Below are 56,822 nucleotides of genomic sequence, written 5' to 3' on the forward strand. Positions count from 1 at the left end.
CCAGACGCTCGCCCACAGCACGTGGCTGGCCGGCAGCATGGTGGTCGACAGGACGTGGGCGAAGTCGTCACCCAGCACCCGACTGTGCGCCACGCGCGCGTCGACGGTCGCCCCGACGCTTCCGGTTCCCCGCAGCCCGAGCGCGTGCCACGGGCGGGTCACGGTCAGGTCCGTCCGCTCGCCCGCGCCGGTCGGGACCCGGTCGAGTAGCAGCAGCACCTGGTCGCTGGCGACCGCGGCGGCCGAGCGCCGCGCGGTGACGAGCAGCGTGTCGGCCGCCTCCGCGTACGAGATGGTGCCGATCTCCTTGCGCAGCCGCACGAAGCCGTCGCCGTCCGGTTCGAGTGCGGCCAGGCTGGCGCGGATGCCGTCCGCGCCGCGCTCCGACGTACCGGACGCGCACAGCGACTGGCGCTCGGCCGCGAGGCGCAGGTGCTCGCGGATCGCCGGCTGGGACAGGCCGTGGCGGACCAGGCAGGCGACCTGGATCTGGTGCATCGCGAAGATCATCGCGGTGGAGCCGCACGCGCGGCCGAGCAGGGCACACACCTCGGCGGCGTCGGGTATGTCGAGCCCCGCGCCGCCGAGTTCGGCCGGGATCAGCAGGGCGAGCAGGCGTTCGTCGCGCAGCGCGGCCACCGCCTCGGCCGGAAACCGCGCGGCGCCGTCGACCTCGTCGGCGTACGCGCGGGCGGTCGCGGCCGCGCGGGTTGCGGCCTGGCGGACGTGTACCGGCAGCGTCACGCGGACCCCGCGAGGCCGACCACGGCGCGCGCCGCCGACGGCCACGCCGCCGGGTCGGTGCCGTGGTGGGCGAAGGCGGCGAGGACCGCGCGCTCCAGGCCGAATCCCACGCAGGCGGACACCGCGCCGCCCCCGATCGCGTACGGGCGGGTGAAGTGCGTCTCGTGGTGGTTCACGGACGCGAGCGCGACGCCCGCCCCGCGCAGCACGTACTCCTGCTTGAGGTCGCGCTCGCGCTGCTCGGCGGCGAGCACCCGGCCGCCGGGGCCGAAGAACGGGTCCGTGGCGGGGCACCGGTCGACCGGCAGGCCCAACTGGTCGAACAGCGCGCGCGCCGTGTCGTGGGCCCAGGTCAGGAAGGCGCCCACGGCCGCGTCCGGGCCGACGAAGACCACCTCGTGCATCCGGAAGTACTGCATCCGGAACGGGTCGTCGCTGGGCTCGCGGCGAAAGCAGTACCCCATGGTGTCGAAGCGGACGGCCGTCGCCACGGTGCTGTGGGCGAGGTGGGGATAGACGGCGTAGCAGGCGGCCGGGCGCAGGGCCAGTTCGGACGGTTCCAGCAGGTCCGTCCAGCCGGCCGGGTCGGCTCCCCACGCGGCGGCGTCCGGCCGGGCGCAGACGCTGATCGCGGCGGCCAGGTGGGGAAACGCGCGCGCGTAGCCGACCCGGGCGAGGTCGTCGGCCCGGACCGCGGGCGGGAACCGCAGGTGACGCGCCCCGGCCTCACCGGCGAGCGAACTGAGCGTGGCGGACAGCGCGGCCAGCATCCGCTCGAAGCGGCCGTCCGTGCCGTAGATCCCGGCGACGGAGCCGGGGAACAGGTATCCGTCGCGGTGCAGGGTGTCCCGCAGGTCCCGGCCGGTGAGCATCAGTCGCTGGGCGCGAAGGGCGCCACGGCCGCCCACAGCGTCGCGGGGGTGGCGAAGTTGCGCGCCACGAGCACCTCGTCGGGGAACTCCAGGTCCCACTCGTCCTGCAGGAGCAGGACCAGCCCGGTGCGGCCGAGGCTGTCGAGGCCGAGCGCGGCCAGGTCCGTGTCGGGGGTGAGCCGGAAGTCGTCCGGGACCTCGGGCAGCATCGAGACGATGCCGTCCGCGAAGGCGGCCGGCCAGGCGTGGTCCACTTCGGTGTCGCCTCCTGCAGGGCGCATCTGCCAACTCCCCCCGTGCGGTGTTTCCCCGGATCTTAGCGAGACATCGAAATCGTCCAGCATTCGAGTTCGTTGACCTTCCGATGGCCGGTGGGTAGCCTCCGCCAGGGTGCCGAGCCGCATTCGCGACGATCGAACAACGGGGGATGTCCCATGCGCGCCGTGACGAGCCGACGGGTGACCTTCGCCGCGGGCGAGTCCGTGGTCGCCCCGCTGGCCTGGGGCCAGTACGCCATCTGGAAGCCGCTGCAGTGGTTCGGCGACGAGACCCAGTCGTTCAACCTGACCCGGTCGTTCACCCTGGCCGACGGCGTGACGGAGGACCGCTTCGCCGACGGCGTACGGCGCCTGGTCGAGGAGCACGCGTCCCTGCGCACCCGGTTCGTGGCGGGGGAGCAGCACATCGCCGGCGCCGGCGAGCTGGGGGTGGCCCTGCATCCGCTCGACGGCGCCGACCCGGCCGAGCGGGCCGCGGAGATCGCCACAAGCATGGCGGCGGACAGTTTCGACCTGACGAGCGAGTGGCCCGTCCGGATCGCCGGCATCGTGTCACCCGAGGGTCACGTGGTGGCCGTTTCGTTGGTCGCCTCGCACGTCGGCGTCGACTCGTGGGCGCTCGTCAGCCTCGGTGACGACCTGCGCGACCTCCTCGAAGCGCCCGAGCGGACGCCCGCGCCCGCGGTGCGGTGGGACGCGCTGCGCCAGCTCGAGTTCGAGGCGTCGCCGGCGGGCAAGCGGGTCGAGTCGTCGTCGCTGTCGCACTGGGCCGCCCGGCTGCGCCTGGCGCCCGCGTCCATGTTCGACTTTCCCCAGGCGCCCTCGGACGGGCTGCCGATCCACCGGTACCGGCTGGTGTCCAGGGCGGTCGCCGCCGCCGCGCCGATCGTGGCGACCCGCTCGCGCGCGTCCGTGTCGACCGTCCTGCTGACGGTCGCGGCGTCCTGGCTGGCGGCCTACTGCGGGCATGACACGGCGGCGTTCCAGCTCATCGCGGGCAACCGGTTCGACCCGCAGTCGCGCGCCCTGCGGGCGCCCACCGCCCAGGACGGCCTGTTCGTCCTGCCGGTGCCCGACGGCGACCTGTCGGCCGCCGCGCGGACCGTGCTGCCCATCGCCGCGCGGGGGTACCTCAACGCGCGCTACCACCCGGAGCGGCTGGCCGAGCTGAAGGCGGAGATCGGGGCCGCGCGCGGGGTGCGGTTCGACCTGTCGGCGTACTTCAACGACGTGCGCCGCGACGGCGACTGGGCGCCGCCGCTGCCGGACGCGACCCCGGCCGACCTCGCGGCGCTGCGCGAGCAGAGCACCTTCACGCAGTTCCCATCGCTGCCGCGCCACGACATGAAGTTCATGGTCAACTTCAACTATCTCGGCGCGGAGGGCTGCGGCATCCTCCTCCTCACGGACGCGCGCTACCTGCCGGCGCCGGCCGGCGAGCGGTTCCTGCGCGGGCTCGAGCTGATCCTCTGCACGGCCGTCCACGAGGAGCTGACGGTGGCGGAGGCGGTCCAGCTCGTCGGGGTCGAGCCGGCCGCCCGCGATGCCGACTGGGTACGCACGGCGACCGGCTGGGTCCACGTGCCGGCCGCGCGTGCGCTCCTGGCGGACGCGGTCCCCGACCGGCCCACGGCCGTGTTCTGCCGGCCGGCGGCCGACCCGGAGCTCACCGAGCTGGTCGGCTATGTCGCGGGCGACGCGCCTGAGTCCCTTGTGGACCTGCACCGGCGGGTGGTCGCGGCCCTGCCCGAGCGGCCGGGCGTGGCGACGCCGGACGAGTACGTGGTGTGCCGGGCGCCCCAGGGCGTCGCCGAGGCGGACTGGGCGGCGTCCGCGGTGCTGTCACGCGGCTCCGGCCGGACGGGCTGACCGGGCCCGGCACAGCGCCGGGCCCGACGCCGGTCACGGCTGGGCGCCCGCCCGGAACTCCAGGCCCTCGAAGGCGCCGGAGGACCGCCACTCCTTGATGTAGCGGAAGAACACCTGCGCGCCCTGCGGATGGCCGACGAAGAAGGACCGGCGCGGGCCGGTGTCCTGGCCCTCGTTGTTGTACGAGCCGGGCGTGCAGTCCGGCGCGCCGACATTCGAGGTCGAGCCGAGCAGCAGGTCCATCCAGGCGTCCTCGGCCTGCTTGGTGACCTCCACCTCGGCGTACCCGTGGTCGAGGGCGTGCTTGACGATCTGGGCGATCGTGGTGCCCGACTCCAACAGGTTGTGCGGGATGTTCGCGATCAGCCGGGCGCCGTGCGAGGGCTGCACGACGAACACGTTCGGGAAGCCGTGCACGTGGATGCCGTGCAGGGTCCGCATGCCCTCCTCCCAGTACCGCGCCAGCGTGGTCGTGCGGCCCGTGAGGTCGAAGCCGGACCGGTCGGTGAACGGCGTGCTGACCTCGAACCCGGAGGCGTAGATGACGCAGTCGACCGGGTACTCGACCTCGCCGACGACGAGGCCGCGCTCGGTGATCCGGGTGACCCCCCGGCCGTCGGTGTCGACCAGATGGGTGTTGGGCCGGTTGAACGACTGCAGGTACTCGTCGGAGAAACACGGCCGCTTGCACAGCTGCTTGTACCAGGCCTTGAGCCGGCGGGCGGTCTCCGGGTCCTCGACGACGGCGTCGACCCGGGCGCGGATCTCCTCCATCTTCTCGAAGTCGGCGTTCTCGTACGCCTCGCTGATGCCCTCGCGGGTCAGCTGCGCCCGGCTCAGCTTGCGGATGTGGTCGCGGGCCCGGCGGGCCAGGTCCGACCAGGCGTCCATGACGAGGTCCTCGCGCGCCGAACCGGACTGGTTGGCGGTGAAGTTCTCCAGCCAGCGCTGCTGCCAGCCCGGCGTGGCGATGGACGCGAACCACTCCGGGTCCGTGGGCTGGTTGTTGCGGACGTCGACCGACGACGGCGTGCGCTGGAAGACGAACAGCTCCCGGGCCGCCTCGGCGAGCCTCGGTACGCACTGCACGGCGGTCGCGCCCGTCCCGACGATGGCGACCCGCTTGTCGGCGAGCTTGTCCATCGGCGCGCCGAGCGGGTCGCCCCCGGTGTACGCGTAGTCCCACCGGCTCGTGTGGAAGCTGTGGCCGCCGAAGGTCTCGATGCCGGGGATGCCGGGCAGCTTCGGCACGTGCAGCGGCCCGGTGCCCAGGCAGACGAACTGGGCGGTGAACTCGTCGCCGCGGTCGGTCCGCACGATCCACCGGGACCGGGCCTGGTCCCACTCCAGGTCGGTCACCTTCGTGTGGAACAGGGCGTTGTCGTAGAGCCCGTAGTGCTTGCCGATGCGCTGGCAGTGTTCCAGGATCTCCGGGCCGTGCGCGTATTTCTCGGTCGGCATGTACCCGGTCTCTTCGAGCAGCGGCAGGTACACGAACGACGCGGTGTCGCACTGCGCGCCCGGGTACCGGTTCCAGTACCAGGCGCCGCCGAAGTCGCCGCCCTGCTCGATCAGCCGGACGTCGTCGACGCCGGCCTCCTTGAGGCGGGCGCCCGTGACCAGCCCGCCGAGGCCGCCGCCGATGAACGCGACCGTGACGTGGTCGCGCCGGGGCGCGCGCTCGACGCGGGGGGTGAACGGGTCGGTCTCGTCGCCGGTCCACTTGCGGTACTGCAGCGGGCCGTCGGGACGCAGCCGCTTCGCGCGCTCCTCGGCGTACTTGAGCTTGAGGGCATCCTTGTCGATCATCAGTGGCCAATCGTCGCGGGTGGTTCTACCACCGGAGGCTGTGGGCGGCGGCGCTGTCGGCGGGGGCGGGCGGCGGACCGGCCCCGGCGTTGGAGCCGGTCTGGATCCGCACGTACGCCTCCGCGTAGTCGCAGCCCACGTAGGAGCCGTTGTGGCGCATCCGGTCGCGCACCCAACCCAGCGACGCCACCGGGTCGCTGTGCTCGGTGAACTGGCTCTTGTGCTGGAGGATCGCCTCGATCTTGCGGTCGGCGTAGCGGCTGACGTCCACGAAGTGGTTCGGCTCGCGCAGGCCGGGCAGCCACGCCTCCTCCACCACATGCGGTTCGAGCCCGTCGGCGAGCAGGTCGGGGTAGGCCCGCGGGTTGCGGGCGTCCGGGTAGATGGCCGACAGCACGGCCTCGCCGGCCGCGAAGTGGTCGGGATGCGACGCCCCGATCGGGAACGTGAGGGACCGCTGCGGCCAGTGCGTGAGCACGATCCCGGGCCGCCACCGCCGGATCTGGCGCGTCACCGCGCGGCGCAGCGCGACGTCCGCGGTCAGCTCACCGTCGCGGAAACCGAGAAAGACCACATCGTGTACCCCCAGCGCGGCCGCGGCGGCCCGCTGCTCGGCGTACCGGACGGCGCTCACGTCGTCGGCCGAGGGCCTCGGGTTGGAGCCGCCCAGCGAACCGTCCGTGCACACGACGTAGACCACCTCGGTGCCCTCGTCCGTCAGCCGGGCCACCGTCGCGCCGAAGCTGAACTCCGCGTCGTCGGGGTGGGCCGCGACGACCATCACGCGTCCCGTCACGGCTGGCGTTCCTCGGCGGCGAGGTGGGCGTAGACCGCCTGGGCCAGCCGGAAGTCGTCCTCGGTGTCGATATCCACGGTCAGGTTGGTCGCGTGGAACCAGTGCGGTTCGGCGCCGATCGGGCCGAGCCGCAGCACGGTCGGGCGGCGCAGGACCGACAGGGTGAAACCCAGCTCGTACCGGGTGGGCAGGTGCTGCGACGGGACGTGCCAGGGGCCGAAGCCGAACCCCATGGGCCGGTAGTCCGTGTCGAGCATGTACTTGGTGCGCGGGTAGACGACCACCAGGGAGTCGTGCTTGTCGCGCACCTCGGCCCACCGCTCGAGGCAGTCGGCGTAGGCGTCGAACAGCGGGTCGGTCGCGTGGCACCACATGATGTCGTCGTCGCCGGGCACGTCGCGGCACACGTCGGAGACCACGGAGGCGTACGGCGTGGCGTTCTCCGCCAGGTGGGCGGGCCGGTCGAGGAACCGCACGCCGCGCGCCTCCACGGCCGCGCGCCGCGCCGGATCCTCCGAGCTGACGTAGATGTCCTCGGGCGGCAGGACCCGCAACAGCTTGTCGATGAGCAGGTCCAGCAGCGAGCGGTCGCCGTGGAACGGCCGGAAGTTCTTGTCGATGACGCGGGTCGACGACGACTTGGCCGGGATGACAGCTTTCATCTTCACTTCCTGGCGAGCGACGTGGGCGTACGGAGGTGGTGCGGGCAGCAGGGGACGTCGGCGTCGTCGTCGGGCTGCGGGGCCGGGTGGCCCTCCACGATGTCCGTGGCGAGCGCGTCCAGGTCGAGCACCCGACCGTCGAAGACGACGTGCTCGATCTCGCGCAGCGCGGTCACGTCGGCGAGCGGGTCGGCATTGAGCAGCAGCAGGTCGGCCCGCTTGCCCACGGCGACCGTGCCGCGGTCGTGGGCGAAGCCCCACGCGGTGGCCGCGTCGCTGGTCGCCATGCGCAGCGCCCGCGCGGGCGTGAGCCCCGCCCGGGCGTACAGGGCCAGTTCGCGGTGCAGCGAGTCGCCGGGGAACGTGTACCAGGTGCCCGCGTCCGAGCCGGCGACGACCAGCGCGCCGCCCTCGACCATCGCGGCGAGGTTCGCCAGCGACCTCGTGAATCCCTCCCGGTACAGCGGCAGTTGGCCGTTCTTCTCGTACAGGCTGCGCCGGGCGCGGGCGTACGCGCCGACCACCTCCGGGGGCGAGGCGGCCGGCAGCGGGATGCGCCACCGTTCGAGCGAGCGCGACTCGTACGACGCGAGCGTCGGGATGACGATGACGCCGCGCTTGACGATCTCGGCGGTCAGGCCGTCCGGGAGGTCGTCGACGACGCCGTGGCCGATGATGTCCGCGCCCACCTCGACGGCGTCCGCGGCGTGCGCGCCGGAGGCGACGTGCACGGCCGCGCGGAAGCCGCGCCGGTGCGCCTCGGCGATCAACTCGGCGAGCAGGTCCTTCGTGAGGTTGGGCAGGGTGCCGAACACGTCGTCGTAAACGATCTTGACGAAGTCCGGCCGGACGGCCGTGATGCGCTCGATCTCGCGGTCGACGTCGTCGCGGGTCACCACCGCCGAGGCGGCGTCGCCGACCGAGCAGTCGCAGAAGCCCCCGGGCGCGTTGAGGCACCCGTACGACGTCATGATCCGCGGGCCGAGGAACCGGCCGGAGTTCACGTCCTCGCGCACGGTCTCGGGCGACGAGCCCGGGAAGTCGCCGCCCACCGTGAAGAAGTCGATCACGCTGGTCACGCCGTGGAGCAGGTACTGCTTGAGGGTGCGGGTGAAGTCCGGGCGGACGTCCAGGAAGCCGTTGAAGGCCACGTGCACGTGCGAGTCGATCAGACCGGGCACCAGGTAGCGCCCGGTCCCGTCCAGCCGCTCCGGTGACGGGTCACCCGCCGCGCCCGGCTGGTGCGGCGCGATGGCGCTGATGCGGCCCGCGCCGTCCACGGTCACGTCAAGGCCGGGGTCGAGCACCCCGGCCGTCACGTCGACGACCGCGACGTTCTGGATGATCATTGGTGCGGGCATGCTCAGACAAGCTCCTCGACGTCGGCGTCGTACCACGGATGCTCGAAGGTGCCGAACCGGCGACGGATCTCGCCCGCCCGCTCGCGGACGGCGTCGGTGACGGCCGGCTCGCCACGGCCGCGCAGGACCAACTCGATGAGCTCCGCGATCTCGGTGATCTCGGCGGGGCCCATGCCCAGGGTCGTGACGGCGCAGGTGCCGAACCGCAGGCCGCTGGGGCGTCGGGGGGACTGGGCGTCGTTGGCGACCTGGTTGCCGTTGGCGAGGATGCCCGCCGACGCGAGCCAGCGCGCGGCGACGTCGCCGGTGACGTCGAGCTTGCGCAGGTCCAGCAGGCACGCGTGGTTCTCCGTGCCGTCCGTCATGAGGTCGAAGCCGCGCAGCGACAGCTCGTCGGCGAGGTGGCGGCAGTTCTCGACCACCTGGCGGGTGTAGGCCCGGAAGGGCTCGGTGAGCGCCTCGCCGAGCGCGGCCGCGACGCCGGCCAGGATCCGCACGTTCGTGCCGCCCTGGCAGATCGGCGAGACGGCGCGGTCGATCGCGGGACCCAGGTGCGCCCGGGCCAGGATCAGGCCGGCGCGCGGCCCGCGCAGTGTCTTGTATGTCGCCGCGGTCATGATGTCCGCGTACGCGGCCGGGCTCGGGATGGCGCCGCCCGCGATCAGGCCGGCGGACTGGGAGATGTCCGCGACGAGCACCGCGCCGACCTCGTCGGCGATGGCCCGCAGCGCGGCGAAGTCCCACAGTCGCGGGTAGGACGTGTCGCCGCAGAAGATGGCGCGGGGACGTTCGCGCCGGGCCGCCGCGGCGATCAGCTCGTAGTCCAGCGTGGACTTGTTCGCGCACACCCCGTACGGCACGACCCGGAACATGCGGCCGATGAGGTGCAGCGTGCTGCCGGTCGTGTAGTGCCCGCCCGCGGCGGTCTGGAGTCCGAGCACGACGTCGCCGGGCTGCAGGACGGCCGCGGCGGCCGCCAGGTTGGCCATCGTTCCCCGGTACGGCTGGACGTTGGCGTACTCGACGCCGAACAGCTCGCACGCCCGGTCGATCGCGAGCCGCTCGATCTGGTCGGCGACGGCCTGGCCCTCGTGGTAGCGGCGCCCCGGGTAGCCCTCGGAGTGGACCGATTCGAGGATCGGGTGCATCGCCATGCTCACGCGCGGGCTGATGTAGTTGACCGCCGCGATCAGGTTGATCGCATTGGCCTGCAGCGCCAGCTCCGACGCGATCAGCCGCGTCACGATCGGATCACCGCCGGGCGGCGCCATGGGCGCGCGATCGATGGAGATCACCGCATCGTTCATGATTACTTCCCCCGCTGTTGTGCTCACGCGATCATATATCGACATGTCGTTCGGTGATCGTTCCCCTCTGGACAGTCCCGCGCGGCTGCGGTGGACGTCCGCGCTCCCGCCGCTCTTCCTGCGGCGACTGTAGGGGGCGCCGGCAAGCCGTGGCAAAGGCAGAATCGAAGGGCGTCAAAGGTGACAGAACCCGTTATGGATGTAGATATTGACGCACGTGCCGGTGGTTCGTGCGGCTCTGGTTCAATATCGTCAGCCCAGACCCGCGATCCGGAGGGACTGTCCGTTGGTCGACATGTACCTATCGTCCATCTCATACACGTACGGCGAGCAGCGGCTCATCCGCGAACTCGGCGAGGATGGTTGTGACGACGCCCGGCTCAAGGAGGAGCGCCTGGAGCACTACCGCGCCACCGACGTGTCGAGCCTCGACATGGCCCGCGACGTCGGCGCGCGTACCCTCGCCGCGGCGGGTGGCACGTGCGACCTGATCCTGTTCGCCACCGAGACCCGCGACGGCCCCGAGATCCTGACGGCCAACGCGCAGCTCGCCAACGCGCTCGGGCTGCCCGGAGCGATCGTCATGTCGGTCGGCGGCCACGCGTGCGGCAACCTCGGGCTGCTCCTGCAACTGGCCCGCGGCCTCGTGGCCACCTCGGCGGCCGAGTCGATCCTGATCATCACGTCCGACCGGGTGGTCAACCGGCCCCGCATGATGGCCGGCGCGCTGTCGGTGCTCAGCGACGGCGCCGCCGCGGCGTACGTGTCGCGGGAGCGGCCCGCCGGCCCCGGCCCGACCTTCGTCGTGCACGGCGTCGCGGTGAGCGGCGACTCGCGCGGCGGCACCGCCGACGCGAGCCCGGCCGCGCAGCTGCGTACGGTGCAGCTCGGCCGGGCGGCGGCCAAGGGCCTCAAGGCGGCCACCGGGCGGGGGCCCAGGGACTTCACCCGGGTGCTGTTCAACAACTACCGCACGGCGTCGCTGCGGTTCCTGACCGGCGCCGCCGGCTTCCTGTCCCCGCAGCTGCTGATCGGCCCCGTCGCCGAGTACGCCCACTCGTACGCGGCGGACCTGCTGACCAACCTCGCCCTGATGCACGACGAGGGCGCGATCACGGCCGGCGACCGGCTCGCGCTGGCCGCGACCGGCCCACACTCGTGGGCGATGATCGACGTCGAGGTCGCGGCGTAGCGGCGCGCAACCCGCCTGGTCGCGGTCAGACGGCCGCGATCAGGCGGTCCAGCGCCGTGGTGAGCCGCTGGGGGTCCTGGGCGAAGCAGATGCGGAAGTACTGCGGGCGCCCGTCACCGAAGAATGCCGAGCCGGGGGCGAGGCCGACGCCCGCCCGCGTGACGAGCTGCCGGGCGTACTCCAGGTCGTTGTCGACCCCGTCGATGCGGAAGTACGAGTAGAACGACGCCGGCACCGGGGCCGCCTCGATGCGGTCGACCTCGGCGAACGCCTTCGCCACCAGGTCGCGGCCGAGGGTGCACCGGGCCAACATCTCGTCGACGAACGGCTCGCCCTCCCGGATCGCGGCCACGCCGGCGTGCTGGACGAACGTGGCCGAGCCGGTGCTGTTGATCGCGCTCAGGTTGCCGACCTGGTGGGCCAGCTCGGCCGGGTGGACGAGCCAGCCGAGCCGCCAGCCGGTCATCGACCACGTCTTCGAGAAGCTCTGCACCACGAACACGGGATCGTCGGGGGCCGCCACCTCCAGCATGGACGGGGCGGCGATCGAGCCGTCGTACACGATGCGGTTGTAGACCTCGTCCGAGATCACCCAGATGCCGCGACGGCGCGCCAGCTCCAGCAGCTCCCGCTGCTCGGCGCCGGTCATCGTCCAGCCGGTCGGGTTGCCCGGCGAGGCCACGAACACCGCCCGGGTGCGCCCGTCGCACGCCGCGGCGACGCGCTCCAGGTCGAGGTGCCACGCGCCGTCGTCGTCCGTGAGGGTCACGAACCGGGCCTCCGCGCCCATCGACTCGACCGCGATGACGACGTTCGGCCAGACCGGCGCGACGATCACGACATTGTCGCCCGCCTCCACCAGGCACTGCAGCGCGATCATGATGGAGGTCATGCCGGACGAGGTCGCCGAGATCCGGTCGAGGTCGACATCCAGGCCGTGGGTGCGGTGGTGGTAGTCCCTGATGGCCGCGCGCAGCGGCGCGATCCCGCGCCGGTCGGAGTACAGCGTCCTGCCCTCCCGCATCGCCCGCTCGGCCGCCTCGCGCACCACCGCGGGCGTGGGCAGGTCGGACTCGCCGAAGCACAGGCTGATGGCGCCGTGCTCATTGGCGAGCCGCGAGATCTCCACGATGAGCTGGCGGCGCATCGTGGCAAGCGCGGGACGGAACGGGGGCACGGTCACTCCTCGGGGCGGGTGCGGTCAGCGGACGCGGGGCAGCCGGATCAGCGACCACGGGCTGGGCATGTCACCGACGGGCAGCTCGATGACGGTGGGCAGATCGTCACGCCGGAACGCCTCCACGATCCGGGCGGTGAGCTCGTCGGACGTCTCGACGCGCACCCCCCGCGCACCGAACGCCTCGGCGAACGCGACGAAGTCGGGGTTGTGCAGGTCGGTGCCCACGGTCTCGCCGTTGCGGGCGAGCTGCGAGCGGCTCACGTTCGCGTAGTTGTTGTCGTTGAAGACCACGGCGACCACGTTGACGCGGTGCCGCACCGCCGTGGCGAGTTCGACCGCCGTGTAGAGGAAGCCGCCATCGCCCGAAATGGACAGGACGGGCCGGGTGGGGTTGGCGACCTTGACCCCGAGCGCGGTCGCGAACCCGCAGCCGAGCGCCCCCTGGTACGTGGCCGGAACGTACGTGGACGGGCTCCACGCGGCGAAGCCCATCCGTGAGACGTAGCCCACCTGCGTCAGCTCGTCGACGAAGAAGCCGTCCGCGGGCAGGGCGGCGCGCAGGGCGCGCAGCAGTTCAGCCTGCGGCGCCAGCCGCGCGAGATCCGCCTCGAACTCCGCCCGGGCCTCCTTGAGCCGCGACAGCCACGCGGACCGGTCGTCCGGGCTGTCCGGCAACCGGCTCAGCAGCGCCTCGACGGTCAGCGCGGCGTCCGCCACGACCGCCACGGCCGGCTCGGCCACCCGGTTGATCTCCTCCGGGTCGAGGTCCACCCGGATCACCCGCAGGCCCGTCAGGCCCCACTCCACGGACGGCCGCATGAGCCGGGTGCCGATGGCGAGCACGACGTCGGCCTCCGCCCACAGCCGGTGGGCCACCGGCAGCGGCACGGACAGCTCGTGCTCGTCGCTGACGACGCCGCGCCCACCCATGTTCGACGTCACCGGCGCGCGCAGGCGCTCGGCCAAGCGGGTGACCTGGTCGGTCGCGGCCCGCGCGCCGCTGCCGACCACAATCAACGGAGTACGGGCGGCAGCCAGCTCCGCGACCGCGGCCTCGATGGCCGTCGCGTCGGGCGCCCGGCTGACCGGCGGATCCGTCCAGCCGGCCGGCGCCGTGACCGGGGCGGCGAACACGTCCGTCGGGATCTCGATCGCCACCGGGCGGGGCCGGCCGGAACGCAGCCGGTGGAAGGCCTCGCCGAGGACCGCGGTCACCTCGTCGGGCGTGCCGACCCGCGCCGCCCAGCCGGTCACCCCGCGCAGCACGCCGAGCTGGTCGGGCAGCTCGTGCGGGAACCCGTACCGCCGGTCGAGCATCGGGGTGGGGATCTGCCCGGCGATGCACAGCACCCGCGAATCCCCGGAGTACGCGGTCGCGAGCCCCGCCGTGGCGTTGAGCACCCCGGGCCCGGAGATGACGGCGCAGGCGCCGATGCGGCCGGTCGAGCGCGCGTACCCGTACGCCATGAAGGCGGCGCCCTGCTCATGGCGGGTGTGCACGACGCGGATGTCCGTGCGGGCGAGGGCCCCGAACAGGGCGTCCATCTGTTCGCCGGGAACGGTGAACAGCACCTCGACGCCCTCGTCGACCAGCTTCTGGACGATGTGGTCAGCGACGTTCATCTGTGGGCGGCCCCCGTGCGACACATGGCGAGCAGTGTCGCACACCCCATCGTGCCAGTTCTATCTAGCGATAAGATCGCGGTCACCGGGAAGGCTCGGGGGACAAGGGAGTGACATTGCAGACGAACGGCGCGCTGCTCTTTCGTGATCATGTCGAGGCGGCGCCCGACCGGGCCGCCTTCGTGTTCGGCGAGGAGGGCGACGAGCGGACCGTGACGTACGCCGAGCACCACGACGCCATGACGCGGATCGCGTCCGGCCTGGTCGCGGCGGGCCTGGAGACCGGTGCCCGGGTGCTCATCTCGGCCCCGCCCGGGCCGCAGCTGCTGTGGGCGGTCTACGGCACCATCCGCGCGGGGCTGACCGCCGTCATGTGCGACCCCGCGATGAGCGGCTCCGGCGCGGACGCCTTCCTGCGCAGGGCCGACTGCTCCGCCGCGATTGTCGGCGGCACCGGCGCGGTGGCGGAGGCGGTCGGGCGCTCGGCCCTGCCGCACCGGTTCACGATCGGCGACCGCACGTTCGACGACCTGGTGGCCGCCACGCCGGTCGAGCTGCCCGAGGAGGTGCCCGCGCGCCACCCGGCGCTGGCCTACTCGACGTCCGGCAGCACCGGCGAGCCCAAGCTGGTCATCAAGACCCACGAACACCTGCACCTGCTCGCCCGCTACCGCAGCGGCGCCTACACGGCCACGACCATGGCCTCGGGCGACGACGCGACCCGGTATCTCGTGGCCACCTCGCTCTACCACACGTCCGGCCTCAACGCCGGTGTGATGCTGGGCCTGCTGCGCGGCTGGACCGGCGTCATCGCCGACTCGTTCAACCCGGGAAAGATCCTGCACAAGCTGTCGCGGCAGCGCTGCGCCACCGTGATCTTCACGCCCTCGCAGGCCGCCGTGCTGCTGCGGGAGCGCGAGCTGCTCGCGTCGCTCGACTTCGGCGCGCTGCGGTCCGTGCGGGTGGGCAGCGGTCCGTCCACTCCGGAGCTGCTGCGCCGCCTGCAGGCCGCCCTGCCGGGCGCCGAGGTGCTCAACATCTACGCCCTGACCGAATGCGCGCCGTGCCTGGGCCAGCCGCCCGGCGAGAAGCAGCCGCTGGCCAGCTGCGGCCGCCCCTGGGCCGGCGTGACCGCGCGGGTCCTGGACGAGGCCGGCCGCGAGGTGTCCGAGGGCGAGCTCTGGATCAAGAGCGATCTGATCTCGGAGGGCACCATCCTCGACGAGGAGACGGCGCGCGACCGCTACGTCGACGGCTGGCTGCGCACCCGCGACATCTTCCGGGTGGACGATGACGGGTGGTACCACTTCGTCGGCCGGGCCGACGACATGTTCGTCTGCGGCGGCGAGAACGTCTACCCGGGCGAGGTGGAGCGCATCCTCGCCACCCACCCGGATGTCGTCGACGTGTGCGTGGTCGGCCTGCCGGACGCGAACCTCGGTGCGGTCCCCGCGGCCGCGGTCGCCCTCCGCCAAGGGTCGACCGCCACACCCGCCGACCTCGTCGCGTTCGTCCGCGAACGCGCCGCCATCCACCTCGTACCGCAGCGGATCGCCGTGGTCGGCAGGATTCCCACGCTGGGGCCCGGCAAGGTCGACCGCCGGCAGGTGCGCCAGGACCTCCTCGGCGCGCCCGGCGTCGCCGCGCCCGTCGCGAGTGCCTCCACCGACCCGATCCAGGAACAGGTCACCCAGATCTGGAAGGAGGTCATGGAGGTTGACGAGGTGGACCCGACGGTGTCGTTCTTCGACGCGGGCGGCACGTCCTCGCTGGCCCTCGAAATGGCCGCCCGACTCAATGAGATCAACATCACGGTCGACATCGGAGAGTTGTTCATCAACGGCAGCGTCGACGACATCGTCCGGCTCGTGGCCGAAGCGGAGGAGACCGCGACGGTGTGATCCATGGGCGGCGAGGTGTTGACATCGGTTGATCCGGCGGCATAGTTTCCGGCGGTATCGACCGGTCCGGCGCCGCACCGTGGCCGGCTGGCCGCACGCCGGGGAGGCGCCTCGTGGATTACCTGGCCCTCGCCGCCCGCGTCGCCATCGGGTTCACCTTCCTCGCCTCCGCGGTCAGCAAGCTGCACAGCCGGTCCGCGCGCGCCGAGTTCGCCACGGCCACGGCGACGATGCTGGCGGCCGTGCTGCCGGGACGGCCGGCGCCGGCGCGGTCCACGGTGGTCGCCGGGGTGGTGGCCGTGGCGGAGCTGGCGGTCGTCCCCCTCGTCGCCGTGCCCGACCTGGCCCGCGCCGGGCTGGCGCTCGCCGGGCTGCTTCTCGTCGCGTTCACCGTTACCATCGCCGCCGTACTGCGGCGCGGCACGCGCACCTCGTGCCGTTGCTTCGGCGGATCGTCGACCCCGCTGAGCGGCGTGCACCTGGTCCGCAACGCCGTCCTGCTGGCGGTCGCCGCGGTCGGGATCGTGCTCGGGCCCGGCGACCTCGCCCGCGTCACGGTCGCCGGCACGACCGTGGCGGCGGTGACCGCCATCGTCCTGGGCCTGCTCGTCACCCGGCTGGACGACATCGTGGACCTGTTCCGTCCCGCGCCCGTCACCCCGGCCCGGCGCCGCGACCCCTGAGCGTCAACGGGCCGCCCGCTGCTTGCGGGCGCGGTTGCGGCAGGCGTCGATGATGTCGGGCCGCAGCAGGTGACCGAACCCGCTGCGGTCCAGGCGCATCGTCAGCCCGTCCCGGTCGGTGCCGAGGGCCGCGGCGGTCGCGTCCAGGTCCCAGTCGGTCGCCGCGAGCTGGGACAGCAGGTACCCCCGCCGCGCCTGGGCGGCCGACAGCCGGAACGTCTTGAGGTACGCGAGCCGGCCGGCGTCGTCGGTGATGGTCTCGCCGATGTGGTTCTCCCCGTCGGGGTTGAACGCGGGCAGGAACCGGGACAGGGTGAACCGCCCCATCCGTCGCACCGGCGTGACCGCCAGATGCTCGGCGGCGAGCAGCCCGCCGGCCATCACGGCGTGGAACGCCGCCCAGTCGTCGCGCGTGCGGACCAGCTGCGCGCGCAGGTCCGCGACGCTGTCGACGCCGGTCTCGTCGAGGCGGGCGGTGAAGGCGGGCACGGCCGGGTACAGGTGGGCGTACTGGTACAGCAGCTCGCCGTAGAAGTCCTGCAACAGCGTGGGGTGCAGGGCCCGGTAGTCGTGCGGGTGGGGGACGACGAACGCGGCGGCGAGGGCGTCGGCGACGTAGAGCACCATGCCGCACTGGTCGGGGTAGATCTCGAACGTGCGCAGGGCGTCGTCGAGGCCGGCGATCGCCGCGCCGCTGTAGCTGGACTCGACCCGGGGCGACAGGCCGCGGGTGACGGCCTGGCGGGTCCACTCCTCCCAGGCGATCGTGGGGCCGCCGAAGTGCAGCGCCAGGTAGCCCTCCATGGCCAGGTGCAGCGGCAGGAACCGCAGCCGCTGCTTGTCCTCGCGGCGGGCCATGCGGCGGCGGAACACCAACCGGATCGCGGCGGGCGCGTCCGCCTCGGCCGGATCCCGCAGTTGGGTCCCGTAGGCGGCGGCCGGGGTCGCGTCCGTGGTCCAGGTGGCCACGAACCCGTGCGGGATGTAGGAGAAGTACGCCGTGCGCGGCGCCGTCTGGACGATCGACAGCGCGTCGGGCTCATACAGCTTGGCGTGCAGGCGGAGGTCGACGATGGGCTCGGCCCGCAGCAGCGGGACGAGCCGGACGGCGCCCCAGGTCTGGGCCGGGCCGGTGGTCAGCCCGGTGAGCGCGATGCCGTTGGTCACGGTGCCGTTGGTCATGCTGCCTCGCTGAGGAAACGGTCGACGCGGTCGGCCAGGTGGCGGCGCAGCTCGTCGAAGCTCGCCCCGCCGGTGGCGAAGCGGGCAAGCTCGACCAGGGCGGCGGCGTCCTCGGCGTCGCGGATGCCGACCGTGGCCACCCCCGGCGCGAGGCGGCGTACGTCGAAGATGTCGGCGTCGTAGACCGGGTTGAGGTGCACCACGGCCGTGGCCCCGGCGGGGTCCAGGCGCGCGGCCCACACGCGCAGCACCTCGGCGGCCTGGCCGGGCGGGGCGTTGTCCCAACCGTCGGAGACGATGACGAGCCGGTCGGGGCGGCGCTCAAGGCCGTCGAGGACGCGCTCGCCCAGCCCGGTGGCGCCGAGCGGATGCACCAGCAGCGGATCACCGCGGTGGTTGAGCCACAGGCCCTCGTACTGGGTGGCGAGCGCCTCCAGCAGGTAATGGGTGGCCAGGGCGACCGCGAGCGGCCGGCGGCGCTTCGTGCCGGAGCCGGCCGCGGAGTAGCTGTCGTCCAGGACCGCGACGACCCGGCCCCAGGTGCCGGCCTGCCGGCGGGCGGCCCGCCGGGCGGCCGCGCGCAGCGCGTCCGTCAGCTCGTCGCGCCGGCGGGCCCGCTCGGGTCGGGGCAGCGACAGCACGTACCCGGCCAGGCGGGTGAGCGGCGCGGTGGCGAGGTCCATCGCGACCCCGTCGGCCTTGTGCCGCGCGGCGCTGGCCTGCAGCCGCAGGCGCTCGGTGTCCGTGAGCCTCGGCGCGATGCCGGTGAGGAAGCGCGCCCGGTCGATGCCGTGCTGCGCGGCGAGCCCTTCGGCAACCGTGTACGGCAGCTCGTACAGGGCCCGCTGCTCGTAGTGGGCCCGGCGCCAGGACTCCAGGAGCGGCGTGACATAGCGCTTCGGGCGGCGCCAGTCGAACAGGACCGTACCCACCTCGTCGGGCAGCGCCAGATGGGCGTGCCGGGCGACGACCGCCAACGACCGGCGGTACTTGACCGCGTCGAAGGCCGGGTCGGGCCGGGCGGCCACCCAGTCGCGCATGATGGCGCGGGTACGCCGGTTGTTGACCCCGTGGCGGCGCAGCTCGCGGAACGCCGCGTAGACCCGCTGCGGTGGCAGCGTGCGCAGCCGCGCCGCGATCAGCCGCCCCTCCACGGCCCGCTGCTCGGCCGTGGCGGACCGCGCCGTGCGCAGCAGGCGCGTCACGACCATGGCGGCGTTGCGGTGGTTGATGTCGAGGGCAAGGGTCGCCGCGTACAGGTCGCGGTAGTTGCCCAGGACGTACTCGTGCAGGAAGTCCAGCGACAGGCGCTGTTCGGCGGCCTGGGAGTGAAACTCGCGCTGGCCCGTGGCGGCGACCGCCGCGTTGACGAACATGACCACGTCCTCGCACGCGACGCGGTCCGCCTGTGCTGTGGTCACTGCCGAACCTTCCGCCGGATGCCTGGTGCCGGCCGGGGAGTGGCGGCACGAACTGCGAAGCATCGCTTCAGAGGCGGGTTCCGGAAGTCGCACCGGAGTCCCGCGGCCGGCCCGGCCACGATACCGTCAGCCGCCGCGGCGACGCGACGAGATTAGGCGAGCCGGTCCACGGCCCGGCGCAGGTAGTCGTCGACCGCGATCCGGTCGTAGCCGCGCAGGCGGACGCTCAGCGTGGGCTGGGTCAGCTCCGCGCGGACCGCGGCCCGCAACGCCCCGTCCGTGGACGCCGCCGCCTCGTGGACGCGCTCCACGAGCGCGTCGACCTCGTCCGTGTCGTAGCCCCGCAGAACGACGGTGAATCCCTTGTGATCGCCCACCCGCCCAGTATGGCGCAGCCGACGCGGTTGGCTAGGTCAGCAGGTACGAGACGAGGACCAGCACCGCGATGACGTCGGGCCCGCGCAGCAGCTGGCGGAGCAGGTCGACCGGGATCGTGCCGAACGGCGTGACCGCATAGGCGCCGCCGTAGTCCAGCGGCGCCCGGGTCGCCGCCCGGTAGGCCGCGAAGACCACGCCGAGGAGCGTGCCGATCGTCGCCCATGCCGGCAGGACCGGCCCGACGGGCGCGGTCGCCAGCCACCACAGGCCGGCCCCGGCGGCCGGAACCACGAGGTGGACCAGGCGCACGGCGGCGTTGCCGCCGCCCACCGCCCGGCGTAGGCCGGGGGAGCGGGTGAGGGTACGCAGGCCGCCGGTGAGCCGCGTCGCGGCCAGGAAGGCGCCGATGACCCGTGCCGGCCCGGCCACGGACGGCACCGCCACGGCGACCGCGTACTGCAACAGGATCAGCGCGCCCCAGGCGACGAGGGCACCGGGACTGCGGTAGAGGCGGCGCACCTCCGCCTGCAGCAGGACCCACCACCGGCCACCGGGCAGGAACCGCCGGCTGCGGACCCGGCCGACGCGGCGCCAGCGGCGCCCCTCCAGGAGCCCGGCCAGCAGCGTCGGATCGAGCAGCACCACGGCCTCGGCGGCGGCATTCGCCAGCGGTGCGCCGGCAGTCAGCGCGGCCCGGTCCACCCGGCGCAGCGCCCGGTCGGCGATGACCAGCGCGACCACGGCCAACGGCAGCCCGGCGATGGCGACAACGACCGTCAGCGATCCGGCCGGGCGCGGAAAGGACCCGCCCGAGAAGTGCGCGACGACCACCGAGGCCGCCACGAGCGCGGCGACGATCGCCAGCGCGACGCCTACCAGGCGCGGCCATCGGCGCCGACCACGGGTGGCCTGGGCGAGGACGCTGAGCGAGACCCCGCCCGCGCCGCAGGCCGCGCCGGCCAGCGCCCCCCACGCCAACCCGGTGGCGGGCGCCCCGCCGATGAGCGCGGCGGCGCCGCCGAGCGCCGCCACGAGCGCGGCCATGCCGGTACCCAGAGCTCTGAACCGCGGTGCGAGCAGGGCGCGCCGGTCGACCGGCGAGCTCGTGACCCAGGCCTGCATCGTGGGTGTGACCAGGAGCGGCCCGACGGTCCGTAGCCCATGCCAGGCGAAAGCCAGCGCGGCCGGGACGGCCGCGACGGCGATCCAGTACACCTCGTCCGGGTCGGTGTGGCCGGCCGTGGGCGATCGCAGGTACTCGCGGCTCTCGTAGATGGCGGCCCAGCTGTACATGCCGAGGAACAGCGCGACCACGTAGAGGTCGCTGAGCACGTCACCGAGCCCGCCCGTGCGGTGGGCGCGGCGCGCCGCGCGCAGATCGGCGCGCAGGTGCCGGGCGCTGGGGATGCCGGCCGGCGCCGCGGTCACGCGCCGAGCTCGATCCGCAGGTCGGTCACGGCGTCGATCAGGTCGGTGTCGTGCGAGGCCATCAGGACGGTCGTGCCGTCGGCCTGCTCGCGCCGGAGCCGGTCGGCCAGCCAGGCTTTACCGCGTGCGTCCAGGCGCTGCTCCGGCTCGTCGAGGACGAGCAGGCGGCGGGGGCGGACGAAGCAGGAGGCCAGCGCGAGGCGGCGGCGCTGACCGCTGGACAGTGTGGCCGGCAGCTGGTCGCGGGCCGGGTCGAGGCCCAACTCGGTCAGCACCTCCTCGACCGGGTCGGCGGCGTGACCGTGGGCGAAGGACAGCAGTTCCAGGTGCTCGACCACGGACAGGTCCGGAAAGAAGTCGATGTCGTCGAGCGCGGCCGCCACCATCGACCGTTGCCCGGGATCGCTCTCGTCGGCGGGATGTCCGGCGATGAGCACCTCGCCGCTGTCGGGCCGGTCGGCGCCGACGACGCAGCGCAGCAGGGTCGTCTTGCCGCTGCCGTTCGGGCCGAGGACGGTCGCGATCCGCCCGGTTTCGACCGTGAAGGTGATGTCATCGAGCACGAGCAGAGTGCCGAAGTTGCGGCTCAGTCCCCGCACCGTGAGCGCGTCCACGACGCCAACTCTGGCAGACGGGATCAACCGGTCGGTCGATGCGGCGTACGGATGAGCAGCGTGGCCTGGACCTCGTCGGGGCCGACCGCCGCGTACGTGTGCGGCACGTCCGCCGTCCAGGTGAGGTAGGCGCCGGGGCCGCCCGTCAGCGGTGCGTCCACCGGCCCGGCGATGACCTGTCCATGGTGGACGGAGAGGTGTTCGGTCACGCCCGGCAGGTGGGCCGGCGAGGTCTGCCGGGCGCCGGGCAGCACCTGGATCCGGAAGAACTCGTACGTCGCGGCGGGCTCGTGGAACACCTCGAGCAGCGTGGACAGCACGGCGGCGCCGCGCATCGGGGCGGCGGTGCTGGCCGGCGCCCCGGGGTCCACGGTCAGCGCGCTCATCGGCACGGCGAGGGCGGCCGCGATCGCGTACATGGTCTCGAGGGTCGGGTTGCGGGTGCCGTTCTCAAGCCCGGACAGGGTGGCCTTGCCCACCCCGGCCGTGCGGGCGAGCTCGGACAGCGAGATCCCGCGGGCCTCGCGAAGGCCCCGCAGCCGTTGGCCCACCGCGGGGTCGAACCGGCTTGTCCCTCGGGAAGTCATCTGGCTATGGTGTCACCCGGCCATCGTTCCGTATACGGAACGCTCGACCGGGGAGGGCGTATGCGGATCCTGCAGCCGGTATCTGCCGGGCTGGTCAGCGCGATCGTGGGCTTCGCCAGCGCGTTCACCATCGTGCTGGCCGGCCTCCGCGCGGTCGGCGCCGACCAGCGCCAGGCCGCGTCCGGGCTGCTGGCGCTCTGCCTGGGCATCGCCGTCGCCGCCGTCCTGCTCGCCCTGCGCTACCGGATGCCGATCGCGATCGCGTGGTCGACCCCGGGCGCCGCACTGCTCGTCGCGACCGGTCCGGTGGCCGGCGGGTTCCCGGCCGCCGTCGGGGCGTTCCTCGTGTGTGCGGCGCTGACCGTGCTGGCCGGCGCGGTGCCGTGGCTGGCCCGGCTGATCGCCGCGATCCCGCGCCAGGTCGCCGCGGCGATGCTGGCCGGCGTCCTCGTTCCCCTGTGCACGGCGCCCGTCCAGGCGCTGATCGACATCCCCAGGCTCGCCGTGCCGGTCACGCTGACCTGGGCGCTGCTCATGCGGTTCGCCCGGTCCTGGGCCGTGCCCGGCGCGCTGGCCGCCGCCATCGTCGCCATCGCGGTCGGCGGCACCGGGCCCGCGCTGTCGGCCGCGTCGCTGCGGCCCGTCATCGAGCTGACCCCGCCCGCGTTCACCGTGCCGGCGCTGGTCGGTCTGGCCGTACCGCTGTTCCTGGTCACCATGGCCGGGCAGAACGTGCCCGGGGCGGCCGTGCTCGCCACCTTCGGGTACCAGCCGCCGCTGCGTGGTGTTCTCGTCACGACCGGGCTGGTCAGCGCGGCCGCGGCGCCCTTCGGCGGCCACGCGGTGAACCTGGCCGCCATCACGGCCGCCCTGACCGCCGGCCCGGAGGCGCACCCGGACCCGGCCCGGCGCTGGATCGCCACGGTCGCGCTCGGCGGCGGCCAACTGGTCCTCGGCCTGGGCGCCGGCCTGGCCGCCGCGCTGGTGCTGCTCTCCCCGCCCGTACTGGTCATCGCGGTCGCCGGCCTCGCCCTCCTCCCGGCACTGGCCGCGGCCCTCGCCAACGCCGTCACCGAACAGGAGAACCGGGAGGCGGCGGTCATCACGTTCGTGGTGACCGCCGCCGGCCTGTCCATCCTGGGCATCGGTTCGGCCTTCTGGGGTCTGGTCAGCGGCATCGTCGCCCTCCTCCTGAAGCGCCGCGTCAGGCCGGCCGGCACGGCCGACGAGCCGGCGGCGCCGGACCCGGTCGCCGCGCGGTAGTCCGTCAGGGCCGGCGGACGGTGGCTGGTCGTGTCGCCGCGGGCTACGTCGGGCGGTTGGCCTTGCCGTCCAGCCACAGCATGTCGGACTCGTCGCGGTGCGACCCGGTGGAGCCGACATGCCTGCTGGGAATCGCCGGGCCGTTCTTGATGACGTGGACGAGGGCCATCGCGTGCCCGCGACCGAGGCCGTACTCCTCCTTCAGCCACTCGACGATCGTGCCCGCCTTGACGGCCGGGGCCTGGTAGCCGCGCTCCTCGGCCTGGTTCACCAGCTCGCGGGGCGTCTTGCCGGTCTTGGTCTCGATCGCGTCCAGGTACGCCTGAAATGACATGTCGCTCTCCTTGTCGAGGTGCCTTCTACGGGGGCGTCGATCGGGGCGACGCGGTTTCGACAAGGTCAGCCGAACTACTTTCCGTTGCGTGTGAACCACTTAACGTGACGCGCCCCGGCGTCGCGGTAGCGATGCCGGGGCGCGGATCCTGGCGTCAGATGAGCCCGTGGGCGAGCATCGCCTCAGCGACGAGCCGGAAGCCCTCGATGTTGGCCCCGGCGACGTAGTTGCCCGGCATGCCGTACTCGTCGGCGGTGGCGTAGCAGCGCGCGTGGATGGTCTGCATGATCTCGCGCAGCTTCTCCTCGGAGTGCCCGAAGGTCCACGAGTCGCGGCTGGCGTTCTGCTGCATCTCCAGCGCGCTGGCCGCGACGCCGCCGGCGTTGGCCGCCTTGCCGGGCGCGAACCGCACCCCGGCCTCGGCGAACGCCCGCATCGCCTCCGGGGTGGTGGGCATGTTGGCCCCCTCCACCACGATGGTGCAGCCGCCCGCGATGAGGGTGCCCGCGTCGGCGGCGGTGAGCTCGTTCTGCGTCGCGCAGGGGAGCGCCACCTGGCAGGGCACCTCCCAGATGGGGCGGCCGGCGACGAAGGTGGCGTGCGGGACGGCGTCGGCGTAGTCGTTGATGCGCGCCCGCCGGACCTCCTTGAGGTGCTTGAGCACCTCGACGTTGATGCCCTTGTCGTCGTGGACGAAGCCGGAGGAGTCCGAGCAGGCCACCACGGTGCCGCCGAGCTGGTGCACCTTCTCGATCGCGTAGATCGCCACGTTGCCCGAGCCGGAGACCACCACCCGCTTGCCGTCGAGGCTGTCGCCGCCGTCGGCGCGCAGCATCTCCTCGGCGAAGAACACCGCGCCGTAGCCGGTCGCCTCCCGGCGCACCTGGGCGCCGCCGTAGCTGAGGCCCTTGCCGGTCAGCACGCCGGACTCGTACCGGTTGGTGATCCGCTTGTACTGCCCGAACAGGTAGCCGATCTCCCGGCCACCGACGCCGATGTCGCCCGCCGGTACGTCCGTGTACTCGCCGATGTGCCGGTACAGCTCCGTCATGAACGACTGGCAGAACCGCATCACCTCCCGGTCGGAACGGCCCTTGGGGTCGAAGTCCGACCCGCCCTTGCCGCCACCGATCGGCATGCCGGTCAACGCGTTCTTGAACAGTTGCTCGAAGCCGAGGAACTTCACGATCCCCAGGTACACCGACGGGTGGAACCGGAGGCCCCCCTTGTACGGGCCCAGCGCGCTGTTGAACTCCACCCGGAAGCCGCGGTTGATGTGGACCTCGCCGCGATCGTCCTCCCACGGTACCCGGAAGATGATCTGCCGCTCCGGCTCGCAGATCCGCTCGATGATCTTCGCCTCGGCGTACTCGGGATGCTTCTGCAGGGCGGGCGCGACGCTGTCGAGCACCTCCCGCACCGCCTGGTGGAACTCGTCCTCGCCGGGGTTGCGTCGCACCACTGAAGTGAAGATCGACTCTAGCTTTTCCTGTACCGACACGTGTGCTCCTCGGTGTGCAGAAATGGCCGCTTTGCTACGTTATGGGGGTACGACCATTTCGCGTGTTATGCATGGAGCACCGGCGTGACGACCTTGTCCCCGACGGGGCCCCATCGTCGTTCAGTGTGACATTCCCGCTGGTAGGGCCGTGATCGGCGGTGCGATTAGCTCACGCCGGCCCTCGCTGTGGCGATCCGCTCAGCAGGCCCCGCCCACGAACAGCATCCGGTTGGGCGAGCCGGACCCGAGGTTGGTCAGCGTGCTGGCGGTGGCCGCTGCCTGGAGGCACCGCCGCACCTGGGCGGGGGAGAACCGGGGATGCCGGCCGAGGATGAGCGCCGCCGCCCCGGCCACGTGCGGCGCGGCCATGGACGTGCCCGACATCGGGCTCAGCGCCGAGTTCGACGAGATGGCCGTCGAGGAGATGCCTGCTCCCGGCGCGAACATGTCCACGCACCTGCCCAAGTTCGAGAACGGGGCGCGCTGGTCCGAGGCATTGGTCGCGCCCACCGTGATCGCCTGGGGCGCCTGTGCGGGGGAGAACCGGCACGCGTTCGCCCGGTTGTTGCCCGCGGCGGCCACCACGACGAAGCCCTTGGCGACGACGTTCGCGATCGCCGTGCTGAACGCCGGGTCGGACCCCTCGTGGCCCAGGCTCATGTTGACCACGCCCGGGATTCGGCCCGTCCGGACCACCGTGTCGAGCGCCCGGATGATGCCGGACGTGAGCCCGGTGTTGTGGCAGTCCAAGACCTTGAGCGAGACGATGCGGACCCGCTTGGCGACGCCCACCGACGAGCCGCCGATCGTCCCCGCCACGTGGGTACCGTGCCCGGTGCAGTCGACGTTGTCGCGCTCGGGCGTGAAGTCGCCGCCGGCCGTGGCCCGGCCGCCGAACTCCCGGTGGGTCACGCGTACCCCGCTGTCGAGGACGTACACGGTCACGTTGGACGCGGTGGTCGGGTAGCTGAACCGGCGGTCCAGTGGCAGGCGCCGCTGGTCGACGCGGTCCAGGCCCCACGGCGGGTTGTACTGCATGCCGCCCTGCGGCTGGGCGAAGCCCACGTCCGGGATGTCGCGCTCGACGTACGCCACCCGGTGATCGCGGGCGACGCCAGCGGCCGCCCGGCGCGTGCCGGTGAACTGGAAGCCCCGCAGGACGTCGTAGAAGACCCGGTGCACCGTGATGGGGTGCGAGTCGTCGAGGTCCTGGACGACGGCGTCCACCTGGTCACGCGGCACCCTGCCGTTGTGGAACACCGCGATGTAGGAGCCGGTGCGGTCCGTCGCCGGGGTCGGGACGCTGGCCGGCCCGGGCGCGGCAGTGGGCGTCGCCGCCGCGCCCGGGCCGCCGACCGTGATCGCGAGTGCCGAGACCGCCGCGATGAGCATCGCGGTCCCCAGTCGGACGGTGATCGTCATGCGCGTGCCCTCTTCCTGTACGCCCTGGTCAACGGCCTGGCGGCAGCCCCAGATACGGATGCGTACGAGAAGTCGCGAGGTCAGATCCAGCCGGCGTCCGTGGCGATGCGGATGGCGTCGACCCGGTTGCGGGCGTTCAGCTTCATCACGATCTTCGTCAGGTAGTTGCGGACGGTACCCACGGAGACATGCATGGCGGCGGCGATCTCCGGCGGCTCGGCTCCGCCGGCGGCGAGCCGCAACGCCTGCAGCTCGCGCCCGGACAGCGGGATCTCGCCCACGTCCCAGGCGGTCAGGGCGAGCTGCGGGTCGACCACCCGGCGCCCGGCGGCCACCTCACGCACCGCCTGCGCCAGCCGGTCGGACGGCGAGTTCTTCAGCAGGAACCCGCCCACGGACACGGACAGCGCCCGGCGCAGGGTGCCGGGCCGGCCCAGGCCGGTCAGGATGAGCGTCCGGCACGAGGGCAGCTTGGCGTGCAGCTCCTCGGCCGCGGACAGCCCGTCCAGGACGGGCAGGTCGACGTCGATGATGGCCACGTCCGGCAGGTTGGCCAGGGCCGCGGGGACGATCTTGTCGCCGCTGTCCACCTCGACGACCACCGACATGTCCGACTCCAGGTCGAGCAGCGCCGCCAGCGCCCCGCGCACCATGTGGACGTCCTCGGCGAGGAGAATCCTCAACACTGTCGAATCATCCTTTCCACACTCGGCCGGGGTCGGGCAGTTCGGCCAGGAGCCGGAAGGTGCCGTTCGTCGCCTCGGTGGTGAGATCCCCGCCGACGGCGCGGAGGCGCTCGGCGAGATCGTGCAGGCCGGCGCCCGGTTCCGCCGTGTCGGGGGTGCCGTCGTTGGTCACCAGCAGCCGCAGCCGATCGCCCGCCTGACCGATCGTGATCTGACAGGTGCGGGCCGCGCTGTGCCGGATGATGTTGGTGACGGCCTCGTGCAGCACCACGGCGAAGAGCGCGTCGACCTCGCCGGGCCGCTGGTCGTCCGGCACGTCCACCGTCGTGAGGATGCCGGCGGAGCCGAGCCCGGTGACGGCCGACTTCAGTTCGGCGGGCAGCGACATGTCCCGGTATCCGGTGGCCACGGTCCGGATGTTGGTGGCCGCGACCCGCGCGATGTCGAGCATCTCGGCGACCTCGGCGCGGGCGTCAGCGGGCGCGGCGGGCAGCGACCGGATCGCGCTCTGGGCGCGGAACGACACCGCCGAGAGCAGTTCGCCGAGGCGGGTACGCAACTGCCGCGCGACCTGCAGGCGTTCCCGCGTGACGGCCGCGCGGGCCAGCTCCGCGCGGGCCTGGTCAACCTGTTCGACGAGGCCGGACAGCGAGCTGATGCCGAAGACCACCAGGCCGGTGAGCAATGTGGACAGAGTCAGGTACGCGGTCCACTCCACCGTGGCACCGTACGACACCGCCGCCACGAACACGGCCGCGCCCACGAGCGCGTACAGGAGCCACCGCAGCCCGCCGCCGATCAGCAGCAGCGCCGACCCGGCGACGAAACCACCCATCGACCCCCACGGAGCGCCGATCCACCACAGCGGCGCCATGATCAGGAGCGCCTGGGCGGCCACGACGGCGACGCGTAACCCGACCCGGCGTCGCCGCGGGCCGTGCAGCGCCACGAACACCTGGAGGGCGACCGCGGCGGACACGCAGGCGGCGAAGCCCAGCAGGGCGAGACCGGGCGGGTCCTGCGGAAGCACGTTGACGACCATCAGGATCCCGTAGCCGGCCAGGACCAGCACGGTGATGGCCCGGCCGGCGCGGCGGTGCCAGGGACCGGCGGCCGGCGCCGCCGCGCCGGGCTCTCCCGGGGCGGGCGGGGCGGGGCCCTCGGTGGCGGGCAGCGGTGCGGTGGCCCGCAGCTCGAACCACTGGTCGACCCTCGCGGTCGTCAGCCGGCCACCGATCGCGTTCAGCCGACCGACCAGGTTGGCCAGTCCGGACCCGCCATCCGTCGGGCTCTGCTCCGCCACCCCGTCGTTGCGGATGAGCAGCCGCACCTGACCGTCGGACACGGACGACTCGATGACGCACCGTTCGGCCTTGCTGTGCCGCAACACGTTCGTGACGGCCTCGCGCAGCACGATGGCCAGCACCGTGTCGAGGGTCTCGGGCAGCTCCGGCAGGTCCGATTCGACCGTCATCCGGATCCCCGCGGAGACGAGCATCGCCGTGGCGGTCTCCGTCTCGGCGGCCATCGACATGCGCTGGTCACCTCCGGCGACGACGCGCATGTCCGCGAGCGCCCGGTGCGCCACCTCCAGGACGTCGGCCAGCTCCTGCCGGGCCCGGTCGACGGCCATCGGCAGCAGCCGGTAGGCCAACTCGCCCTTGAGCGTTATCGCGGAGAGGTTCAGCCCGAGCAGGTCGTGCAGGTCCCGGGCGACCCGCAGGCGCTCCCGGGCGACCGCCATCCAGGCCATCTCCCCGCGCGCCGAGTACAGCATGCCGACCAGCGAGACCAGGGAACTGACCGCGTAGATCATCAACCCGGTGAGCGTGGAGAAGTAGACGCCGTACCCGATGTCGACCGCCGTCAGGCCTTCGGCCCACTGGCCGAGCAGCACCGCGAGAAGCACCCCGCCGAACAGCCACCATCGCCACGGCCCGGACACCGCCAGCAGCAGCGACCCGGCGAGGAAGCCGGCGAGCGCACCCGCCTGCGGCCCCACCCATGCGAACGGCAGCAGGGTGGCCGCCGCCTGGGTGGACAGCGTGATCGCACGGGTGCGCGGCGGCCACGTGAGCGGGGCCCGGGTCGAGTGGGCCAGTTGCAGGACGAACGCCGCCGCGCTGCACGCCACGAACGCGGCAAGGGCGGCGCCGTGCAGGATGGAGTGAACGGCCAGCAGGGTGTTGACGATGTACCCCGCGACGACGGCCGCGATGACCCCCCGCGCGGTTCGGATGGCCGCGCGGCGTTCCGACTGGGCGGCCGGTGACCCAGCGACGGATGGCTGGGGATTGTGTGGATCCCGTCGGGACACAGCACCCCCACATCGCTGCGATCGCGGCACGTTCGGCATGTATGAACAGCACACCGTTCGTCGCTACGTGTGTCAATCGGCCTTCCGTCGAAATCGATCGATTTATGAGGACGTTGCCGTCGCCCTACTGATTGGGAAGTTTCCCGTAACTGTTGTTGTACGTCTTGCCTTTCTTCGGATGGGTGAACTTGAGGCCCGACCATGTGGAATCGATGCTCAGGCACGTACTTTCCACCAGCCCGTGGTTGTAGCCGATCTCAATGACTTTCGGCAGGGTCAGGTCGGAACCCAGTTTTCGGCCCTTCGGCCACGAGACCCATAACATTCCGCCGGCCTTCAGGTGCGCTTTGAGCTTCGGGAAGGTCTCGTCCATCTCGGATTGTCTGGTGAGGAACAGGTGAATGTAATCGAACTCGCCCGCCAGGTCCGCGCCGACCGAGAGGTCGGGCAGGTCGATAGCGTTGCGGGCCTGGTCGGGGGCGTTCACGAAGAACGCACGCGAGCCGGGCTTGATCCCCATCTTCTGCGACACGGTCCGGGGCATGGTTTTCCTCCTGATCAGCGGGTTGTCACGGGTGTTCGGAGCGGGAGGGCGGCGCGGCGGGGCGGCCGACGACGAAGCTGCCGACCCCGGACTCGACCCGCCAGTCGAGTCCGAGGATGCGCGAGGTCACCTCGATCTCGGCCATGTCGATGCGCAGGCCGGCGAGGCCGAGAGCCGCGCAGACCAGCGCCAGCAGCTGGGTCAACGCGCCGAAGTTGCGCAGCACCATCGAGTAGCCCATGCCGCTGTACTTCCACGAGATTCGTTGGAATCGGGCGGTCACCGACAGGAGGACCCCGGGCGGCGCGCTGAGGTTCGCGGCCACCCGGCTGCTCTCGAGCATCTCGTCCGCCTCGGGCGCCGACACGGCCAGCGGCTCCAGCCGGTGCCCCAACGCGTCGTAGTGGTAGACCCCGCGGGGCACGCCCTCGCAGTCGTGCACGATCGCGTAGATCTCCAACTCGTAGTCGCGACCGGGCGACGAGTACGGCCGGTCGCTGACCGCCGTCGCCGTGGCGGGGTCGCCGACCACCGATCGGACCCGGGCCGTCCGGAAGAGCAGCGTGCCCAGCTCGCGCCCGCTGATCGGGCCGACGGCGAGGTGCCCGCCGCCGGGCCCGGCCTCGATCGTGGCGATCAGGCCGGGCCCGTCCTCCCCGGCGGGCCGGTACAGCTCGATCGCCGCGCCGGGCGCGGGCGGCTTCGCCACCGGTTCGACCGCGCCGGACTCTCCCGCGGGGTACGTGGCCCCGAAGTCCTGGTCGTGGCGGCCGAGCGTGGCCCGGGTGTGGAAGAACAGCTCGATCGGATCCCAGGTGAGCAGCACGGGGTCGGCATCGAACGGGTCGCCGTTCGCGTCCACCACCATCCCGGCCGCGATCAGCGCCGGGATGAGCACCTGCAGCACCTGGTCGTCGGGGTCGGGCGGCACCGGCCCGACCAGGGCGCCCAGGGCGGCGACCGCCTCCGGGCCGTGCAGGACCACCCGGTGCAGGCTGAGCGGCGACTCGATCACCAAGGTGCTGCCGTCGGCGCGGATCACCGCGAACCGGGACAGGCGCACGGGCTCCGGCGGCAGTCCCGGTGGCACGGCGAACCGGGACTCCGGGGTCAGCGGCACCACGGAGACCAGGGGCTGTTCCGGATCGAGCCCGTACGAATGGATCACCAGGTGCTGGTGGTCGTCCAGAATGGTCCGGACAGCCGCCCAGTCCAGCTCGTCGCTGATCACGTTCGACAGCGCGGTCGACCCGAGGCTCATCCGCTTCAGGGCCTGCACCGCCGCGGGCCGGACCAGGGTGAGGACGGTGTCCTCGGAGCGGCTGCGCAGCACAACGGTGGCCTGGTCCGGCAGGTGCTCCACGAGTACGTCCTCACGGAAGGACCACATCGGGAACGGTGCCATGGGACCACCTCCCATTCGTCGGGATTCATCGCTCACAGGAACAGGGGAATCGGGTTGAGGTCCGGGTAGGACGTGGGGGCGGCGAGCCGCCCCGCCCGGACCGGCACGTCGAACAGCCGACCGGGAGCGAACCGGGCCCAGAAATGCCGGAGCCCGGGCACGATCACCTTCACCACCGGCAGTCCCACGTCCGGGCGGGTCTGGTCCAGGACAAACACCTCCAGGTCCTCGGCGGCGGCCCGCGCGACCAGTCGCTCCACGTCCTCGCGCAGGTCAGGACAGTCGTCGTACCGGTAGTCGGCGCGCCGCCGCGAGGCCATCGCACCCGGGCGCAGGTACGGCTGGTTCGCCACGGTCGCGGAGCGCCACCACCGCATGATGTGCGGGTCCTGCGCGCCGTAGCCGTTGCCGGCGCCGTCCACGCGCACCACGGCCGGCAACAGCTGGCCCAGTTCGGTGAGCGCCCGACGGGCGGCGACCGTGGGATCCGGGTGGGCGCCGAAGCCGAGCATCAGGTCCTCGGCCGGCTTGTCCGTGCGACGGGAGATCGCGGCCATCACGGGCACGCCCAGATCGGCCGTGAGGTCGAGCAGCCACAGCTCGCGGTGCACCTCGGCGTACCGCGCCGGAAGGGCGTCGATCCACGGATCGGCGAACGACGCCAGGTCGACCGCGGGCTGCCGGGTGCGGTTGTACCACCACAAAGCCACCGCGTCCCGCTCGACCAGCTCCAGCAGGCCCTGCATGATCGCGTCCTCGCGGCTGGCCCCGGCGGCGTTGCCGTTGGAGGTGGCGCGCAGCGCCGGGTGGCTGTCCGGGGTGAAGTACAGCAGGTCGGTCGGCATGAGCCGGGAACATTGCCGGGTCAGCGACCAGACCGGCGTCCAGTCGATGGCCTCCGTCTCGTCGAAGGGCTCCGGCACGTGCTGGAAGGCGCCGTTCGCCGCGTTCCACCGGTCCCGGTCCCGGAACTGGCGGGGATCGAACAGCTGGCACGCGTCCGGGTGCACCGCGCGGTCGCCGAGCTCGCGCAGGCTCGCGCGGATCACCGGCTCGTCGCCGAAGCGCGAACCGGACCACCGTTCGACCGCCTCGCAGAGCGCGCCCACCCGGGCCTCGATCTCGGTGCTGCCCTTGCCGCCGCTCTGCTGGCGCAGGCCCGCCCGGGCCGCGGCCAGGCCGCGACCGACGACCGCGCGGTTGGCGCCGGACAGGCAGCTGTGCAGGAAGTCGGGACACCGGGGGTCACGGCGGATCGGGTCCGTGATGCCGGTGATCGGATCCGCGAGGTGCTGGTAGGCCTCCCAGACCTGTTCCGGGGAACGCGCCCGGTGGCCGTTGCCCGCGACGCTGGCCTTCGGCCGCCCCGCCAGCCGGACCGGCGCCGCGACCTGAGCGGTCATCAGGCCCGCGTCACCGCACGCCGGACACTGTGGACGGCGGTCGACCTGATGCTGCCCGCTCTGCCAGGTCAGGGTGTCGAAGGTGCGCAGTGTGCTGGACCCGGCGGTGCCGGTGGCGCCGGAAAGCCACTTGACCGCCTCGAGGACGGCCAGCTGCAGGCCGATGACCCGGGTGGTGGGCAGCGACGTCTCCGGCGCGGTGACCGTTGCGCCGCACCCGCGCGCCAGGGTCTCGCCGGTGCGCCTGGCCCGCAGCCGGGTGGCCAGGCAGCACCAGCACGGGCCCTCGCCACCGCGGAAGACCGGGCCGACCCAGACGTCCACGCCGGTGGGCTTGGCGGGCAGCCAGGCCCGGCCGGCCGCCAGCATCGCGGCGTTGATCCGCTCCAGCCGGGGGTCGAGGTAGTCGTCGCAGAGCACCATGGTCAGGCCCTGGCCCAGATCCGGGCCGTCCTGGGCGGCCAGACCGCAGGCCCGCAGCGCGGACCGCGCCTCGGCCACGCCGGTCGCGCCGAGCGACAGGACCCGGACGGTCGCGGCCGCGAGCCGGTCGGTGGCCGCGTCGGCGTCGGCGCCAATCAGGTCCCAGTACGCGCCGGCGGCCGTGTCGGCCTCCGGCCCGGGGCGGCGCAGGCTGATCAGATCGGCCTGCGCGAGCGTGGCCAGCGTGCCGGCCAGCTCGCCGGGCGCCAACCGACCGGCGGTGCGCTGCCGGATCTCGGCCATGGTCAGCGTGCCGTCGAGCAGCGGCGCGACGGAGACGGCACGGTCACCGGACAGGGCGACCGTGCCGCGTGCCGAGACGAGATAGACGACGCCCTCCTCGGGAACGGTGATCGCCCGCAGGTGCCGACGGAACCCGATCCGCGCCGAGGTGTCCGCAGTCACGACGATTCCCTCACCCGCAGTAGGTCCACGCCGGGGTGACGTCGGTGCACGCGTCCAGGTCGAGGACGAGAAGGTCGGTGTCCGCCAGGTCGCTGGTCGCGGCCGCGCTGCCGCACATGATCGTCTCAAGAAGAGCGCTGTTGACGTGGGTCTGCAGGATGTCGAGGTTGGTCATTGCCGTTCCTCCGTCTGCCGGTCGGTTCACCGTGAACCGCTCACAGCCTGAATTCTGCGAAACCGGGCCGGTGAGCCGATAGTTCTCTCGTCACGAGGCGAGTGTGAATTTCCCACATCCAGCTCGTGATTCGCGGTGTAGGAATGGCCCCGGTCGCGAACCTACGATTCCGGCAATCGATGCCGTACCTCGCGTCACCAACGACGAGAATCTTGCGAGGAATCATGTACCACGACCTGCAAATAAACAGGCTCCGTGCCCTGGTGACCGTGGTGGATCTCGGGGGGTTCCGGCGCGCCGCGGAGGCACTGCACGTCACGCAACCCGCGATCAGTCAACAGATCCGTCAGCTGAGCTCATTCATCAAGCAGCCGGTCTTTCTGTCCACCGGGCGCGAGCTGCGGCTCAGCGCCCAGGGGGAGGAACTGCTGGGGTACGCCCGGCGGCTGGTGGCGGTCAACGACGAGGCGGTCGAACGGTTCATGCCGTCCTCCGGTGACGCGAGGCTCTCCATCGGTATCGGTGACCAGCTGGCCGAGGCGCTGCCCGAGATCCTCCAGTCGCTGTCGTACCGGATGCCGCACGCGCAGATCAGCGTGCGTACCGGCCTCAGCGAGAGCCTGGAGGGGCAGGTCGTCAGCGGCCAGCTCGACCTCGCGCTGCTGCTGCAACCCCGCCCGCCGCGTACCCCGGTGAGCCACGAGCTCGGGCACCTGCGGATGGACTGGTTCGGCAAGCCGGTGTACGGCGAGGGCGCCGAGGTTCCGGTCACCCTGTTCACCGAGCCGAGCACCCTGCGCAGTCAGGTGGTCGACCTGTTCAACGCCTCGGCCACGCCGTGGCGCGTCGGCTACGAGGGGTCCGAACTGGTCGGCCTGCGCGCCGCCACCAAGGCCGGCCTCGGGGTCACCTGCCTGATCGCGAACGGCGACCGGCTGTGGGACCTGCCGCGCACCGGGTCGCGGAACCTGCCCCAGCCGCCCAGCCCCATTCCGGTCACCATGGCGGTGTCGGCGGGCGCGGGCGACCCGATCTTCGTGCGTACCGCCCGGCGGGTGCTGCAGAACGCCCTCGCCGGGTATCCGTTCGCCGAGTAGGCCGAAGCGCAGGGCCCGGCCGGACGTGTTCCGGCCGGGCCCCTGTCGTGCGCGCCGTCAGGTGACGACGCCGGCGGCGCGGGTGGTGCCATCGACCGGATCGATCAGCAGGCAGGCCCCGGTCAGGCGGTGCTCCGCGTACCGGTCGACCGCGATCTCCTCGGCGGTGCGCACGAGCACCCCGGCGATCTGGTTGACCGCCACGCTGTCGGCGTCCGGGGCGCAGGTCAGCTCGGGGATCGGGCCGGCCGGCACGATGTCCTGCACGACCGCCGCGATGGTGCGGGTGCCGTGCCGCACGAGCACCTCGTCCGACACCCGCAACGGCCGTTCGTGCAGCTGACAGACGATGAGGCCGACCTCCTGGCGCAGGTGCGGCGCCTCCCCGGCCGCGACGATGAGGTCGCCGCGGCGCACCGGTACGTCGTCGGCCAGGCGTACGGCCACCGACTGGGGTGCCCAGCAGACGGGCGACCGCTCGCCGAGCACGTCGATGCCGGCCACGGTCGTGACCGTGCCGGATGGCAGCACCACGACCCGTTCGCCGTCGTGCAGCACGCCGCTGGCGAGCTGCCCGGCGTACGAGCGCTGGCCGTCGGCATCGATGACGTACTGGACCGGCAGGCGCATCGGGGTGTCCAGCGGCTCCGCACCGACCGGGACGGACTCCAGCACGTCCAGGACGGTCGGCCCGGCGTACCAGTCCATCACGGCCGAGGGCCGCGCGACGTTGTCGCCGTCGATCGCCGCCACCGGGATCGAGGTGACGTCGGCCAGGCCCAGGTCGGCCGCCAACGCGGCGAAGTCGGCGGCGATCGCGGCGAAGGTCGCCTCGTCGTAGCCGACCAGGTCCATCTTGTTCACCGCGAGCACCACGGCGGGCACCCGCAGCAGGGCGGCGACCGCGGCGTGCCGGCGGGTCTGCTCGGTCACGCCCTTGCGGGCGTCGACCAGCAGCAGCACCAGGTCGGCCGTGGAGGCGCCGGTGACCATGTTGCGGGTGTACTGCACGTGGCCGGGGGTGTCGGCCATGACGAACCGGCGGCGGGCGGTCGCGAAGTAGCGGTATGCCACGTCGATCGTGATGCCCTGTTCGCGTTCGGCCCGCAGGCCGTCGGTGAGCAGGGCCAGGTCGACGCTGCCCTGACCACGCCGGCGGGAGGCCGACTCGACGGCGTCGTACTGGTCGGCGAGGACCGCCTTGGCGTCGTGCAGGAGCCGACCGACCAGGGTGGACTTGCCGTCGTCGACATTGCCGGCGGTCGCGAACCGCAACAGGGTCGTCGCGGCGGGCGCGATAGCGGCGTCCAGGACGGTCATCAGAAGTACCCCTCTCGCTTGCGGTCCTCCATGGCCGCCTCGGAGGCCTGGTCGTCGGCGCGGCTGGCGCCGCGCTCCGAGCGCCGGGAGACCGAGATCTCGGCGATCACGTCCGCCACCGTGGCGGCGGTCGACTCGACGGCGCCGGTGCAGGACATGTCGCCGACGGTGCGGTAGCGCACGAGCCGCCGCTGCGGGACCTCGCCCGGCTTCGGGCCGCCCCACGGGCCGGCGACCAGCCACATGCCGTTGCGGGCGAAGACCTCCCGCTCGTGCGCGAAGTAGATGGCCGGCAGCGGCAGGGACTCCCGCACGATGTACTGCCAGACGTCCAGCTCGGTCCAGTTCGACAGCGGGAAGATCCGGACGTGCTCGCCGGGCGCGTGCTGCCCGTTGTAGAGGTTCCACAGTTCCGGCCGCTGCCGTCGGGGGTCCCAGGCGCCGAACTCGTCGCGCAGGGAGAACACCCGCTCCTTCGCCCGGGCCTTCTCCTCGTCGCGGCGGGCGCCGCCGAGCACGGCGTCGAAGCCGTTGTCCTCGATGGCGTCGACCAGCGGCATGGTCTGCAGGGCGTTGCGCGAGCCGTCCGGGCGCTCGGCGAGCACGCCCCGGTCGAGGTAGTCCTGCACGGACACGACCCGCAGGTCCAGCCCGTGACGGGCGACGATGTCGTCGCGGTACCGCAGGACCTCGGGGAAGTTGTGGCCGGTGTCGACGTGCAGCAGCGGGATCGGCAGCCGGGCGGGGGCGAACGCCTTGCGGGCCAGGTGCAGCATGACGATGCTGTCCTTGCCGCCGGAGAAGAGCAGCACCGGCCGCTCGAACTGGCCGACGGTCTCGCGCAGGATGTGGACCGCCTCGGCCTCCAGGGCCTCCAGGTGGGTGAGGCGGCGGGTCGGTGCCAGGGTCAGCACGCTCATCGGACCAGCTCCGGCGTCCGGGCGGTCAGCCAGTTGCGGACCGCGATGTCCAGGACCTGCCGGGCGGTGCGGAACTCCGCGGCGGGCAGGTGCTCGTACGGGGTGTGGTCGAGCGCGGCGTCGCCGGGACCGTAGGCGACCATCGGCACGCCGTGCCAGGTGGTGGCGAGGGTGTTCATGTCGCTGCTGCCCTTCTTGGCCAGGAAACGGGGGGTGAGGTCCCGCTCGCGGAAGGCCCGGGAGAACGCCTTCACCAGCGGGGTGCTGCGCGCCGTCGACACGCCGGGCGTGGCCCGCAGGATCGTCGGGTCGGCGTCCGGGGCGGTGGTGCGGACGAGCGCGGCCAGGTCGTCCACCGCGACCGTGGGGGGCACGCGCACGTCGAGGACGGCCTCGCCGTGCTGGCGGTCCCCGGCGTTCATGGCCCGCACGCCGAGCACGGCGAGCATGGCGTCCGGCGCGAGCGCGGCGATGCGCTCGCGGATCAGCGCGAGGTGTTCGTGGAGGCGGTCGGCCGCCGTGCTGACGCCCTGCCCGGCGGTGTGGCCGACCGGGTGGCTGACCGTGAGCCGGGCCTTGAGCAGCCCGAAATAGCCGACCGTCAGCGCCCCGGCGCCGCTGGGCTCGCCGATGACGACCGCGTCGGCCGGGTAGTGGTCGCGCACGTGGAAGGCGCCCCGCGCGGTGATCTCCTCCTCGACCGCGCCGACCACCCGCACCTCGCAGCCGTCCGGCACGCTCAGCCCGGCGAGCGTCTCCAGGTAGGCGACCAGGCAGCCCTTGGCGTCGACACTGCCGCGGGCGTGCAGGGTGTCGCCCTCCCACCGGGCCGGCCACCGGTACGGGACGGTGTCGAGGTGGCCGAGCATCAGCAGCCGGTGCCGGCCGCCCTCGCCCCGGGTGGCGACGAGGTTGCCGGCCTCGTCGACGCGGGCGTGCACGCCACGGCCGGTGCACCAGTCGACCAGGTACTCGGCCAGTTCCCGCTCGTCGCCGGAGACCGAGGAGATCTCCGCCGCGCGGGCGAGCAGCTCCAGATCGGGCGCCGGGGCGGGGGCGCGCCAGAACCGGGTGCCGGTGACCGGGCTGACCACGTGCGGGCCGCAGATGGCCACGTCGGCCGGACCCGTCAGCGCGATCTCGGCGGCCCGGACCTTCTGCCGCATCCGGCCCCGCGCGTACCGGCCGGCCGCACCGGGCACCGCGTCGGTGATCCGGTCCGCCGGGTCGGCCGGATCCCGCAGCAGGCCGGGGGTCCCGGTGACCAGGCGCAGGTGGTCGGCGTCGAGGGCGTTGGCCAGTTCGGCGGCGAGAACGTCGGCGTCCACATTGAGCGGCGCGCCGTCCGGGTCGGCGACCGGCGGCGACACGCAGACCACGTCGAACGCGTCCAGCAGGGCCCGCAGCCGGTCGGCGGCCACCCCGGCGACCCGCCCGGCCCGGTGGTCCCGGACCACCCGGGTGCGCCCGTCCGTGCTGACCTTGAGCGGGGGGTTCGGCCGCCCGGTCACCAGGGCGCCGTCCGCGGCCACGGCCGTGAAGGCCGTCAGGCCGCGGCCCGCGACGGCCTCCGCGACCCGGCGCAGGGTGATCGTGCGGTACGCGTCGAGGATGTACGGCATCTCCTCCGGCGGGCAGTACCGCACCTCGTCGCCGTTGACGAGGGTCAGGACCCGCACCGACCGGCCGATGTCGGCGTAGTGGCGGCGGATGCCCGCCGCCCCGCCGGCGACCACGAGCAGCCGCGCGCCGCGCGCCCGCAGGCGGGCCAGTTCGTCGAAGACGGTCTCGTGGGCGAGGCTGGCGCTGCCGAGTTTGACGACGTAGAGCGCCGACTGCCGCGTGTTGGCGGCGAATCCGAGTGCTGACATGGGCGGTCCTCCTTCAGATTCCGCGGGTGTTGCCGCCGTCGACCACCACGACCGATCCGGTGACGTAGGCGGCCTGCTCGCTGGCCAGGAAGGTGACCAGCGCGCCGAAGTCCGCCACGTCACCGACCCGGCCGAGCGGGATCCGCCGGGCCACCTTGAGCAGCTCGGCATCGACGTCGGCGCCGAACTGCTCGTCGAGGATCGGGGTGCGATGGAAACCGGGCGCGATCACGTTGACGGTCACCCCGGCCGAGCCGAGCGCGTCGACCAGGCCCTTCATGTAGCCGAGCAGGCCCAGCCGGGCGACTGAGGACAGGCCGCTCTCCGGATGCGGCTGACGCACCGACTCGGAGGTGATCATCAGCAGCCGTCCCCAGCCGTTGCGGCGCAGGTGGGGCAGCGCGGCCAGGGTGACGCTGATGTGCGGGAGCAGGTTGCCCTCCACGGCCTCCCGGTAGTCGGGCACCTTGAAGCTGTCCACCGGCCCGAAGGGCACGCCGCCGCTGTTGGTCACCACGATGTCCAGCCGGCCGAACGCCTCGGCGGTGTGTTCCACCCAGGCCGTCGCGGCCGCCTCGTCGGTGAGGTCCACCGGCGTGCTCAGCACGTCCCCCGGTCCCATGGCGCTGACCTCGGCGTGCGCCCGGGCCAGCCGGCCCGGCGCCCGCCCGCAGATGGACACGTGTGCTCCCTCCGCGGCCAGGGCCTTGGCCACGGCCAGCCCGAGCCCGCTGCTGGAGGCGGCCACCATCGCGACCCGTCCAGTGAGTCCCAGATCCATGAACGTCGTCCTCAGCTCGATGGCACCAGCGGATAGCCGTAGCGGGTGAGCAGCGGCAGCGCGGGTGCGGTTGCGGCCGCGACCTGCGCCCGGGTCAGCCCGGTGCGCCAGCGCTCGTCGGCCCGGATCACGGCGGCCCCGTTGACCAGGCGGTCGGGGTTGCCGGTGACGGTGTGGTTGGCGGTGAGCAGCACGCGGCCGGCCCCGTCGACCGGCGGCGGGCCGTCCAGCCCGGCGAAGCGCATCACCTCGGCGACCGTCTCCCGCGGCCGCGCGCACAGGTCCTCGTGGCGCACCCGCAGGTACCGGTCGCCGGCCTGCCGCCCGACCGCCTCGGAGGCGAGGTTGAACGCCGTCCAGTACCCGCTGCTGCGCGCCGGGCTCATCGGGTCGATGTACTCCTTGGCCCGCTGGTAGGAGTACGCGGTGGGGCGCGGGTCGCGCACGATGTGCAGCACCCGCACGTCCAGGTCGGACCGGCCGAGCAGGGTGGCCGCCTCGGCCGGGTACTTGGACCCGTCGATGATCAGGCGCTCGCCGCCCCGACCGGCCAGCAGCCGGTAGATCCCGGCGGTCTGGCCGACCACCTCGTCGAGCCCGGGCGCCCTGGCCGCCCCGCGCACCTCGGCCAGGCGGGCCCTGGTGTGCCTGGTCCGCAGCAGGGACTGCTGCAGCGCGACCGTGCGGCGGGCGGTCTCCACCCGCACGGCGACGTCGTGACCGCCGCCCAGCGCCGTCGACCACAGGTCGCAGTCGGTCAGGTCCCGGCCGCAGCCGCAGCTGGAGTTGGTGCCGTCGGACAGCACCCCGTTGCGCCAGAGGTAGTGCAGCTCCCCGACATGCAGGACGCCGGGCAGCTCGCCCAGCACGTTGCCGAGCATCGTGCTGCCGCTGCGCAGCCAGCCGGTCAGGTAGAGAACGCGCGGCGCGGTCATCGGCTCAGCTCCATCGTCATCAGGTGCTGCGGCAGGCGGACGGCGAGGCCGACCCGGGTGCTCGCCTCGATCAGGTCGCCGCCGTCCGGGCCGGCGCCACGGCGGACCGCGATCGAGCCGACGCCGGGCAGCAGCAGGGTGGTCGCCGCGCTGAAGTCACCCAGCAGCAGCAGGTGCGGCGGGATCATCCGGGTGCGGGACACCGTGATCCCGGCCGCGTTGAGCCGGTCCAGGGCGCCGTGCCGGACGAGCTGCCAGTAGATGTCCGGGTGCGCGACGATGCCGTCGCACGAGCCGCCGGTGTTCTCCACGTCGGCGGCGGCCGCGGTCACCGCGGTCACCAGGTCGGGCTCGGCGGCGCGGCTGCGCGTGCCGGGCAGCCGGAGCAGCCCCGTGATCACGCCGTCCGCGGTGCCGTTGAGCAGCACGTCGTTCTCCCGCGCGGACAGCCGGACGAGCACCCGCAGGTCCACAAAGGTCGCCAGCAGCTCCGGCTCGTCGAGCAGGCCCGCCGGCAGGGGCACCGCGACGCTGATGTCGGTCAGCCCGGCGTGGGCCAGCCGCGACGCGAAGGCGGCCTCCGGGGTGGTCGCGTACGTCGACCCGGACCGCAGGCGCCCGGCGGGCGGCTCGTACACGTACGGGACCGGGGCGTCGGCCACGGCGGCGGTCTTCATCAGGTGCCGCACCGTGTACCGGGGCCGCGAGGCGAACAGGGGGAACGCTGCCGGCAGGTGGATGCCGTACGCCACCTCGATGTCGTGGCCCGGGGGAGTCTCACGGACCGCGTCCGCGAACACCTCACCGGGACTCCGGTCGGCCTGGACACGGCCGTCCAGGACTGGGCTCAACGCGATTCCGCGCATTTTCCCTCCTTGAATACAGGCGTTCCGGCGAGCGTAATTCCGAATCGAAGTCCGTCAGGCCGGCGAATGAGAAGCGTTGCTTATTGCCGGCCCGCGATAAGCGCTTCTGTCTCCGGCGAACAGGGGCGTTTATTGGACGCCTTCAATAAGCCGCACCTACATTTGCCGATAGAAAGGGTTCGCAGCGATTAAGGGGAAAGCGAGATGCAGAACGTCATCAGCGGAGCTGAATGTCCCGAGTGCGCGGCGGAGATCTATGTGGACGCCGACGCGAGGGCCAGCGAAATCATCGAATGTACGGACTGTCGCTCCGAACTGGAGATCACGTCCGTGCGGCCCCCGGTTCTGAGCCTCGCGCCGGAGGTCGAAGAGGACTGGGGCGAGTAGGACGGAGACGCCGGTCATGAACTCATCGGCACGCGACCTCGTGGTGCTCGCCTCGCGGGTGCGGTACGAGGAGAAGCGGATCATGGCCGCGCTCGAGAGGCGCGGCTGCCGGTACGAATACCTGGATCCCCGCACGTTGTTCGTGACCGGCGGGACCGTCCGGCACGCCGGCCGGGTGGTGCTCAACCGCGAGGTCGGGCACTACCGGGCCTGGTACGCGGCCGAGGCACTGGAGCAGGCCGGGGCGACCGTGGTGAACACGGCGACGGCCACGCACCACTGCGGGGACAAGTGGCTGACGTCGGCGGCCCTGCTGCGGCACGGGCTGCCGACGCCCCGCACGGCGCTCGCGTTGACGCCCGAGGCGGGCCTGGAAGCGCTCGCCGAGATCGGCTATCCCGCGGTGATCAAACCGCTCGTGGGCTCGTGGGGCCGCCTGGTCACCCGGGTCCCCGACGAGGCCACCGCGGTCGCGGTGCTGGAGCACGTCGCGGCGCTGCCGGCGCCGCAGTCCCACGTGATCTACGCACAGGAGCTCGTGCCCAAGGCGGACCGGGACATCCGGGTCGCCGTGGTCGGCGGGCAGGTCCTGGGCGCCACCTACCGCCGTGGCGGGGACTGGCGCACCAACGTGGCCCGGGGCGCGGTCAGCGAGCCGTGCCCGGTCGGCGACGGCCTGGCGAAACTCGCCCTCGCCGCGGCCGAAGCGGTGGGCGCCGACATCGCCGGCGTGGACGTCATCGAGGACAGCGAGGGCCGGCTCACGGTCCTTGAGGTCAACGACCGGGTGGAGTTTCGCGGGTTCGAGTCCGCGCACGGCGGCACCGGCGTCGCCGAGGCGATCGCGGACCTCCTCATCACGAAGGCGGAGACATGAAACGGGTAGCGGTGATCGGTGGGTCGGGGTACATCGGCGGCGAGCTGTTGCGCCTGCTCACCGCCCACCCCGGCGTCGAGCTCGCGGCGGCCACCTCGCGGCGGCTCGGCGGCCGGCTGATCGACGGCGTGCATCCCAACCTGCGCGGGCGCACCAGCCTGGCGTTCGTCGACGAGGACAAGCTCGAACACTACGACGCGCTGTTCCTGGCCACCCCGCACCGGGAGACCATGCTGCGGATGCCGGAGTTCCTGGCCCGGGCCGAGGTCGTCATCGACCTGTCCGCCGACTTCCGGCTCGGCTGCGCGGACACGTACGCCGACTACTACGGGGTGCCGCACGCGGCGCCCGAGCTGGTCGAGACGTTCGTGCCCGGCATCCCGGAGTTCCACCGGACCCGGCTGCGCACGGCCGACCGGATCAGCGTGCCCGGCTGCATGGCCAACGCGGGGATCCTGGCGCTGACGCCGCTGGCCCAGGCGGGGCTGATCGAGGGCGAGGTGGCGGTCGACGCCCGTACCGGGTCCAGCGGCGCCGGCAACACCGCCGGACCCGCCAACCTGCACGCGGAGCGCAGCGGCGCCCTGCGGGTGTTCGCGCCGACGCGGCACCGTCACGAGGCGGAGATCGCGCAGGCCACCGGCCTGCCGGTCCGGATGACCGCCACGGGCGTGGAGGCCGTGCGCGGCGTGCAACTGCTCGCCCGGGCCAACGTCACCGGGGAGGCGACCGAGCGGCGCATCCGGGCGGCGTACCGGGCGGTCTACCGCGACGAGCCGTTCGTGCGGATCGTCGCGCACCGCAAGGGCCTGCACCGGTTCCCGGACGCCAAGATCCTGTCCGGCTCGAACTTCTGCGACGTCGGGTTCGCGATCGACCCCGGCTCGCCGCAGGTGACCGTCATCAGTGCCCTGGACAACCTGGTCAAGGGCGGCGCGGGCAACGCCGTGCAGTGCATGAACATCCGCCTCGGCCTGCCCGAGCGGGAGGGCCTGGAGTTCACCGGCCTGCACCCGAACTGAGCGGGCCGCAAACGTACGTCCGGACGGAAGGACTTGGCATGAGCACCGCTGTCGCACTGCCCCTCGGCACCGACCTGGCGGACATCACCAGCAGGATCCGCGAACACATCGTCACCATGTGCGCCGGCCCCGACGGCGGGCACCTGGGCGGTTCGATGTCCCTGGTCGAGATCCTGGCCGCCCTCTACTTCCGGGTCATGCGCGTGGACCCGGCCGACCCCGACGCCCCGGACCGCGACATCCTGCTGCTCAGCAAGGGCCACGGTGGCATCGGGCTGTACGCGACTCTGGCCGAGGCCGGCTACTTCCCGCGCGAGCGGTTGGCCGAGTACTCGATGCCCGGCGGGCAGTTCATGGCCCATCCGCACCCGGAGATCCCCGGGGTGGAGGCGCCCTCCGGCTCGCTGGGTCACGGCCTGGCCATGGGCATCGGGTACGCCGTGGCCGCCCAGCTCGACGGCAGCGACCGCCGCTGCTTCGTCGTGCTCGGCGACGGCGAGACCCAGGAGGGCTCGGTCTGGGAGGCCGCCGCGGTGGCGTCCCACCACGGCCTGAGCAACCTCACCGCGGTCATCGACCGCAACCGGCTGCAGATCACGGGCGGCACCGAGCAGGTCAGCGGGCTGGAGCCGATGGCGCAGCGCTGGCGGGCCTTCGGCTGGACCGTACGCGAGGTCGACGGCCATGACGTGGACGCCCTGACCGGGGCGCTGGACGCGCCGAGCGAGCGCGGCCGCCCCACCCTGGTCCTCGCGAACACGGTCAAGGGCAAGGGCCTGCCGTTCATCGAGGGCGATGTGCGCAGCCACTACGCCAAGCTCAAGGAGCGGCAGTACCACAAAGCGATGGCGGTCCTGCGCCGGAGCCGGTCGTGACCGCGCCTGCCGCCGCGCCGCCGTCCTCGCGGGAGGCCTACCGCGACACGCTCACCGAGCTGATGCCCGGCGACGAGCGGTTGGTCTGCCTGGACAGCGACACCGGGCTGTTCAGCAATGTGGACTTCGGCAGCGCCGCCGGCCGCTACCTGAACGTCGGCATCGCCGAGCACACCCTGATGGGCGCGGCGGCCGGGCTGGCCCGGTCGGGACGGATGCCGTTCGTGAACACCATGGCGGCGTTCGCCTCGGCCCGCGCCCTCGACGCGGTCAAGGTGGACATCGCGTTGACCAACGCGCCGGTGCGCATCGCCGCCACCCACTCCGGGGTCTCGGCCGGTCACCTCGGGCCGACCCATCACGCCCTTGAGGACCTGGCCGTGATGCGGACCCTGCCGAACATGACCGTCGTGGTGCCGGCGGACGCGGCGCAGACCCGGGAGCTGGTCCGGCAGTCGCTAGGCGTGCCCGGGCCGGTCTACCTGCGGCTCGGCCGCAACGCGACCCCGGACCTGCCGGCCGGGCCGCCGCCGTGCCTCGGCACGGTCCAGCAGGTGCGGGCCGGCACGGACGTGGCGATCGTGGCCTGCGGGCCGTACCCGGTGCTCGCCGCGATCGAGGCGGCGGACCTGTTGCACCGGGACGGCATCAGCGCCGCCGTGCTCAACGCGCACACCGTCAAGCCACTGGACACCGCGACGATCCTGGCCGCGGCGAGCGTCACCGGCCTGGTGGTGACGGTCGAGGAGCACTGGGCCGCCGGCGGCCTGGGTTCGGCGGTCGCCGAGGCCCTGTCGGGGACCCTGCCGGTGCCCGTACACCGGGTCGCGATGCCGGACTCCTTCGTGGGCGTGGCGGGCGGCCAGCGGTTCCTGCTCGACAAGGCCGGGATCACGTCCACCGCGATCTCGGTCAAGGTGCGCTCGGCCCTGGGCCGGACCACCACCAGCATCGGAGGTGAGCGGCGATGACGGCACACGGCCAGACCGTGGTGCACTACCTGCGCTGGTGGGCGGAGCGGCGGCCGGACCGGCCGGCCGTGATCTGCTACCGGGGCGACACGGCGGACACGGTGACGTACGCGGACCTCGCGGAGCGCGTCGACCGTCTGGCCGCGAACCTGGTACGCCTCGGCGTGCGCCGGGGCGAGGTCGTCACCCTCCAGTTGCCGAACTCCTGGCAGCTGGTGGCGATGATCCTGGCCTGCGCGCGGATCGGGGCGGTGGCCGGCCCGGTCGTGCCGATCATGCGCAAGCGCGAGGTCGAGTTCATGACCCGGCTCACGCGGAGCCCGGTGTACGTGGCCGAGGCGCAGTTTCGTGGGTTCTCGTTCGCGGACATGAGCGCGGCCGTCGCCCGCGCCGTGCCCACCCTCAGGCACCGGGTACTGCTGGGCGGCGGCGACGGCGCGCTGGACTTCGACCGCGACCTGCTCGGCGCCGCGCCGGCGGTGGATCTCGACGCCCGCACGCCCGACCCGGACGACCCGGCCCAGGTGGTCTTCACCTCCGGGACGACGGGCGAACCGAAGGGCGTGCTGCACAGCCACCGGACCATGGACGCGATGAACCGGGCGCAGGCGGAGGTCCTGCACCTGACCGGCGACGAGGTGACCGCCATGGGGTCACCCACGACGCACCAGGCCGGGTACACCTGGAATTTCGTCATGCCGTTGCTGCTGGGCGCGACGGCCGTCCATGTCGACGCCTGGGACCCGGCCGCGATGTTGCGGATCATGCGGGAGCACCGGGTCACGTTCTTCATGGGCGCGCCGACCTTCCTGTCCGACCTGATCGACGAGCAGCGGGCCCGGCCCCGCGACATCCCGGCGCTGCACACCTTCGCCACCGGCAGCGCCCCGATCGCCCCGGTGCTGGTCGAGGGCGCCCGCGAGGTGCTCGGTTGTCGGCTCTACGCCCTGTGGGGCATGTCGGAGAACGGCTGCGTGACGATCACCCGCCCGGAGGACCCGCCGCTGCGGGCGGCGGAGAGCGACGGCACCCCGGTGCCCGGCATGCGGGTCCGCATCGTCGACCGGGTGAGCGGGGGACCGGTGGCGCCCGGCCGGTCGGGGCTGCTGCAGGTCCGTGGGGCCAGCCAGTGCCTGGGCTACCTGAACCGGCCGGAGGCCTACGCCGCGTGCGTGACCGCGGACGGCTGGTTCGACACCGGTGACCTGGCCCGCGACGACGGCTACGGCGGGATCCGGATCACCGGCCGGGTCAAGGACATCATCATGCGCGGCGCGGAGAACATCCCGGTGGTCGAGGTGGAGGCGGCCCTGCTGCGGCACGCCGCGATCCGCGACGTCGCCGTCGTCGGTTATCCGGACGAGCGGCTCGGGGAGCGGGCCTGCGCGGTCCTGGTCACCTCGGGCGCTCAGGTGAGCCTGGAGGAGATCCGCGCCCACCTGACCGAGCTGGGCATGGCGAAGCAGTTCTGGCCCGAGCGGGTGGAGGTCGTCGCGGACCTGCCCCGTACCCCCTCCGGCAAGATCCAGAAGTTCGCGCTGCGCGAGCGCATGAGGGTGTGACGACAATGGACTTTGGTTTCTCCCCCGACCAGCAGGCCCTCGCCAAGGAGGTCCGCACGCTCGCCGCCGACCGGGTGGCGCCCTACCGGGCGGCCAACGACAGGGCGGGCAGGTACCGCTCCGGCCAGCTCGCCGAGCTGGCCGCCGCCGGCCTGTTCGGGCTGCGGATCCCGCGGGAGTACGGCGGTGGCGGGCTGGACGCCGTGCACGTCGGCATCGCCCTGGAGGAGTTGGCCGCCGCCGACCTGTCGGTGTGCTTCCCGATCCTCAACGCCGCGCTCGTCGGCGCGGTGCTGGCCGACAGCGCCGCCCCGGAGCAGCTGGCGCGCTGGCTGCCGCCGATCGCGCGCGGCGAGTCCGTGGTGGCGCTCGCGCTGACGGAGCCGGGGCACGGCACGGACGCCGCCAGCATCGGGATGCGGGCCGTGCCGGACGGCGACGGCTGGGTGGTGACCGGCGAGAAGGCGTCGATCATGGTGGCCGCGTACGCGACACACGCGCTGCTGTTCGTGCGTACGGGCGGCGACGGGCCGCGCGGGGTCAGCGCGTTCTACGTGTCGCTCGACGACCCCCGGGTGCGGGTGACGGCCCTGTCCGACCTGGGCTGCCGCTCGGGCGGCCGCGGGAACATCGTCCTGAGTGGACTGCGCCTGTCGCCCGCCGACCTGGTCGGCGAACCGGGGATGGGGTTCGTCCAGGTGATGCGCGGCTTCGGGGTGTCGCGGGCGTACATCGCGCTGATGGCCATCGCGGTCGGTCGGGCCGCCCTGGACGCCGCGTTCGCGCACGCCGGCGTACGGGAGGCGTTCGGCCAGCCGCTGAGCCGCTTCCAGGCGGTGACCTTCCCGCTGGTGGAGCACCTCACGATGATGCATGCCGCGCGCCTGGTCGCCTTCCAGGCGCTGACCGCCGCGGATGCCGGGGACGATCCGCGGTTGCCGGCCAACATGGCGAAGTGGTGGGCGCCGAAGGCCGCGATGGAGGCCGTCCACCAGTCCCTGCTGACGTTGGGGCACCTCGGCTGGTCGGAGGACGGGCCCGTGGCCCAGCGCCTGCGCGACGTCGTCGGGCTCCAACTGGCCGACGGCACCGCGGCCGCGACGAAGCTCGTGGTGGCCCGGCACCTTCTCGGCCGCGAACACGCACCGTAGGCGGGAGAGGAATCGACGGGGCCACGGAAGGGTACGGCGAGGACTATGACGACGGAGGAAGCCATCATCGAGGAACGGCGTCGGTACCTGCGGGCGATCCGGGAGCTGCGCCTGGACGCGGCCCGGCGTCACCTGCGGACGCTGCGCCGGCTACGGGGCAACGGGTACTGCGTCTGGGAGCGTCACGCGGACCCGATCCTGGTGTCCGCCTTCCGCCCCTCGCGGTAGACGCGCATCTTGGCCCGCACGCCGCAGACGTCCATGGAGCACCACCGGCTGCTCCGGTTGCGGGACCGGTCGTAGTAGACCCATTCGCACCGGTGCTCGTGGCAGGCCTTGAGCCGCGGCCAGCTGCCGTCGATCACGGACCGCGTCACGGCGGCCAGCACGGTCGCCAGCACGCCCCGCACGCCATCCTGGGCGGCCCGCAGTGACGGGTCGCCCTCGCCGGCGTCGAAGCCGACGACGAGCGGGCAGCCCGCCGAGATGTGCTCCACCGTGCGCCGGGCCGCCGGATCCGGCGGCCCGCCGTTGTGCTCGCGGGCGAGGGCCCGCAGGGCCTCGCGCAGCGCGATCGCGTCGCGCCGGCCGGGCTCGTCGGGCCGCAGCCCGGGCCAGTCGTTGCGCTCGAGCCAGCGAGCGAACCCGTCGAGGTCGGCGAACTCGTCCGGTCCGAACTCGACATTGACGCTGTTGAGGAATGCCTGCACCAGCGCCAGCCGGTCCGGCGCGGCGGTCCTGCCTCCGGGTTGCCCTCTCATTCCGGGCATCTTACCGGCTATCTCCATTCACTGGTAGTCGACGCATCGAAAACCAGCGCTAATCAGCGGGACCTTGTTGGCGGTCCGTTACCTACATAGTTTGATAGCAGGTAACGAGAGGACGCATCGTGACGACATTGCTGATCCGAGGCGGAAGCCTCTACCCGGCCGATCCGGCGCACCGGGTCATCCCCGGCGGCGCGGTCCTGGTCGACGGCGACCGGATCGCCGCCGTCGGGACGACCGCCGAGGTCGAGGCCGCGATCCGGCCCGAGCAGCGCGCGGAACTGGCCGTACTCGACGCCCGCGGCGCCATGATCCTGCCCGGCTTCGTGAACCCGCACTGGCACGAGATGTTCGCGATGCGCTTCCCGTTCAAGGGCGCGCTCCGGACCCCCGGCGACCGCGACGACCGGCCGGCCTTCATGGCCGCCGGCGGCGACATCCCGGCCATCTCCTCGGCGTTCGACGACTTCGCCGGCATGATCGCCGACCTCACCCCGGACGAGGCGCGGGCGATCGCCCGGTACTCGATGTGGACGCAGTTGCGCAGCGGGGTGACCACGCTGGGCGATGTCGGCTCCTTCAACCACCCGGCCGCGCTGGCCGACGCCGCCCGGTTCCTCGGGCTGCGGTGTTCGCTGAGCACCTGGGCCAGCGACGCCCGGTGCGCGCCCGGGGAGTCGCGGTTCCGCCGCACCCGCGACGCCGACACCGTGCTCGCCGGCGTCGAGGAGGTCATCCGGGACGTCGCCGGGGACACCACCGGCCTGCTCCGGGCCCGCCCGACCGCGGTCTACAGCGTGAACATGACCGACGAGCTGGGCACCGGCTTCGCCGACCTGATCCGGCGGTACGACCTGCCGTTCGCCACCCACGTCGGCGCCCTGCGCAACGAGGTCGAGGTGTCCCGCACCTACTTCGGGGCCACCCCGGTGCGCCGGTTCGCCGACCTCGGCCTGCTCTCGCCCCGGTTCATGGCGGTGCACTGCGCGTTCGCCGACGACGACGAGCGCAAGCTGCTGGTCGACGCGAACGCGCACGTCAGCTACTCGCCGGCCAAGTACGGCCCGGCCGGCGAGGCCACCGTCACCGAGACGCGGGCGATGCCCTACTTCCGGCGGGCCGGGCTCGACGTCTCGCTCTCCACCGACGGCGCGCCGCTGCCGGTCGGCGGCATGGCGGAGAACATGCGGGCGGTCTGGCAGCAGCTCAACGAGATGTCCGCCGACCCCACCGAGGTCCGGCCCACGGACGCGCTCGCGATGGCGACCCGGCTGCCCGCCCGCGGGCTGGACTGGGCCGGCATCGGCAGCCTGGAACCCGGCCACCAGGCCGACATCGTCCTGATCCGTACGGACGACTGGCGCTACCTGCTCAACCCGCGTCCCCTGGAGAGCTTCCTGGCCCTGGGCGGCTCCCGCGACGTCGACACGGTGCTGGTCGCCGGGCGGGTCCGGGTGCGCGGCGGGCGCCCGGTCGGTTTCGACGACGACGAACTGCGGGCGCGGTACCTCGACGCGCTCGCCTCCTTCTCGGTACGCCGCCTCGGAGTCGATCCCGAGGTGGTGGCCGGGCACATCCACACAGCCACGAGCCCGGGAGGCGACTGACATGACGAGCGCAACAGCGGTGGTCACCGGAGCGGCGGGCGGCATCGGCGCCGCCGTCGTCCGGGCGCTGGCCGCCGGCGGGACCCCCGTCGCGGCCCTGGACCTGAATCCGGCGGCCCTCAAGGAGCTGACGGAGGAGGTCGAGGGGGTGCGCGCGTACCCGGTCGACGTGTCCGTCAGTGCCGAGGTGGACCAGGTGATCGAGCAGGTGGAGCGGGAACTCGGCGCGGTCGCTTACCTGGTCAACGCGGCTGGCATCCTCCGCACTGCCGCGAGCACGGACCTGACCGACGAGGACTGGAGCAGCACGTTCGCCGTGAACGCGACAGGGGTCTTCAACGTCAGCCGGGCGGTCGCCCGGGCGATGCTCCCGCGCCGATCGGGGGTGATCGTGACAGTGGCCTCCAACGCCGCCTCGGTGCCCCGCTGGCACATGGCCGCCTACTCGGCCTCGAAGGCGGCGGCGACCAGCTTCACCAAGGTGCTCGGGCTGGAACTGGCCCGGCACGGCATCCGCTGCAACGTGGTCGCGCCCGGCTCGACGGACACCCCGATGCTGACCGCCCTGTGGTCCGGCGGTGACGCCCTGCGCGCCTCCATCGAGGGCACCGCGGACACCTTCCGGGTCGGCATCCCGTTGGGCCGGCTCGCCCGTCCCGAGGACGTGGCCGACGCGGTGCTCTTCCTGCTCTCCGACCGCGCGTCACACATCACCCTGCAGGACCTGATCGTCGACGGCGGCGCGTCGCTCGGCACCTGACCCCAGCAACGACATCCAGCGAACGGAGGCGTCATGTCGATCCCCGCGATCGCGCCCTACCCGATGCCGACCGAGCATGACCTGCCGGTCAACACCGCACAGTGGACCATCGACCCCGAACGCGCGGTGCTGCTGATCCACGACATGCAGAACTACTTCCTGCGGCCCTTCCCGGCGACCGGGTCGCCGACCAGCGAACTGATCGCGAACGTCGCCGCGCTGCGGGCCGCGTTCGCCGCGGTCGGGGCGCCGGTCACGTACACCGCCCAGCCCGGCGGGATGGACGACGAGCAGCGCGGACTCCTCAAGGACTTCTGGGGCAGCGGGATGAGCGCCGACCCGGAGCACCGGGCGATCATCGACCAGGTCGCGCCGACCGCCGCGGACGTCGTGCACACCAAGTGGCGGCCGAGTGCCTTCTGCCGCACGGGCCTGCTCGACCAGCTGCGCGCGCTGGGCCGCGACCAACTGGTGATCTGCGGCGTCTACGCGCACGTCGGCATCCTCATGACCGCCCACGAGGGCTTCTCCAACGATCTGCAGACCTTCGTGGTGGCCGACGCGATCGCCGACTTCGCCCCCGGCTTCCACCGCCTGGCCCTGGAGTACGCCGCCTCCCGCTGCGCGGTGACGGTCTGCACCCGGGCCGCTTTGGCCATGCTGGAAGGAGCGCCCAGGTGACCTGGTTCGAGCGCATCACCGGGCCGCAGTGCCCGCCGTTCGCCCTGCTGCACCGGCCCGGCGCCGGCGCCGGCACGATCGACCTGATCATCGGCGAGGCCGGCACGGCGGCGCGGATCGCCGACATCCCGCTGCCCGCCGAGGGCGGCTCGCAGGCCCGGCACGACGTGCTGGCGATCCTGCCCTACCGCCAGATCCGGGAGCGCGGCTTCGACGCCCCGGACGACGGGACCCCGCTGGTCACCATCGCCGTGACCGAGCAGCGGGTGCTACCGGTGGCCGAGGTGCTCGCCACCCTGCCGCAGGAACCGATCGAGTACCGCGAGGGCCGCTTCGACCTGACCGACGACGAGTACGCGACGCTCGTCCAGCGGGTGATCGACGAGGAGATCGGCACGGGCGCCGGCGCCAACTTCGTGGTCAGGCGGTCGTTCTGCGCGGAGATCTCCGACTGGTCCCCGCGCACCGCGCTGACGTTCTTCCGGCGGCTGCTGGGCCGCGATCCCGGCGCGCACTGGACCTTCGTCGTGCACACCGGCGAGCGCACGCTGATCGGCTCGTCCCCGGAACGGCACGTCACGCTGGACGCCGGCACGGTGACCATGAACCCGATCAGCGGCACCTACCGGTACCCGCCGGGCGGGCCGCGGCTGGCCGGCCTGCTCGACTTCCTGGGCGACGCCAAGGAGGCCAACGAGCTCTACATGGTGCTCGACGAGGAGCTCAAGATGATGGGCCGCATCTGCGACCGGGGCGCCCGGGCGATCGGCCCGGACCTCAAACAGATGGCCCGGGTCGCGCACACCGAGTACCTGATCGAGGGCCGCAGCACCCGCGACGCCCGCGACATCCTGCGCGAGACCCTGTTCGCGCCGACCGTCGTGGGCGGGCCCCTGGAGAGCGCCTGCCGGGTGGTCGGCAGGTACGAGCCGCAGGGCCGCGGCTACTACGCCGGGCTGGTGGCGCTGATCGGCCGCGACGGGCGCGGCGCCCGGCAGCTGGACTCGGCCATCCTGATCCGGACCGCGGACATCGACGCCGCCGGCCGGATGCGCATCGGCGTCGGCGCCACCCTGGTGCGCGACTCCGACCCGGCCTCCGAGGCGGCCGAGACCCGGGCGAAGGCGGCCGGGCTGCTGGAGGCGCTGGGGGACGAGCCCCGCACGGTCGCGACCCCGCCGGACCCGTCGGCGGGCGCGCACGTCTCGGTGCTGCGCGCGCTCGCCGAGCGCAACCGGCCGCTGGCCGACTTCTGGTTCGACGACCCGGACAGCCGCGACCGGATCCAGCCGGGCCTGGCCGGCCGGCGGGTGCTGGTGATCGACGCCGAGGACACCTTCACGGAGATGCTGCGCCACGCCCTGGTCGCCCTGGGCTTCGAGGTGGACGTGCGACGCTTCGACGAGCCGTACCGCCTGGACGGACACGACCTGGTCGTCGTCGGCCCGGGCCCGGGTGATCCCCGCGAGTACACCGACCGCAAGATCGCGAGGCTGCGCGAGGTGACCGGGCAGCTGCTCGACCTCGGGGTACCCTTCCTGGCCATCTGCCTGGGCCACCAGGTGCTCAGCACCGTGCTGGGCCTGGACGTGCGGCGGATCCCGTTCCCCAACCAGGGCACCCAGCGGCGCATCCGCTTCCGCCGCCGCACGGAGCTGGTCGGCTTCTACAACACGTTCGCCGCCTACAGCCCGCGGCCGTGGATCGCCTGCCCCGGCCGTACGGGCGTCGTGGAGGTGCTGCGGGAGCCGGACACCGGCGAGGTGCACGGGCTGAGCGGGCCGGGCTTCGCCTCCGTGCAGTTCCACCCGGAGTCCGTGCTCACCCCGGGCGGCATCCGGATCATCGGTGAGCTGCTGGGAGAAGTGTTGCCGCAGGTCGTGAGTAGCAGGACTGATCGGCGCTCCGTTGTGGACGCCCGAGCCGTTTCCCTAGCGTCGGAGACAACGGCGTAAGCGAAGGCGAGGAGATGAGCATGCAACCACTGCCCCGCATCGGTGACTGGTCCGACCTGGACGAGCTGCGTGATCTCCAGGCCAAGCAGATCCCGCAGGTGCTCGAGTGGGCGTCGCGCGCGCCGTTCTACGCGGGGCGCGACCTCACCGAGCTCACCGACCAGCCCCTGACCACCAAGCAGGACCTGCGCGACCAGTACCCGTTCGGGATGCTGGCGGTGCCGCGCCGCGAGCTGGACACCTACCACGAGTCCAGCGGCACGGCCGGGCAGTCCACCCCGTCGTACTACACCGCGAAGGACTGGATCGACCTGGCCGAGCGGTACGCGCGCAAGTGGGTCGGCATCACCCCGGACGACACCTTCTTCGTCCGTACCCCGTACGCCCTGATGATCACCGGTCACCTGGCCCAGGCCGGCGCCCGCCTGCACGGCGCGACCGTCGTGCCGGGCGACTACCGGTCCCTGGCCATGCCGTACTCGCGGGTGGTGCAGGCCCTGCACGACCTGGAGGTGTCGCTCACCTGGTCGATCCCGACCGAGCCGCTGGTCTGGGCGGCCACCGCCCGGGCGGCCGGCCTGGACCCGGCGAAGGACTTTCCCGCGCTGCGCGCCCTGTTCGTCGGCGGGGAGCCCCTCACGGGCGCCCGCCGCCGGCGGATCAGCGAGATCTGGGGCGTGCCGATCGTCGAGGAGTACGGCTCGACCGAGACCGGCAGCATGGCCGGCGAGTGCGAGCACGGCCGGATGCACCTGTGGGCCGACCGGATGGTCTTCGAGGTGTACGACCCGCGGACCGGCCGGATCGGCGTCGAGGGGCGCGGCCAGCTCGTGGTGACCCCGCTGTTCCGGGAGGCCATGCCGCTGCTGCGGTACAACCTGGAGGACGACGTCGAGGTGTCCTACGTGGACTGCCCGTGCGGCTGGCAGCTGCCCTCGATCCGGGTCATGGGCCGCGCCGCGTACGGGCACCCGGTCGCCGGTGGCACGGTCACCCAGCAGCAGCTCGAGGAGATCGTGTTCAGCCTGCCGATCGAGTACGAGGTGCTGTTCTGGCGGGCCCGGGCCGAACGGGAGGTGCTGCGGATGGAGTTCGAGGTGCCGGCCGGGCACCGCGAGGCCGCGGTCGCGGCCGCCACGGCGGCGATCGCCCGCGAGGTGGGGGTGCCCGCCGTGGTCACCGGCATCGAGCCCGGCACGCTGCTGCCGGTCGACGTGCTGACCCGCACGAAGGACGTGGTGAAGCCGCGCAGCCTGCTGGCCGCGGACGAGGACTGGAGCAAGGCCCTGCCGTTCAACTGAGGCACCCGGAAGGATTTGTCATGACGACCTCTCAGGCCCCGGCCGTACCCGTGACGGCGGGCGACCGGGAACGCATCGCCCAGTTGGTGTGCGGGCATATGGCGACCCGCGTGATCTCCGCCGCCGCGGCCCTCGGCGTGGCGGACCTCATCGACCCGGCCGGGTCCACGGCGGCCGAGGTGGCCGCCTCGGCCGGCACCGATCCGGGCGCCACGCTGCGACTGCTGCGGGCGCTCGCCGCCCTGGGCGTGCTGCGCGAGACGCAGCCCGGCCGGTTCACCCGCACGGGCGTCGGTGAGCTGCTGCGCACGGACCGGCCGGACTCGATGGCCGAGTTCGTGGCGATGACCACGGACCCGGCGATGCTGGGCGGCTGGGCCCACCTCGGCGAGGCGGTGCGCACCGGGCGGGAGGTCTTCCCTGCCACCTTCGGTACCTCCTTCTTCGGGCACCTGGCCGAGCACCCGGAGCTGTCCGCGCGGTTCAACGCGGCTATGCGGCAGGGCACCCGGCTGGCCGCCCACGTGCTGCCGCAGGCGTACGACTTCGGCCGCTTCGACACGGTCGCCGACGTGGGCGGGGGAGACGGGACCCTGATCGCGGCCGTGCTGACCGCCCACCCGGGCGTGCGGGGCCTGCTCTACGACACGGCCGAGGGACTGTCCCAGGCGGAGGCTACCCTGGCGGCGGCTGGCGTGGCCGACCGCTGCGCCCGGGTGGCCGGCGACTTCTTCGCGTCGGTGCCCGCCGGGGCGGAGGCGTACCTGTTGAAGAGCATCCTGCACGACTGGGACGACGAGCGGTCCGAGGTGATCCTGCGGCACATCCGCGCGGTCATCCCGCCGCACGGCCGGCTCCTGATCGTCGACGCGGTGCTGCCCGACGTGGTGGACCCGCGGCTGTCCGCCCTCGGGCACCTGGGCGACCTCAACATGCTCGTGCAGCTCGGCGGCAAGGAGCGCACCCGGGGCGACTTCGCCGCCCTGCTGCGGGCGGCCGGGTTCGAGCTGGCCGACGTGACGAGCCTGGCCCCGGCCCGATTCTCGCTCGTGGAGGCGGTACCGGTCTGATGTTGAGGTTTCCCGACGTGGCGAGCTTCGAGGCCTGGATGTCGGAGTGGCACGAGACCGCCGACGAGGTGTGGGTGCTGTTCCCGAAGAAGGGCGTCGACGAGCCGTCGATCACCCGCTCGGACACCCTGGACGTGGCGCTGTGCTACGGCTGGATCGACGGGAAGGCCATGTCCGGCGCGGCGCCGGAGGGCTGGTGGTGCCAGCGGTTCACGCCGCGT

The 56,822-nt window shown here is 72.9% G+C and carries 53 protein-coding genes (2 of these 53 cut by a window edge); 21 read left to right on the forward strand and 32 right to left on the reverse strand.

Going from position 1 to position 56,822, the window contains the following annotated elements; translation table 11 throughout:
• The 3 genes in view from ABD191_RS03900 to ABD191_RS03910 are tightly spaced (each overlapping or abutting the next) and all read right to left on the reverse strand, a layout consistent with a single transcriptional unit that may run on beyond the window.
• A protein-coding gene (locus ABD191_RS03900) for an acyl-CoA dehydrogenase family protein (protein ID WP_344076872.1) crosses the window boundary here: on the reverse strand, positions 1-744 show its 5' portion. It extends 414 nt beyond the left edge of the window; only the first 744 of its 1,158 coding nucleotides appear in the window; the start codon lies at positions 742-744; its stop codon lies beyond the left edge, outside the window.
• Positions 741-1,616, reverse strand: coding sequence for a class-II aminoacyl-tRNA synthetase family protein (locus ABD191_RS03905; RefSeq protein WP_344076875.1), 876 nt, complete (start codon positions 1,614-1,616; stop codon positions 741-743). The genes ABD191_RS03900 and ABD191_RS03905 overlap by 4 nt, the downstream gene beginning before the upstream one ends.
• Entirely contained in the window at positions 1,616-1,897 is a 282-nt protein-coding gene (locus ABD191_RS03910; RefSeq protein WP_344076877.1) for a phosphopantetheine-binding protein, read from the reverse strand. Before ABD191_RS03910 ends, ABD191_RS03905 begins: the two co-directional genes overlap by 1 nt.
• Positions 1,898-2,059: 162 nt before the next feature.
• On the opposite strand from ABD191_RS03910, the gene ABD191_RS03915 reads away from it, so the two are divergent.
• Positions 2,060-3,763 carry a condensation domain-containing protein gene (locus tag ABD191_RS03915; RefSeq protein ID WP_344076879.1) on the forward strand — a complete coding sequence of 568 codons (1,704 nt, stop codon included), beginning with the start codon at positions 2,060-2,062 and terminating at the stop codon, positions 3,761-3,763.
• Positions 3,764-3,796: 33 nt separating this feature from the next.
• On the opposite strand, the gene ABD191_RS03920 is transcribed toward ABD191_RS03915, so the two are convergent.
• The 5 genes from ABD191_RS03920 to ABD191_RS03940 are packed head-to-tail and all read right to left on the reverse strand — an operon-like array spanning position 3,797 to position 9,698.
• The gene (locus ABD191_RS03920; protein WP_344076881.1) at positions 3,797-5,572 is read right to left on the reverse strand and encodes a flavin-containing monooxygenase; all 1,776 of its coding nucleotides are present in this window, start codon (positions 5,570-5,572) and stop codon (positions 3,797-3,799) included.
• A 25-nt stretch (positions 5,573-5,597) separates the two neighbouring features.
• Positions 5,598-6,368 (reverse strand): PIG-L deacetylase family protein, encoded by a 771-nt coding sequence (locus ABD191_RS03925; protein WP_344076883.1) that lies wholly within the window; start codon positions 6,366-6,368, stop codon positions 5,598-5,600.
• Complete coding sequence (locus ABD191_RS03930; protein WP_344076885.1) at positions 6,365-7,030, reverse strand: cytidylyltransferase domain-containing protein; 666 nt, start codon at positions 7,028-7,030, stop codon at positions 6,365-6,367. Before ABD191_RS03930 ends, ABD191_RS03925 begins: the two co-directional genes overlap by 4 nt.
• A gap of 2 nt (positions 7,031-7,032) precedes the next feature.
• The gene (locus ABD191_RS03935; protein WP_344076888.1) at positions 7,033-8,391 is read right to left on the reverse strand and encodes an amidohydrolase family protein; all 1,359 of its coding nucleotides are present in this window, start codon (positions 8,389-8,391) and stop codon (positions 7,033-7,035) included.
• A gap of 2 nt (positions 8,392-8,393) precedes the next feature.
• On the reverse strand, positions 8,394-9,698 hold the full coding sequence (locus ABD191_RS03940) for a serine hydroxymethyltransferase (protein WP_344076890.1): 1,305 nt from the start codon (positions 9,696-9,698) through the stop codon (positions 8,394-8,396).
• Between the two features lie 295 nt (positions 9,699-9,993).
• Between ABD191_RS03940 and ABD191_RS03945 the strand changes: the two genes are divergently transcribed.
• Positions 9,994-10,890 carry a hypothetical protein gene (locus ABD191_RS03945; protein WP_344076892.1) on the forward strand — a complete coding sequence of 299 codons (897 nt, stop codon included), beginning with the start codon at positions 9,994-9,996 and terminating at the stop codon, positions 10,888-10,890.
• 25 nt (positions 10,891-10,915) lie between these two features.
• On the opposite strand, the gene ABD191_RS03950 is transcribed toward ABD191_RS03945, so the two are convergent.
• Entirely contained in the window at positions 10,916-12,067 is a 1,152-nt protein-coding gene (locus ABD191_RS03950) for a pyridoxal phosphate-dependent aminotransferase (RefSeq protein ID WP_344076894.1), read from the reverse strand.
• A gap of 24 nt (positions 12,068-12,091) precedes the next feature.
• Positions 12,092-13,693 carry a thiamine pyrophosphate-binding protein gene (locus tag ABD191_RS03955; RefSeq protein WP_344076897.1) on the reverse strand — a complete coding sequence of 534 codons (1,602 nt, stop codon included), beginning with the start codon at positions 13,691-13,693 and terminating at the stop codon, positions 12,092-12,094.
• A gap of 110 nt (positions 13,694-13,803) precedes the next feature.
• Here ABD191_RS03955 and ABD191_RS03960 point away from each other — a divergent pair, with 110 nt between their 5' ends.
• Positions 13,804-15,594 (forward strand): AMP-binding protein, encoded by a 1,791-nt coding sequence (locus ABD191_RS03960; RefSeq protein WP_344076899.1) that lies wholly within the window; start codon positions 13,804-13,806, stop codon positions 15,592-15,594.
• A gap of 113 nt (positions 15,595-15,707) precedes the next feature.
• Complete coding sequence (locus ABD191_RS03965; RefSeq protein WP_344076901.1) at positions 15,708-16,277, forward strand: MauE/DoxX family redox-associated membrane protein; 570 nt, start codon at positions 15,708-15,710, stop codon at positions 16,275-16,277.
• Positions 16,278-16,280: 3 nt separating this feature from the next.
• On the opposite strand, the gene ABD191_RS03970 is transcribed toward ABD191_RS03965, so the two are convergent.
• The 6 genes from ABD191_RS03970 to ABD191_RS03995 form a co-directional block, all read right to left on the reverse strand.
• Complete coding sequence (locus tag ABD191_RS03970; RefSeq protein ID WP_344076903.1) at positions 16,281-17,459, reverse strand: ARPP-2 domain-containing protein; 1,179 nt, start codon at positions 17,457-17,459, stop codon at positions 16,281-16,283.
• On the reverse strand, positions 17,456-18,880 hold the full coding sequence (locus tag ABD191_RS03975; protein WP_344076905.1) for a hypothetical protein: 1,425 nt from the start codon (positions 18,878-18,880) through the stop codon (positions 17,456-17,458). Before ABD191_RS03975 ends, ABD191_RS03970 begins: the two co-directional genes overlap by 4 nt.
• Before the next feature lie 152 nt (positions 18,881-19,032).
• Complete coding sequence (locus tag ABD191_RS03980; protein ID WP_344076908.1) at positions 19,033-19,257, reverse strand: DivIVA domain-containing protein; 225 nt, start codon at positions 19,255-19,257, stop codon at positions 19,033-19,035.
• Positions 19,258-19,288: 31 nt separating this feature from the next.
• Positions 19,289-20,686, reverse strand: a complete 1,398-nt coding sequence (locus tag ABD191_RS03985; protein ID WP_344076910.1) for a DUF6297 family protein — start codon at positions 20,684-20,686, stop codon at positions 19,289-19,291.
• Entirely contained in the window at positions 20,683-21,300 is a 618-nt protein-coding gene (locus ABD191_RS03990) for an ABC transporter ATP-binding protein (RefSeq protein ID WP_344076911.1), read from the reverse strand. Before ABD191_RS03990 ends, ABD191_RS03985 begins: the two co-directional genes overlap by 4 nt.
• Positions 21,301-21,323: 23 nt before the next feature.
• A complete protein-coding gene (locus ABD191_RS03995; protein ID WP_344076913.1) occupies positions 21,324-21,887 on the reverse strand; it encodes a helix-turn-helix domain-containing protein in 564 nt (187 codons plus the stop codon).
• Between the two features lie 60 nt (positions 21,888-21,947).
• Here ABD191_RS03995 and ABD191_RS04000 point away from each other — a divergent pair, with 60 nt between their 5' ends.
• A complete protein-coding gene (locus ABD191_RS04000; protein ID WP_344076916.1) occupies positions 21,948-23,150 on the forward strand; it encodes a benzoate/H(+) symporter BenE family transporter in 1,203 nt (400 codons plus the stop codon).
• A 43-nt stretch (positions 23,151-23,193) separates the two neighbouring features.
• Here ABD191_RS04000 and ABD191_RS04005 read toward each other — a convergent pair whose 3' ends face one another.
• From ABD191_RS04005 to ABD191_RS04045, 9 genes are all read right to left on the reverse strand, one after another.
• Positions 23,194-23,484: a DUF4287 domain-containing protein gene (locus ABD191_RS04005; RefSeq protein ID WP_344076918.1), complete on the reverse strand. Its 291-nt coding sequence runs from the start codon at positions 23,482-23,484 to the stop codon at positions 23,194-23,196.
• Positions 23,485-23,638: 154 nt separating this feature from the next.
• A complete protein-coding gene (gene gdhA, locus ABD191_RS04010) occupies positions 23,639-24,985 on the reverse strand; it encodes an NADP-specific glutamate dehydrogenase (protein ID WP_344076920.1) in 1,347 nt (448 codons plus the stop codon).
• A gap of 198 nt (positions 24,986-25,183) precedes the next feature.
• Positions 25,184-26,407, reverse strand: coding sequence for a S8 family peptidase (locus ABD191_RS04015; protein WP_344076922.1), 1,224 nt, complete (start codon positions 26,405-26,407; stop codon positions 25,184-25,186).
• Positions 26,408-26,487: 80 nt separating this feature from the next.
• Positions 26,488-27,093 carry a response regulator transcription factor gene (locus tag ABD191_RS04020; RefSeq protein ID WP_344076924.1) on the reverse strand — a complete coding sequence of 202 codons (606 nt, stop codon included), beginning with the start codon at positions 27,091-27,093 and terminating at the stop codon, positions 26,488-26,490.
• A gap of 7 nt (positions 27,094-27,100) precedes the next feature.
• On the reverse strand, positions 27,101-29,410 hold the full coding sequence (locus ABD191_RS04025) for a sensor histidine kinase (RefSeq protein WP_344076926.1): 2,310 nt from the start codon (positions 29,408-29,410) through the stop codon (positions 27,101-27,103).
• A gap of 124 nt (positions 29,411-29,534) precedes the next feature.
• Positions 29,535-29,954: a hypothetical protein gene (locus ABD191_RS04030; protein ID WP_344076928.1), complete on the reverse strand. Its 420-nt coding sequence runs from the start codon at positions 29,952-29,954 to the stop codon at positions 29,535-29,537.
• A gap of 25 nt (positions 29,955-29,979) precedes the next feature.
• On the reverse strand, positions 29,980-31,359 hold the full coding sequence (locus tag ABD191_RS04035) for a SagB family peptide dehydrogenase (protein WP_344076930.1): 1,380 nt from the start codon (positions 31,357-31,359) through the stop codon (positions 29,980-29,982).
• 32 nt (positions 31,360-31,391) lie between these two features.
• Entirely contained in the window at positions 31,392-33,650 is a 2,259-nt protein-coding gene (locus ABD191_RS04040) for a TOMM precursor leader peptide-binding protein (protein ID WP_344076931.1), read from the reverse strand.
• Positions 33,651-33,660: 10 nt separating this feature from the next.
• Positions 33,661-33,825 (reverse strand): hypothetical protein, encoded by a 165-nt coding sequence (locus tag ABD191_RS04045; RefSeq protein WP_344076933.1) that lies wholly within the window; start codon positions 33,823-33,825, stop codon positions 33,661-33,663.
• A gap of 224 nt (positions 33,826-34,049) precedes the next feature.
• Between ABD191_RS04045 and ABD191_RS04050 the strand changes: the two genes are divergently transcribed.
• Entirely contained in the window at positions 34,050-34,922 is an 873-nt protein-coding gene (locus tag ABD191_RS04050; protein ID WP_344076935.1) for a LysR substrate-binding domain-containing protein, read from the forward strand.
• Between the two features lie 57 nt (positions 34,923-34,979).
• Here the strand turns inward: ABD191_RS04050 and ABD191_RS04055 are convergent, their stop codons facing one another.
• Genes ABD191_RS04055 through ABD191_RS04080 form a run of 6 tightly spaced genes read right to left on the reverse strand, consistent with a single transcriptional unit; the run spans position 34,980 to position 41,615 of the window.
• The gene (locus ABD191_RS04055; RefSeq protein ID WP_344076938.1) at positions 34,980-36,242 is read right to left on the reverse strand and encodes a sulfate adenylyltransferase subunit 1; all 1,263 of its coding nucleotides are present in this window, start codon (positions 36,240-36,242) and stop codon (positions 34,980-34,982) included.
• Positions 36,242-37,153 (reverse strand): sulfate adenylyltransferase subunit CysD, encoded by a 912-nt coding sequence (gene cysD, locus ABD191_RS04060; RefSeq protein WP_425560651.1) that lies wholly within the window; start codon positions 37,151-37,153, stop codon positions 36,242-36,244. Before cysD ends, ABD191_RS04055 begins: the two co-directional genes overlap by 1 nt.
• A 5-nt stretch (positions 37,154-37,158) precedes the next feature.
• Complete coding sequence (locus tag ABD191_RS04065) at positions 37,159-39,033, reverse strand: M20/M25/M40 family metallo-hydrolase (RefSeq protein WP_344076942.1); 1,875 nt, start codon at positions 39,031-39,033, stop codon at positions 37,159-37,161.
• 13 nt (positions 39,034-39,046) lie between these two features.
• A complete protein-coding gene (locus ABD191_RS04070) occupies positions 39,047-39,814 on the reverse strand; it encodes an SDR family NAD(P)-dependent oxidoreductase (RefSeq protein WP_344076945.1) in 768 nt (255 codons plus the stop codon).
• An 11-nt stretch (positions 39,815-39,825) separates the two neighbouring features.
• Entirely contained in the window at positions 39,826-40,749 is a 924-nt protein-coding gene (locus ABD191_RS04075) for a sulfotransferase (RefSeq protein ID WP_344076948.1), read from the reverse strand.
• The gene (locus ABD191_RS04080; protein WP_344076950.1) at positions 40,746-41,615 is read right to left on the reverse strand and encodes a family 3 encapsulin nanocompartment shell protein; all 870 of its coding nucleotides are present in this window, start codon (positions 41,613-41,615) and stop codon (positions 40,746-40,748) included. Before ABD191_RS04080 ends, ABD191_RS04075 begins: the two co-directional genes overlap by 4 nt.
• 204 nt (positions 41,616-41,819) lie before the next feature.
• On the opposite strand from ABD191_RS04080, the gene lysW reads away from it, so the two are divergent.
• The 8 genes from lysW to ABD191_RS04120 are packed head-to-tail and all read left to right on the forward strand — an operon-like array spanning position 41,820 to position 48,688.
• Positions 41,820-42,002 (forward strand): lysine biosynthesis protein LysW, encoded by a 183-nt coding sequence (gene lysW, locus ABD191_RS04085; protein WP_344076952.1) that lies wholly within the window; start codon positions 41,820-41,822, stop codon positions 42,000-42,002.
• A 16-nt stretch (positions 42,003-42,018) separates the two neighbouring features.
• Positions 42,019-42,879 carry a RimK family alpha-L-glutamate ligase gene (locus ABD191_RS04090; protein WP_344076954.1) on the forward strand — a complete coding sequence of 287 codons (861 nt, stop codon included), beginning with the start codon at positions 42,019-42,021 and terminating at the stop codon, positions 42,877-42,879.
• Positions 42,876-43,901 carry an N-acetyl-gamma-glutamyl-phosphate reductase gene (argC, locus tag ABD191_RS04095; protein ID WP_344076956.1) on the forward strand — a complete coding sequence of 342 codons (1,026 nt, stop codon included), beginning with the start codon at positions 42,876-42,878 and terminating at the stop codon, positions 43,899-43,901. The genes ABD191_RS04090 and argC overlap by 4 nt, the downstream gene beginning before the upstream one ends.
• A 38-nt stretch (positions 43,902-43,939) precedes the next feature.
• Positions 43,940-44,776, forward strand: a complete 837-nt coding sequence (locus ABD191_RS04100; RefSeq protein ID WP_344076958.1) for a transketolase — start codon at positions 43,940-43,942, stop codon at positions 44,774-44,776.
• On the forward strand, positions 44,773-45,747 hold the full coding sequence (locus ABD191_RS04105) for a transketolase family protein (RefSeq protein WP_344076960.1): 975 nt from the start codon (positions 44,773-44,775) through the stop codon (positions 45,745-45,747). Before ABD191_RS04100 ends, ABD191_RS04105 begins: the two co-directional genes overlap by 4 nt.
• Positions 45,744-47,309: an AMP-binding protein gene (locus ABD191_RS04110; RefSeq protein WP_344076962.1), complete on the forward strand. Its 1,566-nt coding sequence runs from the start codon at positions 45,744-45,746 to the stop codon at positions 47,307-47,309. The genes ABD191_RS04105 and ABD191_RS04110 overlap by 4 nt, the downstream gene beginning before the upstream one ends.
• Before the next feature lie 5 nt (positions 47,310-47,314).
• Positions 47,315-48,460, forward strand: coding sequence for an acyl-CoA dehydrogenase family protein (locus tag ABD191_RS04115; RefSeq protein WP_344076964.1), 1,146 nt, complete (start codon positions 47,315-47,317; stop codon positions 48,458-48,460).
• A gap of 45 nt (positions 48,461-48,505) precedes the next feature.
• Positions 48,506-48,688 (forward strand): hypothetical protein, encoded by a 183-nt coding sequence (locus tag ABD191_RS04120; protein WP_344076966.1) that lies wholly within the window; start codon positions 48,506-48,508, stop codon positions 48,686-48,688.
• Here ABD191_RS04120 and ABD191_RS04125 read toward each other — a convergent pair.
• Positions 48,643-49,221: a CGNR zinc finger domain-containing protein gene (locus ABD191_RS04125; protein ID WP_344076968.1), complete on the reverse strand. Its 579-nt coding sequence runs from the start codon at positions 49,219-49,221 to the stop codon at positions 48,643-48,645. The two genes, ABD191_RS04120 and ABD191_RS04125, sit on opposite strands and share 46 nt — an antisense overlap.
• A gap of 128 nt (positions 49,222-49,349) precedes the next feature.
• On the opposite strand from ABD191_RS04125, the gene ABD191_RS04130 reads away from it, so the two are divergent.
• The 7 genes in view from ABD191_RS04130 to ABD191_RS04160 are tightly spaced (at most 33 nt apart) and all read left to right on the forward strand, a layout consistent with a single transcriptional unit that may run on beyond the window.
• Positions 49,350-50,834, forward strand: a complete 1,485-nt coding sequence (locus ABD191_RS04130; protein ID WP_344076970.1) for an amidohydrolase family protein — start codon at positions 49,350-49,352, stop codon at positions 50,832-50,834.
• 1 nt (position 50,835) lies between these two features.
• Positions 50,836-51,594: a 2,3-dihydro-2,3-dihydroxybenzoate dehydrogenase gene (locus tag ABD191_RS04135; protein ID WP_344076972.1), complete on the forward strand. Its 759-nt coding sequence runs from the start codon at positions 50,836-50,838 to the stop codon at positions 51,592-51,594.
• Positions 51,595-51,627: 33 nt separating this feature from the next.
• Entirely contained in the window at positions 51,628-52,275 is a 648-nt protein-coding gene (locus ABD191_RS04140) for an isochorismatase family protein (protein ID WP_344076974.1), read from the forward strand.
• Positions 52,272-54,230 carry an anthranilate synthase family protein gene (locus tag ABD191_RS04145; protein ID WP_344076976.1) on the forward strand — a complete coding sequence of 653 codons (1,959 nt, stop codon included), beginning with the start codon at positions 52,272-52,274 and terminating at the stop codon, positions 54,228-54,230. Before ABD191_RS04140 ends, ABD191_RS04145 begins: the two co-directional genes overlap by 4 nt.
• 20 nt (positions 54,231-54,250) lie before the next feature.
• Entirely contained in the window at positions 54,251-55,531 is a 1,281-nt protein-coding gene (locus tag ABD191_RS04150; protein WP_344076978.1) for an AMP-binding protein, read from the forward strand.
• Between the two features lie 20 nt (positions 55,532-55,551).
• Positions 55,552-56,601, forward strand: a complete 1,050-nt coding sequence (locus tag ABD191_RS04155) for a methyltransferase (RefSeq protein ID WP_344076980.1) — start codon at positions 55,552-55,554, stop codon at positions 56,599-56,601.
• 17 nt (positions 56,602-56,618) lie between these two features.
• A protein-coding gene (locus ABD191_RS04160) for a YdeI/OmpD-associated family protein (RefSeq protein ID WP_344076981.1) crosses the window boundary here: on the forward strand, positions 56,619-56,822 show its 5' portion. The gene runs 330 nt beyond the window's last position; the window shows 204 of its 534 coding nt (coding positions 1-204); it begins with the start codon at positions 56,619-56,621; the stop codon falls past the right edge of the window.

Source organism: Luedemannella helvata, from assembly GCF_039528415.1.
GTDB lineage: Bacteria > Actinomycetota > Actinomycetes > Mycobacteriales > Micromonosporaceae > Luedemannella > Luedemannella helvata.

Bases quoted from the DNA above. Each gene is read 5' to 3' on its own strand.
- ABD191_RS03905 (WP_344076875.1), bottom strand. From the start codon at position 1,616: ATGCTCACCGGCCGGGACCTGCGGGACACCCTGCACCGCGACGGATAC.
- ABD191_RS03910 (WP_344076877.1), bottom strand. From the start codon at position 1,897: ATGCGCCCTGCAGGAGGCGACACCGAAGTGGACCACGCCTGGCCGGCC.
- ABD191_RS03920 (WP_344076881.1), bottom strand. From the start codon at position 5,572: ATGATCGACAAGGATGCCCTCAAGCTCAAGTACGCCGAGGAGCGCGCG.
- ABD191_RS03930 (WP_344076885.1), bottom strand. From the start codon at position 7,030: ATGAAAGCTGTCATCCCGGCCAAGTCGTCGTCGACCCGCGTCATCGAC.
- ABD191_RS03935 (WP_344076888.1), bottom strand. From the start codon at position 8,391: ATGCCCGCACCAATGATCATCCAGAACGTCGCGGTCGTCGACGTGACG.
- ABD191_RS03940 (WP_344076890.1), bottom strand. From the start codon at position 9,698: ATGAACGATGCGGTGATCTCCATCGATCGCGCGCCCATGGCGCCGCCC.
- ABD191_RS03945 (WP_344076892.1), top strand. From the start codon at position 9,994: ATGTACCTATCGTCCATCTCATACACGTACGGCGAGCAGCGGCTCATC.
- ABD191_RS03955 (WP_344076897.1), bottom strand. From the start codon at position 13,693: ATGAACGTCGCTGACCACATCGTCCAGAAGCTGGTCGACGAGGGCGTC.
- ABD191_RS03970 (WP_344076903.1), bottom strand. From the start codon at position 17,459: ATGACCAACGGCACCGTGACCAACGGCATCGCGCTCACCGGGCTGACC.
- ABD191_RS03995 (WP_344076913.1), bottom strand. From the start codon at position 21,887: ATGACTTCCCGAGGGACAAGCCGGTTCGACCCCGCGGTGGGCCAACGG.
- ABD191_RS04000 (WP_344076916.1), top strand. From the start codon at position 21,948: ATGCGGATCCTGCAGCCGGTATCTGCCGGGCTGGTCAGCGCGATCGTG.
- ABD191_RS04005 (WP_344076918.1), bottom strand. From the start codon at position 23,484: ATGTCATTTCAGGCGTACCTGGACGCGATCGAGACCAAGACCGGCAAG.
- ABD191_RS04015 (WP_344076922.1), bottom strand. From the start codon at position 26,407: ATGACGATCACCGTCCGACTGGGGACCGCGATGCTCATCGCGGCGGTC.
- ABD191_RS04030 (WP_344076928.1), bottom strand. From the start codon at position 29,954: ATGCCCCGGACCGTGTCGCAGAAGATGGGGATCAAGCCCGGCTCGCGT.
- ABD191_RS04035 (WP_344076930.1), bottom strand. From the start codon at position 31,359: ATGGCACCGTTCCCGATGTGGTCCTTCCGTGAGGACGTACTCGTGGAG.
- ABD191_RS04045 (WP_344076933.1), bottom strand. From the start codon at position 33,825: ATGACCAACCTCGACATCCTGCAGACCCACGTCAACAGCGCTCTTCTT.
- ABD191_RS04050 (WP_344076935.1), top strand. From the start codon at position 34,050: ATGTACCACGACCTGCAAATAAACAGGCTCCGTGCCCTGGTGACCGTG.
- ABD191_RS04055 (WP_344076938.1), bottom strand. From the start codon at position 36,242: ATGACCGTCCTGGACGCCGCTATCGCGCCCGCCGCGACGACCCTGTTG.
- ABD191_RS04065 (WP_344076942.1), bottom strand. From the start codon at position 39,033: ATGTCAGCACTCGGATTCGCCGCCAACACGCGGCAGTCGGCGCTCTAC.
- ABD191_RS04070 (WP_344076945.1), bottom strand. From the start codon at position 39,814: ATGGATCTGGGACTCACTGGACGGGTCGCGATGGTGGCCGCCTCCAGC.
- ABD191_RS04075 (WP_344076948.1), bottom strand. From the start codon at position 40,749: ATGACCGCGCCGCGCGTTCTCTACCTGACCGGCTGGCTGCGCAGCGGC.
- ABD191_RS04080 (WP_344076950.1), bottom strand. From the start codon at position 41,615: ATGCGCGGAATCGCGTTGAGCCCAGTCCTGGACGGCCGTGTCCAGGCC.
- lysW (WP_344076952.1), top strand. From the start codon at position 41,820: ATGCAGAACGTCATCAGCGGAGCTGAATGTCCCGAGTGCGCGGCGGAG.
- ABD191_RS04090 (WP_344076954.1), top strand. From the start codon at position 42,019: ATGAACTCATCGGCACGCGACCTCGTGGTGCTCGCCTCGCGGGTGCGG.
- argC (WP_344076956.1), top strand. From the start codon at position 42,876: ATGAAACGGGTAGCGGTGATCGGTGGGTCGGGGTACATCGGCGGCGAG.
- ABD191_RS04100 (WP_344076958.1), top strand. From the start codon at position 43,940: ATGAGCACCGCTGTCGCACTGCCCCTCGGCACCGACCTGGCGGACATC.
- ABD191_RS04110 (WP_344076962.1), top strand. From the start codon at position 45,744: ATGACGGCACACGGCCAGACCGTGGTGCACTACCTGCGCTGGTGGGCG.
- ABD191_RS04115 (WP_344076964.1), top strand. From the start codon at position 47,315: ATGGACTTTGGTTTCTCCCCCGACCAGCAGGCCCTCGCCAAGGAGGTC.
- ABD191_RS04120 (WP_344076966.1), top strand. From the start codon at position 48,506: ATGACGACGGAGGAAGCCATCATCGAGGAACGGCGTCGGTACCTGCGG.
- ABD191_RS04125 (WP_344076968.1), bottom strand. From the start codon at position 49,221: ATGAGAGGGCAACCCGGAGGCAGGACCGCCGCGCCGGACCGGCTGGCG.
- ABD191_RS04135 (WP_344076972.1), top strand. From the start codon at position 50,836: ATGACGAGCGCAACAGCGGTGGTCACCGGAGCGGCGGGCGGCATCGGC.
- ABD191_RS04140 (WP_344076974.1), top strand. From the start codon at position 51,628: ATGTCGATCCCCGCGATCGCGCCCTACCCGATGCCGACCGAGCATGAC.
- ABD191_RS04150 (WP_344076978.1), top strand. From the start codon at position 54,251: ATGCAACCACTGCCCCGCATCGGTGACTGGTCCGACCTGGACGAGCTG.
- ABD191_RS04155 (WP_344076980.1), top strand. From the start codon at position 55,552: ATGACGACCTCTCAGGCCCCGGCCGTACCCGTGACGGCGGGCGACCGG.